General features: G+C 56.4%; 33 protein-coding genes (1 of these 33 running past the window's edge). 19 read left to right on the top strand and 14 right to left on the bottom strand.

Annotated features, from left to right (window positions below; translation table 11 throughout):
* Together FHS27_RS24840 and FHS27_RS24835 are read right to left on the bottom strand one after the other, a co-directional pair.
* On the bottom strand, positions 1-1,753 hold the 5' portion of the coding sequence (locus FHS27_RS24840; protein WP_184308128.1) for a GH116 family glycosyl-hydrolase. It extends 989 nt beyond the left edge of the window; the window shows 1,753 of its 2,742 coding nt (coding positions 1-1,753); the start codon lies at positions 1,751-1,753; its stop codon lies off the left edge, out of view.
* 761 nt (positions 1,754-2,514) lie between these two features.
* Positions 2,515-4,416: a glycoside hydrolase family 97 protein gene (locus FHS27_RS24835; protein ID WP_184308127.1), complete on the bottom strand. Its 1,902-nt coding sequence runs from the start codon at positions 4,414-4,416 to the stop codon at positions 2,515-2,517.
* Between the two features lie 505 nt (positions 4,417-4,921).
* On the opposite strand from FHS27_RS24835, the gene rbsK reads away from it, so the two are divergent.
* On the top strand, positions 4,922-5,881 hold the full coding sequence (gene rbsK, locus FHS27_RS24830) for a ribokinase (RefSeq protein ID WP_184308125.1): 960 nt from the start codon (positions 4,922-4,924) through the stop codon (positions 5,879-5,881).
* 33 nt (positions 5,882-5,914) lie between these two features.
* On the opposite strand, the gene FHS27_RS24825 is transcribed toward rbsK, so the two are convergent.
* Positions 5,915-9,250, bottom strand: a complete 3,336-nt coding sequence (locus FHS27_RS24825) for a beta strand repeat-containing protein (protein ID WP_315854684.1) — start codon at positions 9,248-9,250, stop codon at positions 5,915-5,917.
* 571 nt (positions 9,251-9,821) lie between these two features.
* Here FHS27_RS24825 and FHS27_RS24820 point away from each other — a divergent pair.
* The 5 genes from FHS27_RS24820 to FHS27_RS24800 all read left to right on the top strand — a co-directional run bounded on the left by FHS27_RS24820 (position 9,822) and on the right by FHS27_RS24800 (position 17,197).
* Positions 9,822-10,529: a potassium channel family protein gene (locus tag FHS27_RS24820; RefSeq protein WP_184308121.1), complete on the top strand. Its 708-nt coding sequence runs from the start codon at positions 9,822-9,824 to the stop codon at positions 10,527-10,529.
* A 182-nt stretch (positions 10,530-10,711) separates the two neighbouring features.
* The gene (locus FHS27_RS24815; protein WP_184308119.1) at positions 10,712-12,073 is read left to right on the top strand and encodes an efflux RND transporter periplasmic adaptor subunit; all 1,362 of its coding nucleotides are present in this window, start codon (positions 10,712-10,714) and stop codon (positions 12,071-12,073) included.
* A gap of 22 nt (positions 12,074-12,095) precedes the next feature.
* Complete coding sequence (locus tag FHS27_RS24810) at positions 12,096-15,272, top strand: efflux RND transporter permease subunit (protein WP_184308117.1); 3,177 nt, start codon at positions 12,096-12,098, stop codon at positions 15,270-15,272.
* 84 nt (positions 15,273-15,356) lie between these two features.
* Positions 15,357-16,226 carry a universal stress protein gene (locus tag FHS27_RS24805; protein ID WP_184308115.1) on the top strand — a complete coding sequence of 290 codons (870 nt, stop codon included), beginning with the start codon at positions 15,357-15,359 and terminating at the stop codon, positions 16,224-16,226.
* A 62-nt stretch (positions 16,227-16,288) separates the two neighbouring features.
* Positions 16,289-17,197 carry a bestrophin family protein gene (locus FHS27_RS24800; protein WP_261363961.1) on the top strand — a complete coding sequence of 303 codons (909 nt, stop codon included), beginning with the start codon at positions 16,289-16,291 and terminating at the stop codon, positions 17,195-17,197.
* Positions 17,198-17,268: 71 nt separating this feature from the next.
* Here the strand turns inward: FHS27_RS24800 and FHS27_RS24795 are convergent, their stop codons facing one another.
* From FHS27_RS24795 to FHS27_RS24770, 6 genes are all read right to left on the bottom strand, one after another.
* Positions 17,269-18,066: a hypothetical protein gene (locus FHS27_RS24795; RefSeq protein WP_184308113.1), complete on the bottom strand. Its 798-nt coding sequence runs from the start codon at positions 18,064-18,066 to the stop codon at positions 17,269-17,271.
* Positions 18,067-18,166: 100 nt separating this feature from the next.
* Positions 18,167-20,038, bottom strand: coding sequence for a glycerophosphodiester phosphodiesterase family protein (locus FHS27_RS24790; RefSeq protein ID WP_184308111.1), 1,872 nt, complete (start codon positions 20,036-20,038; stop codon positions 18,167-18,169).
* Positions 20,039-20,129: 91 nt separating this feature from the next.
* A complete protein-coding gene (locus FHS27_RS24785; RefSeq protein WP_246420851.1) occupies positions 20,130-20,750 on the bottom strand; it encodes an HdeD family acid-resistance protein in 621 nt (206 codons plus the stop codon).
* 136 nt (positions 20,751-20,886) lie between these two features.
* Positions 20,887-22,674 (bottom strand): HEAT repeat domain-containing protein, encoded by a 1,788-nt coding sequence (locus FHS27_RS24780; protein ID WP_246420849.1) that lies wholly within the window; start codon positions 22,672-22,674, stop codon positions 20,887-20,889.
* Positions 22,671-23,396, bottom strand: coding sequence for a hypothetical protein (locus FHS27_RS24775; RefSeq protein ID WP_184308106.1), 726 nt, complete (start codon positions 23,394-23,396; stop codon positions 22,671-22,673). Before FHS27_RS24775 ends, FHS27_RS24780 begins: the two co-directional genes overlap by 4 nt.
* Positions 23,397-23,867: 471 nt before the next feature.
* Complete coding sequence (locus tag FHS27_RS24770) at positions 23,868-24,863, bottom strand: TIGR00341 family protein (RefSeq protein ID WP_184308104.1); 996 nt, start codon at positions 24,861-24,863, stop codon at positions 23,868-23,870.
* Between the two features lie 519 nt (positions 24,864-25,382).
* On the opposite strand from FHS27_RS24770, the gene FHS27_RS31460 reads away from it, so the two are divergent.
* Entirely contained in the window at positions 25,383-25,508 is a 126-nt protein-coding gene (locus FHS27_RS31460) for a hypothetical protein (protein WP_261363960.1), read from the top strand.
* Positions 25,509-25,743: 235 nt separating this feature from the next.
* Here FHS27_RS31460 and FHS27_RS24765 read toward each other — a convergent pair whose 3' ends face one another.
* Both FHS27_RS24765 and FHS27_RS24760 read right to left on the bottom strand, forming a co-directional pair.
* A complete protein-coding gene (locus FHS27_RS24765) occupies positions 25,744-27,414 on the bottom strand; it encodes an arylsulfatase (RefSeq protein WP_184308102.1) in 1,671 nt (556 codons plus the stop codon).
* 59 nt (positions 27,415-27,473) lie between these two features.
* Positions 27,474-28,982 carry a sulfatase gene (locus tag FHS27_RS24760; protein ID WP_184308209.1) on the bottom strand — a complete coding sequence of 503 codons (1,509 nt, stop codon included), beginning with the start codon at positions 28,980-28,982 and terminating at the stop codon, positions 27,474-27,476.
* Positions 28,983-29,785: 803 nt separating this feature from the next.
* Here FHS27_RS24760 and FHS27_RS24755 point away from each other — a divergent pair.
* Positions 29,786-31,273, top strand: coding sequence for a glycoside hydrolase family 125 protein (locus tag FHS27_RS24755; RefSeq protein WP_184308100.1), 1,488 nt, complete (start codon positions 29,786-29,788; stop codon positions 31,271-31,273).
* A gap of 77 nt (positions 31,274-31,350) precedes the next feature.
* Positions 31,351-33,636, top strand: a complete 2,286-nt coding sequence (locus tag FHS27_RS24750) for a GH92 family glycosyl hydrolase (RefSeq protein ID WP_246420847.1) — start codon at positions 31,351-31,353, stop codon at positions 33,634-33,636.
* A gap of 278 nt (positions 33,637-33,914) precedes the next feature.
* Here FHS27_RS24750 and FHS27_RS24745 read toward each other — a convergent pair whose 3' ends face one another.
* On the bottom strand, positions 33,915-34,238 hold the full coding sequence (locus tag FHS27_RS24745) for a hypothetical protein (protein ID WP_184308096.1): 324 nt from the start codon (positions 34,236-34,238) through the stop codon (positions 33,915-33,917).
* Positions 34,239-34,450: 212 nt separating this feature from the next.
* Here FHS27_RS24745 and FHS27_RS24740 point away from each other — a divergent pair, with 212 nt between their 5' ends.
* Both FHS27_RS24740 and FHS27_RS24735 read left to right on the top strand, forming a co-directional pair.
* Positions 34,451-36,013 (top strand): carbohydrate binding domain-containing protein, encoded by a 1,563-nt coding sequence (locus FHS27_RS24740; protein WP_315854682.1) that lies wholly within the window; start codon positions 34,451-34,453, stop codon positions 36,011-36,013.
* 222 nt (positions 36,014-36,235) lie between these two features.
* Complete coding sequence (locus tag FHS27_RS24735; RefSeq protein ID WP_184308094.1) at positions 36,236-37,051, top strand: lysophospholipid acyltransferase family protein; 816 nt, start codon at positions 36,236-36,238, stop codon at positions 37,049-37,051.
* 181 nt (positions 37,052-37,232) lie between these two features.
* Here FHS27_RS24735 and FHS27_RS24730 read toward each other — a convergent pair whose 3' ends face one another.
* On the bottom strand, positions 37,233-45,947 hold the full coding sequence (locus FHS27_RS24730; protein ID WP_184308092.1) for an FG-GAP-like repeat-containing protein: 8,715 nt from the start codon (positions 45,945-45,947) through the stop codon (positions 37,233-37,235).
* 379 nt (positions 45,948-46,326) lie between these two features.
* On the opposite strand from FHS27_RS24730, the gene FHS27_RS24725 reads away from it, so the two are divergent.
* The 3 genes from FHS27_RS24725 to FHS27_RS24715 are packed head-to-tail and all read left to right on the top strand — an operon-like array spanning position 46,327 to position 48,984.
* Positions 46,327-47,115 carry a DUF726 domain-containing protein gene (locus FHS27_RS24725; protein WP_184308087.1) on the top strand — a complete coding sequence of 263 codons (789 nt, stop codon included), beginning with the start codon at positions 46,327-46,329 and terminating at the stop codon, positions 47,113-47,115.
* A complete protein-coding gene (locus tag FHS27_RS24720; protein ID WP_221225367.1) occupies positions 47,112-48,776 on the top strand; it encodes an ATP-binding cassette domain-containing protein in 1,665 nt (554 codons plus the stop codon). The genes FHS27_RS24725 and FHS27_RS24720 overlap by 4 nt, the downstream gene beginning before the upstream one ends.
* Before the next feature lie 34 nt (positions 48,777-48,810).
* Positions 48,811-48,984 (top strand): hypothetical protein, encoded by a 174-nt coding sequence (locus FHS27_RS24715; RefSeq protein WP_009102029.1) that lies wholly within the window; start codon positions 48,811-48,813, stop codon positions 48,982-48,984.
* Between the two features lie 172 nt (positions 48,985-49,156).
* Here the strand turns inward: FHS27_RS24715 and FHS27_RS24710 are convergent, their stop codons facing one another.
* On the bottom strand, positions 49,157-50,404 hold the full coding sequence (locus tag FHS27_RS24710; RefSeq protein WP_184308085.1) for a sigma-54 interaction domain-containing protein: 1,248 nt from the start codon (positions 50,402-50,404) through the stop codon (positions 49,157-49,159).
* Positions 50,405-50,415: 11 nt separating this feature from the next.
* On the opposite strand from FHS27_RS24710, the gene FHS27_RS24705 reads away from it, so the two are divergent.
* From FHS27_RS24705 to FHS27_RS24685, 5 genes are all read left to right on the top strand, one after another.
* Entirely contained in the window at positions 50,416-51,963 is a 1,548-nt protein-coding gene (locus tag FHS27_RS24705; RefSeq protein WP_246420845.1) for an aldehyde dehydrogenase family protein, read from the top strand.
* A gap of 322 nt (positions 51,964-52,285) precedes the next feature.
* On the top strand, positions 52,286-53,893 hold the full coding sequence (locus FHS27_RS24700; protein ID WP_184308083.1) for a phytoene desaturase family protein: 1,608 nt from the start codon (positions 52,286-52,288) through the stop codon (positions 53,891-53,893).
* Positions 53,890-54,765 carry a lysophospholipid acyltransferase family protein gene (locus FHS27_RS24695; protein WP_315854681.1) on the top strand — a complete coding sequence of 292 codons (876 nt, stop codon included), beginning with the start codon at positions 53,890-53,892 and terminating at the stop codon, positions 54,763-54,765. Before FHS27_RS24700 ends, FHS27_RS24695 begins: the two co-directional genes overlap by 4 nt.
* 16 nt (positions 54,766-54,781) lie before the next feature.
* Complete coding sequence (locus FHS27_RS24690) at positions 54,782-55,960, top strand: glycosyltransferase (protein WP_184308199.1); 1,179 nt, start codon at positions 54,782-54,784, stop codon at positions 55,958-55,960.
* A gap of 58 nt (positions 55,961-56,018) precedes the next feature.
* Positions 56,019-56,630, top strand: a complete 612-nt coding sequence (locus FHS27_RS24685) for a hypothetical protein (protein WP_246420836.1) — start codon at positions 56,019-56,021, stop codon at positions 56,628-56,630.
* The last annotated feature ends 1,041 nt before the right edge of the window (positions 56,631-57,671 follow it).

Raw genomic sequence — 57,671 nt, 5'->3', positions numbered from 1 at the left:
GATACAAATTGATGAGCCAGTGGACTTGGCCGAACCAAGGCTCGTCGAGAGTGTTGTGCTGAGAACCTTCGAGCAGTCCGTCCTCATCGGGATCCCATTTCGCGATGACATGGTCCATCGAAAGCCGGGTACGATCCCATAGACGATGTAAGAACGCATGGTCATCAGACATTTGGCTCTCACGCAGCACACGCAGAATCGTGCCGCAGTTTCCATCAATGGCGTCACCAAATTTGGGATCGGTATAGCGAAAACGAATGCTGCCAGTTTTAGAATCAAACCCCAATCCATACTCGACCTGATCTCGATTTTCTCGTTCGATCTGAGGAAAAATCCGCGAGAGGCCCTGCGCGTAATGCCAAACGTGAGTGCAATTCCCCGGGCAACACTTGACCCCTTCGTCAAAATTGTAGTGTTCCGGTTCCTGTCCCTTTGCCAGACGCTGTCCTGTATGCGTTTGCACGCAGTTCAGCGTCACGAAAGTGCGTTCCAAAAACCAATAGGGAAGCGTCGAGTCATACCATGTATCCGTCCACATCTGAGTGGCACCGAGCAGTTCCTCCTGCTTCGCTGCGACCGTTCGAGCTGCATCGGCAGCCGTTGGAAACTGCGTCGCGTAGTGATTTATTCCGAGCGAAGTTTTCTTGCCGAACACTCGGCTGTACTCGACGTTCGGGAATCGCCACGACAATGTAAAGGTAACCGTTTCCGACTCGCCTGGCCCAATTGACAACGTCTTCCCCATGGCGGCAAATCCGCGTTGATCGAAATCGCGAGTGCTCACCTGTCGATGTTCTACCTCGTTTGACCTGGTATCAAAAATCCCATCGGCGCCAGGCTGTCCGCGATCAATGTCAACGATCGTCGGCCGGTCGTCGCCGAGCAATCCCAACGCGATGTTGCCATAGTCCGCGGATCGTTTGAGCTTCGCATTGTCCAAATTCGCGAAGCACTCAACGGTTGAAATACCTTCCAGCTCGCGATAAACGCAATGTTTTTTGCCCTTCGCTTTTATCCCGGACTTGCGGTTCGAAAAGTTTTCAATCCATCCCGCGATCACAACCTCTTGCTCGCTATCAGATGTATTCGTGATGGTATAACGCATCACGATCACTGGATAACTCGAATCATCGCGATTAAGCGGAATGAAAGGCGTGCACGCTTCGAGTTTGACGCTCACGGGGCAGTCCGGGTCGACATAGTCCACCGTCGCCATCGGGAAGTGGTTTGTGAACGTCACATCCGCAAAACCGTGCTCATCGAGAGTATGCGTTTTCTCTGACCCGACACCGTGGACTTGCAGCGCAAACCCTTGACTCATCGGACTCGCGGCAACATCCGGCTCCAAAAATCGTGGCCCCTTCGGCGTTTCCTTCTTAAAGTCACGAGCCCCGTCCAAATTCCAACGCCACAATCGTCCATCACCGCCGAGATAAACCTGTCCGGTACAAATACCATTGATCGGCATGCCGATGTACTTCAAATCGTCCCCCGTAGCTGTCATCGGATTGCCGCGTGCATAGAGGCTTTCAATCCACTGCTTACTCAGCTTCTTATCCGCCGGGATCGGATGATCCAATTCACTGTCCGAAAAGGGGCCCGCCATCACACCGCTGCGCCCGGCGAGCAGCATCGCAGCAGATAGCCCCGTCGCCTTAATAAATCCGCGACGACCAGTTGATTTAGGCGAACAACACTGCGCATCGGAGCAACAGCTATCGACGACGTTCAATTTTGAAGTGGATTGATTCATGATTAGTTCGCGATTGCTGTGGCACGCGGGGATTGTTCGGCAGGGCTTTTCAACCAACGAGTGTGCCTTCCAGGCACCATTAATAGAAGCGAAAATGACTTCGTGTTATCTCATTCATTCCTGGTCAAATTGAATCGCCTACGCTCGAATTTCGATGGGTTTGACAGAACGTCGCAGGACACGACCCGCTTTCGATTTCTCCTAAATGCCCGCGACAATGGGTTCACCCACCATAAATTGGGCAAACCAAGGCCGGTCCGCTTTTGCGAGAATCGAGGCTTCCATCGGGTCGTCACCCGAAGTGATGCCACCTGACACAATCAGCAACTGGTGCACGGCGATAAAAACTCGAAAAGAGCAGTTGAACTTCATTCGCTCGGATGACCTGTTAAAACGATACCGTCTGCTGAAAATTGAAAGTTCCCAATCGTGGCTCGACGATCACGGGGCATGACGGAACCTCGATACGCGACATGCAACGGAAATGCGACACGCTACGCCGTTTCAAATGCCAACGCAAAACGCTCCCAAAAGAGGCGGATGATCTCGCCAAAATCGCAATGCACATGCTCGTCCATTGCAGCCGCCATTCAATCGCGACTTGCGACATTGCTTTGATGAATTGCGACAAGCAAATGCGTTCAATTGACGCTTTTCAAGAGCAGTTCCCTTCGACGTTATCGCGAACCCTGCCACGGAGGCATGCCGCCCAAATCTGCCAAGCTCGATCGCTACGAGTGAGCGTTCGCCGGGATGTCGGTCTATGGTATCGGCGTCAGTATCATGGCGTGCCCTCCGCCCAACGCCATATTGATCGAAAGCGATTGCCCGCTTTCAACCGTTCGAGTCACCACTTCGTAGGACTCAGGGTTGGTAATGCCATCGGTCTCTTCGGTGTCCCGATACAATTTGGCCTCGTAGCTGATCCCCTCTGTCAGAAAATCCAGCTGGATTGAAATTTCGCGGGCATGCGACTCGCTGTTAACACTGCCGACGAACCAAACATCGCCGGAGCGACGGGCCACCGTCAGGAATTCGCCCATCTGGCAGTTGGGAACTTTCGTGTCATCCCACGTCACGGGCATCTGCTCGAGAAAGTCAAACAGGTCGGCTTTCTTGTCGTATTCTTCAGGCGCGTCGGGCAACGTCACCAGAGCGCTGTTGATAATCAGGCACCGCGCGACTTCACTCACGACGGTCGTAACGTAGCTGTTTTTCTCTTTCGGGCCCTTCATCCGTTCGCCAGCATTGATGCTTTCGATCCCAAAGTTGCCGTTAGAAAGATCGAGCGGACCTACCAACCCATTGATCATCGCTGTCTTCAAAAACGTCTTTGGTGTAAAGACGCGGCGAGCATCTTGTTGGCCGTGACCATATTCACGTGAGATCATGTTCGGCATCGTTCGTTCGACGCCGACCATTGGTACGGGCCCGTCGTGAAAGAAAACCATCAGCTTTGCATCAGCGGCTGCTCGAATGGCCTGTCTCGTGAAGGGGACGTTGTTTCCTCGAAATCCGTACTTGATTCCAACCGCACCGAGATGAGCGTAATGATCAAAGATGCGATCGTCACCGAATTTCCCTTTGTGCTCATCGTAATACAACATCACGCGCACGCCGTGGTCATTTGCATATCGGATGACTGCTTCGATATCGACGTCTGGCGAGACTTCCAATTGGCCGTCTTTCGCTGACGTGAACCAGTAGTCATCGATCGTTAGGTATTCGATTTCATGAGCAACGCAGAAATCAATCTGACGAAGGTAGCTACGGGTGTCGATCCCGTATTCAAACGAACCATTGTCGTAACCGTGAATCCGCCAATCCCAAAGCCCCTTCCCCGGCTGGATCCAACTCGCATCCTGCATTTTGCACGGTGCCGCGAGATTCAATGCCACAACGTTGGTCAGCAGATCGCCAGCTTGGTTGCCGAAAAGAACGACTTTCCACGGGGTGATAAACCCGTCGTTTCGCGGGGTGAATCGAGCGACACTTTGGATCGTCGACGTGTTTGGTTTGATTAAAAATCGTCCCGTTTTAAACAACTCGGCGGAATACAAATCCGATTCCAGCAAGGCAACCCATTGGCCGCTATCGAGATGCATGACGAAAGGCAACGCGACCATTTTCGCTCGCGATCGGCCCATGGCGTTGGATCGAATCGGCCCCGATGGCGACCGCGATCCGGCTTCGCCCCAGTACGCGCTGAACTCGCACTTTGCCCGATAATCAACCGACAGTTCAAATCGCTTATCTCGCAGATCCGGTTGAGACGGAGCCGAAAAACGAAACCCGATTCCGTCGTTGTAAACGCGGCACTTCAGCTCAACCTCAACGCCTGAAATCTCGAGTTTCAGCACCAGCTCGTTGGCGTGGTCACGGATCTGGGAGAAGGCCCCCCAGACAGGCTTCCAACATTCGTCGATCATTTTGGTTTCGACCGACAAAACTTTGTATCGTGGACGCGTCAAAATCGACAGCGGCGATTTCTCGATCAGCGTTTGTCCATTCCAGCTCAACTCATAGTCGAGATCTGAGTCGCTACACCCCAATTTGACGGTGGCCTGACCGTCCGGGGATGAAACCGAGTATTCCTTGCCCGAGACATCGGATATCGAAATCGAGAGAAATCCACACAAGAGTACAATAACGGGGTATTTCATTGTGCGATTTACGATCGAGTCGAGGGAGTTCTAATAGCGAGGATGTATCCGATATCGCACGCGAGGCGAGTAAACCTGCGCCGAAATGTCATGCGTTTCCGAAACATTGTAGATAGACAACTGCTTTGATGGCACTGATCGTCACTGGCAGTCTTCTATTATCTGCCGATTGCTCCATCCAGGAAGACACTATCGTATTCCAAGACAACACTCCAACAGACGTGCACATCTAACGATTGGATTTCGCGAAATCATTCATTTCAAACGCCGCGGTTTCCGTTGCCCTTTCACATAAACGAATCGCGGACCGCAAATCTAAACAGTTCAAACGAAAAAAAATGCAAAATTTCGCTGCGACCCTCCCGCCTTTCCAACGCTAGTGAAACCAACGGGTGGTCACTATGCTCACTGAGAGACGTGGAAAACCTAGCTCAAACCGTTTCAGCTTTTCGGAACGTGTTAGCGTTTTGGAAACCATGATAAGAAACTCGAACCAGACGACGAAATGAGCAGAGCTGACGACCGCGAGAGTCCGTTACAAACGCCTCCACCGAACGTGGTTGTTTTGGGTTCGATCAATATGGATGTCATGATACGCTGCGCGACGTTGCCCACGAGAGGGCAAACGGTATCGGCATCGTCCTCGCGTGAAGTCTGCGGGGGAAAGGGTGCCAACCAAGCCGTCGCGGCCGCCAAGGCTGGTGGATCCGTTCGCATGATCGGACGCGTGGGTGACGATGCGTTCAGCCAACGACTCATCACGAATTTGGTCGAACATCGAGTGGACAGTCAGTCGGTGCGCACGACTCCGCGATGTGCGAGCGGGTTAGCGATCGTTGCGGTCGAGGACTCCGGTGAAAATTCGATCCTGCTGGTCGCGGGTGCGAACGGTTGCGTGACACCCGACGATGTGATTGTTTGCCGAGACACGATTACGGCGTCGGACGTACTGCTGATGCAGTTAGAAATTCCCACCGCGACGGTGCTCGCGGCGGCTCAAATCGCTAGGGACGCGGGCGTTCGCTGCATTTTGGATCCCGCACCCGTGCCTCACGATTGGACAGATCGTTTACTGGAAGTGGATCTCATTTGTCCCAATGAAACCGAAGCCGGCGAAATCACGGGCATTCCAATCGAAACTATCGCAGACGCGGAAGAGGCCGCGAAGCAGTTGCATCGACGTGGTGCCAAGAACGTTGTGATCACATTGGGAGAACGCGGGACGCTCCTTTGTGCCGATGGACGTTGTCAACACATTGCACCTGTCCCGATTCAAGCGATCGATACAACGGCGGCCGGTGACGCGTTTGCCGGCGCGTTGGCAGTTCGTTGGGCAGAATGTGACGATCTCGCCGACGCGGTGCGTTTCGCGAGTGCCGCAGGAGCACTCGCCGCAACCAGCGAAGGAGCGCAACCGAGCCTCCCAGCTCGTACTGAGATCGAAGCGTTACGCGGAACAAGATAATCCTATTTCGCGATTCGCGTTCGTTCGCGGCGTTCACGCGTACTGGTCTAGAAATACTCCCTTCAGCGATCGCCCTTGGGGTAACGATTCCCCACCGGCGAGCGTTTGCAACTGCAATAACGCAGTGGCGGCTAAATGAACGGCAGCGAACGGATTCGCATCAGCTTCCGAATAATGGCCTCCGGACGCAAACTCGAACAGGTCACCCAACGCTCGCGTGGTTGCTTCCAAGGCATAACCTTCTAACGGATCATAAATATCCGCAATCGGTGCTAGGTTCACATTACCGCCGGCGCTGACGGAAAACGCGTCAAACGTTCCTTGGAATCCATCCGCCAGCGTCAGAGCCAAGCGAATGCCCTCTTGCTCCGCGATATATCGTCCATTCTCAAACGCGAGACTTTGTCCGTTGAGCTCGATCACTCGCTCCGCACCATGTGCCCGGTAACTGTTGCCCGAATAGGACCTACGAACTTCCGACGTTGCGCCGGCAATGTCGATCGGGTCAAAGGCACCGACATAGTCTTCGCTGAACTCAAACGTAACGCTGCTGCCATCAACATCAATGTCAAACACATCGTCAGACGACGTGTAAGTCACGCCATTGATCGTTGCCGTTGCGTCGCTACCCCACGCGGAACCGTACTCATCGGCGCCGGCAACGTCGAACGTCGACGGCGTCGAGCGAAGCGTGATCGGGTTCAAGCCGCCGCTGAACCCTGATGCCAATGTAAAGGAAACGTCCGCGTCCTCGATCGTGAATTGGAAATCGTTGCCGTCCGCAATCACGTTTTGCCCGTTAATACTCGCCTCGGCATCAACGCCAGTCGCTACGCCGGAGCCATCGACACCGCTGATCGTGAATTCACCTTCATTGGAAGTCGCCGTCACCGAATCCGCGACACCCGTGAATCCTTCGGCGAGGCCGATCGAATACGTCCCAAACCCATCTGCATAGGAGAGTCGATTGCCGTTGGCCGTCATTTGTTCCCCGTTGATCGTAACCTCTGCGTCGACACCTGCAGCCGATCCGTTGCCATCGCCGCCATTCGTGTTGAACTTCCCTGACTCGAGCGAGATCAACACGGTGCCTTGAGTCCCCTCATTCACACTCTCCAGTGTCAGATCGTTTCCGGAAACGGTTGCGGTGACTCCCGTCGAGGACGTCTCCGCGTTGATTGCGTCGCGCACCGAGTCGAGCGATTGTTTGTCCGCAAAACTAAAGCTTGCACTACCGAACTCACCACTGATCGTGACATCGGCGGCGTCTTTCATCTCTCCGCTTTTTCCTTGGTAAACCAGTTGCCCACGCTCGGCCTCTGTGTTGACCTCAACGTTCAACGTCTGCGACGGCGCGGATTCGAGCGAATCCACTGTAAAACCGGATACTTGAGCGGCGTTGACTCCAGATACGTTGCCCGTACTCGCGTTGACTGTAATTGCGTCCAACGTTCCCGAAAATCCGGCCTCGACCTCGAACGAATAGCTGCCGACACCGTCGCTATACGTGACATGATTGGCATCGGCCGTCACGGCGTCGCCGTTGATAATCAGCTCCGCATCAAGGCCCGTCGCGTTGCCTTCTCCGTCACCGCCGGCGGTGTCAAACTTTCCTGTGTCCGCCTCCGCTGCCACGATTGCGGATGAACCGTAAGTTTGGCTTTTGAGGGTCAGTTCATCGCCCGAAACCATCGCGACCACTCCGGTTTCATCCGTGTTCGAGTTGATCAAATCACGCACCGACACCAACGACTGATTCCTCACGATCAAGATTGTCGTGCTGCCGAGATTCCCTGTGATCGACAAGAGCGAGTTGTCTTTCACTTGACCGTTGCTTCCCTCATAGACCAACGCTGCTTGCGCGGCCGCGATAGCGACCTTACCTTTCAACACGCTTCCGGGATCTGCTGCTGAAGTCACCACCTCAAAGGAGCCGAATTGGCTCGCGTTAACCCCGGCCACTTCGGTGTTGGGACCAATTTCGGAAACAGAAACCTGCACGGATGAGCCAGAGCCCGCCGCTTGACTGCTAAACGTGAGTTCATCGCCATCGACGGTCGCAGTGACTCCCGTCGTCAACGATTCGCCGTTAATGCGATCACGAACATCCGTCAACGACTCTCCTTCCGTAACCGAGTACTCCGCACTGCCGATGTCACCGGTCAATGTGAACGTTGCGGAACTCGCGACAACGCCTCCGGTGCCTCCGTGGTACGTCGCGTGTGCTTCATCGGCGGCCGTGGTGATACTGCCAGTGAGTGTCACCTCGGAACCGTCAGCAATGTCAGTCAATTCAAAAGCGTCGATCTGTTGTGCGTTCACGCCTTCGACGGAGGACTCGTAGTGTGGCACGACATTGTCGACGCGGATCTGCGAGGCGGCTCCCCTCTCCACTGATTGCAATCGCAATTCGTTATTGACCACTTCTGCGGTCACGCCGGATGAATCGGCGGCATCGTTGACTCGCGTGGCTAACTGAGTGAGCGTTTCGCCTTCGTTGGCCGAAATATTGACGGTTCCGTAGGCGCCCGTCACATCGAACGCAGCCGTACCGTTGACCAATCCGTTTCCATCACCAACGTACGTAACCGTTGCGGAGGTTGCGAGAGTATCGCGTGTCCCTTGCAATGTTGCCGACTGCCCCAAACGCAGATCGCTGATGTCGACGTCTGCGACCTGAGTGAGATTCTGACCTTCGATCGTCGGTGCGAGCGATCCTCCAACAACGCGAATTGGACGGACGTCGACCGACAGCGATGCGTTGGCATTTGGATCGCGCGAAGCGAGTTGCAACCGACCGTCCACGTTACTGGCGAGAACACCGTAATTGTTCGAATTGATGGTACGCACCAATCCCGCGAGCGACGTTCCCTCCCGAACGGTAATGTTCTTCTGCCCGTTACCGCTGTCGACCGAGAGCGTGCCACCGCCTTGGATCAATTGGCTCGTTTCCTTGATGACGACACTCGCCGGACGTTCACGCGTGGTGACGCCACCGGAGAACGTCAGGGACTTGCCCAACGGAAGCGACAGCACTTCAACGTTGGCGATTTGATTCGCGTTGACTCCCTTGAGCACCGCGTTATCGGGGCCACCGAGATCAAGAGACGAGCCGAGCAGATTGCTGATTTCGGCGAGGGCATCATCGATCGCCGACTGCGAATACGCTCGCTCCCCTTGCGCGGACGCCATCGCCCGATCGCGAATGTTGGTAACGAGATTCGTGATTCGGCGAAACGTCGGATTGATGGATTGCCGAAGCGTCGTGGTATCGGACGCACTCGAAACACGCGCACTATACTGAACGTTCTCGATCAGTAACCGTCGATTAATCGCAGCGTTAGGCGAATAGCTTGAGTTGATTGACACCGGGAGCACGCTTACAGCGTCACCGCGTAATGCGACGCTGCCCAAGAAGGAAGCCCCCCGGCTCCGCCGGTAATCACCAAACTACCGGCTATAAAACCTATGTTCAATTTGAATGGGATGAGACGAAAAAACGAAAAACGGGCTAGCAAATTCCGTGTCGTGCGGGTTCCCATCCGGCACGAACCACATAACCCGACTCAGGGTGAGACCAGCGGGTTTCAAAACTCGCATTTCCACCTCAACTTGCGTAGTGCATTCCTTCGTCGTGAATGCATTGCCTTCCGCCATTTCAATCAATGCCCGTCGAGACCGATCGATGTCATCACCGCATCTCGGTATGCTCAACTTTGTGCATGCTGTAACAACGCAAATCGCTCGCAAAGCTGGCATGCATGTATCGTGAACGTGGTTATGATGAGCCTCCATATCCGACGTACGCAAGTGTGACGATTCGTCGCACTCCGAATCCCGATAATCCTTGTCGACAAAGCGGCATCGTTTACGGCGAAAAAGTTGAGCGGCACGTTCTTGATGCTGGTAACGTGGTTGCACGATGCAAAGGTCCTGTTAAATGATATTGGCGCAACCGAACGAACCGAGCAAGCGTGGATTCATGCGTCCGCTCAGTCATCTGGAGCTATTGTTGACGCTGGTGTTTCTGCAAATCAGCCAAAGCTTCTTGTCGTCCGAACATTTGGTGCAGCGATCTGTTTTTAACTTCACCCTGCTATTCGTCGTGTTTTCCGCGTTGCGAACGCTCTCACAATCGAAGACGTGGACGTTCATCGCGTTGGCTGCGGGCGTCTTAGGTTATGCTCTCATTTCGTACAGTGAGTTTGCGAGTTCCGTATGGTCTCTCGTAATCAGCGATTTGTGTTTTTTTGTCGTCTTTTCGCTGTTGCTGCTGGCGTTGGGTGAATCCGTTTTCTCAAAAGGACTGAGCGACCTCAATCGAATCATTGGGGCGGTCTGTATCTATTTCATTATCGGATTGCTGTTCGCGTTGTTGTATTCGTTGCTGGAGACGTTCCAGCCGGAATCATTCAGTTTGAGCGTGCATGAGAACGATGCTGCCGGCCATCAGGATCGGTTTGGGCAACTTCTCTATTTCAGCAATGTGACGTTGACAACGCTCGGCTATGGCGACATCCAACCGGTGTCACGGCCCGCTCGCAGCTTCGCAACGTTGGAGGCATTGATCGGTCAGTTGTATTTAGCAATCGTGATCGCGCGTCTCGTCGGCGTGCACATCGCCAACGCATCACGAACTCGAGAATAACCAAACATGAATTCGATAAAGTCTCATCCGTCCGATCGTCATCGGCTAACGCGAGCTTGCGATATCGCCTATCCTGATAGACAGGCCAAAACGACATGCCACCGCCCATCATTTTTCGACGTTGCTGAATCGCTCACACGCGACTTCCTTCACACTCATCCACGACAAATCGGTACGGGACGATGAAACGAGTTCAAACGAGCCTCCTTGTTGGTTTGCCGGTTACCGTCATGTTCGCTTTCATGATCGGTTGCAATTCAGCCAAGAATGACTACCAACCTCCGCCACCGCCGGATGTGACCGTCACGACTCCGGTTCAGCAACAGATCACACCGTTCATGGAACAGAACGGCGTCGTCGAGGCGGTGGAAGAAGCCGACGTGAGATCACGAGTTCTAGGCTTTGTCGAATCAATCGATTTCGAACCCGGCCGAGAAGTCACCGCCGGACAGGTGCTCTATCAAATCGAGCCGGATCAATATGAAGCAGCCGTGAATTCCGCCCAAGCGAGCGTCGAATCCGCCGAAGCGGCTATCGAAGTCGCAAAGGCTTTGGTCGGTACCGCCGAAGCCGAAGCGATGCGAACGGCGCAGAACCTCGTCCGCGAACGATCAATGATGGAAAAGCAAGCGGGCTCACAAGCTCAACTCGATGCAGCGATTGCCGAGAACGACGCGGCGGTAGCGGCGTTGAAATCAGCGAAGGCGAACGTACAAGCCGCAATCGCTGACAAAAGCCGCAGTGAAGCGACTCTGGCACAGGCCAAACTTGATTTGGGATACACCACCGTTACGTCACCGATCGACGGTCGTATCGCGAAGACTGACGTCAAAACAGGGAACTTGGTCGAGAACGGCACCAAACTGACCGCGGTGGTCAATCACGAAAGAATGTTCGCCAACTTCAGCGTCAGTGACCGCGAGATTTTGAGGTTGATGAAGGCCAAACGCGCAGCGTTGCCGCCCGACACCAAGCTGACCGAACCTGATTGGAGCACGATCAAGGTTTACCTGAGGCGCGAATCCGACGATGGGTTTCCGATCACGGGGTTCCTAGATTACGTCGACCAGGAAGGAGTCGATCCGGCGACGGGGACGCTCGGACTCCGAGCGGTATTTGAGAACGCGGATGACCTATTGATTCCCGGACTATTTGTCACAATCCGCATGCCGTTGGGTGACCCTAGGAAAGTCACGTTGGTTCCTGAGTATGCAGTGCTGCGTGACCAACGCGGGCAATACTGCCTGGTGATTAACGCGGAGAAGAAGGTGGAACGGGCTAATGTTTCGGTTTCGCAAAACGTCAGCGGTTGGTCCGTGGTCGAATCGGGATTAACGATGGACTCGCGTATCGTGATCGATGGAGTCCAACGGGCACGGCCCGGATTAGAAGTCAACGCCACGGATACGACGGTAGAGGTGAGTGATCTCGAATTGATGCGGGGAATCGCCGATCCGGATCCGTCGGACAGCGGCGAGTCTGACAAAGTTGATGCAGTCCCTGCGACAGGCGACGCCGAAACGACCACTTCCGAAGTCGAATGAATCGAAAGAAAGCAATCGTCTGATGTCACGCTTCTTCATCTACCGCCCCATATTCGCGTCCGTCATCTCGATCATTATTATGATCGCGGGACTCGTTTCGTTCGGCGCACTTCCGATCGCAAAATTCCCACCGATCGCACCACCCACGATCAGTGTTTCGGCCGTGTACCCCGGCGGTGACGCACGAACAATTGCTGAAACCGTCGCGACTCCCATCGAACAACAGGTCAACGGCGTCGAAGGCATGATCTACATGTCGTCGAATAGCTCCGACGATGGCAGTTACAACTTGACCGTAACGTTCGAAGTGGGGACGGACACCGACATTGCATCCGTGTTGGTTCAAAACCGTGTCGCGATTGCCGAAGCTCAACTTCCCTCGGAGGTTCGGGCCCAAGGGATCACGACAAAGAAACAATCAACGCAAATCCTCCAATTCATCTCGTTGACATCTCCCGATGGCGACTATGACGGGCTGTTCTTGAGCAATTATGCGTTAACGGTCAAAGATGAACTCAGCCGCGTGAACGGTGTTGGCGAAGTCCAGGTGTTTGGTACCGGTGACTACAGCATGCGAATCTGGCTCGATCCGCGAAAACTCAAACAACGAAGCCTAACGACAGCAGACGTCGTTGCCGCGATCCAGGAACAGAACGTGCAAGTCGCCGCCGGTCAAATCGGTGCACCGCCTGCTCCTGATGGAACCGCCTATCAATTGACGGTCAGTGCGCGGGGAAGGTTAGTCGAAAAGGAAGAGTTCGAAGAGATCATCATCGCCACCGGTGCGGACGGCAGAGCCCTTCGCGTCAAGGACGTCGCTCGGGTCGAACTCGGTGGCAAGGACTACACGTTCGACTCGCGATTCAACGGGCAAGCCTCGGCATCGATTGCGATTTATCAGTTGCCCGAAGCGAACGCGATGACCACCGCCGAAGCGGTTCGGACAAAACTGAAAGAACTCCGGTCCAACAACAACTGGCCAAGTGGACTGGAATACACGGTCGGATTCGACACCACTCTGTTCGTCGAAGCGTCGATCGCAGAAGTCTACAACACTCTCATGATCGCAGTGTTATTGGTGGTCTTGGTCATTTACGTGTTCTTGCAAGACTGGCGTGCGACCATCATTCCGGTCGTGGCAATCCCGGTCTCTCTGATCGGTACGTTTGCGATTATGAGCATCATTGGTTTTTCGATCAACATGCTCTCGCTCTTTGCGATCGTGTTGGCGATCGGGATTGTAGTCGACGACGCGATTGTGGTCGTCGAAAATACAACGAGACACCTTGCCAACGGTTTGAAACCCAAAGATGCGGCGGTCAAGGCGATGGACGAAATCACGGGCCCCGTGATCGCAACAACGCTGGTTCTGCTCGCGGTGTTCGTGCCCAGCGCGTTCATGGGCGGCATCACCGGGCAACTGTTTCGTCAGTTCGCGTTGACGATCTCCGGTGCGGTGCTGATCAGCACACTCAACGCACTGACGCTCAGCCCCGCGTTGTGCGGAATCATTCTGCGGGCACCTCAGGAATCCACATTCATCGGTTTTCGCTGGTTCAATCGCGGTTTCGACGCGTCGACATCGGCGTACGGTTTTGTGATCCGATGGTTCGTCCGTTTGGTACTGTTTGTGATGGTGGCGTACGTCGCCTTGGTCATCACCACGGGGGCAGGAATCAGTTCTTTGCCGACCGGATTCGTACCGGATGAAGACCAAGGCTACTTGTTCGTCAACGTGCAATTGCCTGATTCCGCATCGAGCCAACGCACCCGTACGGTCATGCGACAACTGGAAGACATCTACGACGAAGTTCCAGGCATCTCGGACAACCTCTCCATCGCCGGATACTCGCTGCTCGGCGGGTATGCCGGATCGAACCTCGGCTTAGCCATCATCATTCTGGATCCGTGGGACGAACGGAAAGAACCCGAAAAGAGCATCACGGCGATTCAAGCGAATTTGCAACAAAGGTTCAATAAAATCCAAAGTGGAATCGTGTTCGCCTTCGCTCCGCCACCGATCGACGGACTCGGCGCGGCAGGCGGATTTCAGATGGAAGTTCTCGACCAAGGCGGTTCGGGATACGACGCTCTGCAAGCAACTGCGGAGGACATGGTCGCCGCGGGCAACGGTCAGACGGGATTGACGGGGTTGAACTCATCGTTTCGCGCCAACGCCCCGCAATTGTTTGCCGATGTGGACCGCGTGAAAGCCAAGAACCTTAACGTACCACTGGCAAACGTGTTCGGAACGCTGCAAGCATATTTAGGATCGGCTTACGTCAATGATTTCACCTACAACAATCGCTCCTATCAAGTCCGCGTTCAGTCCGAAGCAGAGTTCCGGGCCTCGCCCAGCGATATCGAGGAGCTCGACGTTCGCGACAGCACCGGCCAAATGATTCCTCTCGGTGCGATCGTAAACGTGAAGGAGAACTTCGGGCCTTCAGTGGTACGCCGTTACAACTTGTACCCCAGTGCGGCAATCAACGGCGCCGCAGCTCCGGGAACCAGCTCCGGCGAAGCGTTGGAACTGATGGAACAGATGGCGGACTCGCGAATGGCTCCTGGATTCGGGTTCGCCTGGACGGGCATGTCACTGCAAGAAAAAATCGCCAGCGGCGGACAGGCGACTGTTTTCCTGCTGGCCGTTCTCGCGGTGTTCCTGGTTCTCGCTGCCCAATACGAGAGCTGGACGAGTCCCGCTGCCGTCATCGCGGTCGTGCCGCTCGCGGTGCTCGGTGTAGTTCTGGCGCTCGTCGTTCGTGGCATGCCCAACGATACGTACACGCAAATCGGGATCGTGTTGCTGGTTGCGTTGGCCAGCAAAAATGCGATTCTGATCGTCGAGTTCGCCAGTGAGGAACGACGCAAAGGGCTCCCGATTGGCGAAGCCGCCCACAAGGCCGCGACCCTGCGTTTCCGCGCGATTTTGATGACCGCATTCTCCTCGATCCTCGGCTTCCTGCCTCTCTTAGTGGCAACGGGAGCGGGTGCGGCGAGTCGCCAAGCGGTCGGCAATGCCGTCGTTGGCGGGATGCTGGCCGCGACCGTGTTTTCGCTGCTGTTTGTTCCCACATTCTTTGTCGTGTTCCAGCGACTCGCGGAATGGCGAACGAGCAAACCTGATCTCGCAACTCCTGAGGCATCAGTGGACAAGGCTAGCATCACATCGTCACCTGATAAAACCTCCGACTAGAATACGAGCCCCGGGGGCGATCCCCAATGGGTTCACACCGGTCCGTCAAACACCTTAGCGCCGAATACGGAATTTCCTAACAACGTGAGCAAGCCCGCCCGATTCATTTTGCATCCGACCGACTTCAGCACTGAATCCAGTGTCGCGTTGGCTCATGCGGTGCGTATCGCAGTCAACAACAAGGCGACTCTCGATCTGTTGCACGTTGAAACCGATCCCGCCGCGTACGGGGATGACCAAGACGACGTTCCAGTTGAAGACTGGAACCAGTTTCCTTCGATCCGAACAATGCTGGAAACATGGGGATTGATCGCGTCGGGTGACGCACGGTCGGATGTCACGGATCTCGGAATTGAGATTTCCGAAGTGGTCAGCTATGGCAGCGACGTCCCGGACGCAATCGCGGAGTATTGCCAACAAAGACCGATCGACATGGTCGTGCTATCGACAGCGGGACGTGATGGATTCGCATCACTGTTGATACCATCGACCGCAGAACGTGTCGCCGACAAAGTTTCGAATCTCTCAATCCCGACATTGTTCGTCCCCAAACACTCGCGTGGATGTGTGGACGTCGAAACCGGCCGCGTGACCATGAATCACGTATTGGTTCCGGTTGATCATGAACCCGACGCCGAGGAAGCTGTTGAGCGAGGCCTCCGAGCGATGGCGGCATTTGGTGACGAGCAGGCTGACATGACGTTGCTGCATGTCGGGGCGGAGTCCGAGTTCCCACACGTTGAAATCTCTGGTACGTCTCGCAACGTCCGGCGAATCTCTCAACAAGGCGACCCAGCCACCGAAATCCTCTCCTTCGCACGCGACGCCAAAGTCAACCTGATCATCATGGTGACCGATGGCGAGCAAGGACTGCTCGACGTTTTACGTGGGACAACGACCGAAAAAGTGCTGCGGCACGCTCCGTGTCCCGTCCTGGCCATCCCGGCACGATAGCCGGTTGCTTACAAAGTCACGACCGATTTCCAAACTCGTAGAAAAGCGTTGCCGATTGACTGATGATTGTTGATACGTCTCGGAGCACATGGCGCATGGTGGGCGAGTTATGGTTGCCCATGCTCCCGATCATAGGGTACGTGCTGTTGGTCTCTTGGATCGACATCGCCTACCACCTCGAGGAATACGAATTTCCGATCGCGATTCTTGGTGTCTTGGGCACCGTCATCGGACTCTTGCTCGCCTTCCGAACGAACTCAAGCTACGACCGATGGTGGGAAGCGAGAACCTTGTGGGGCGCGATCGTGAACGATTCCCGCACGTGGGTTCGCCAACTGATCGCCTTCTCAAAAACAGAAAATGTTTCCAAAGAGATCAGTCCAACGGTTCAACAGATGGCGTTTAGGCACGCTGCGTGGTGTTACGCGTTGAGTCGTAATCTCCGTGCCGGAGATCCATTCATTGGAATGGATGAACTCATCGGCCGTGATGAGATCGACACGTATCGGACCAGCAACAACGTTCCCAATGCGATCTTGCATCGCCAAGCCATCGAACTTCGGCGATTGAGGGAACAAAATCAAATCGAGCTTTATGAGTTCGTCGAATTGGAACGAACGCTAACACGACTCACGAATTCGATGGGCGGTTGCGAGCGTATCAAAAACACTCCCTTTCCCGCCCTCTACAGCCGGATGGTACACGGACTCATCTACGGTTTCGTGCTCTTTCTGCCATTCGGTTTGGTTCAGGTTCCAACGCCTGGGCTCATTTTCATCTCACTCTCTCTCTCACTGGGATTCCTCCTGGTCGATCACGTTGCGATCTATCTACAGGACCCGTTCAGCAATCGCCCCTCAGACACCCCAACGCTCGCATTGTCACGCACGATCGAAATCAACATTCGACAAATGTTGGGTGAGACAGAATGGCCCGACAAACTCGAACCGGTCGATGGTGTCCTCTACTAGACATCGCATTTCTCCAGTAACCACCGTCGCCAAACGGTGGACCGCGTACCGGCGAACGCAGCCTCTGCGTCCTACGATGCGTCTTCATGCAACCCCGGAGGACCATCGAGCACGTTGTCGAGGTTTTCAGACAAGATCAAGATCGCTTCCCAGTCTCCGGTGGTGATGGTTTGGCAATGCGCCAGATTGTTGCGGAGCTTCTCGAGCATTTTGGCCGTCTGCTCGACTTGCCGACGTGATTCGAATCGCGTGAGTCCGCGAAGGGTAGGACTTCGTGCGACGATTTGGGATTTGTCAGAGAGTTGAAGGCAATCCAACAACGTAACGCTTTGGTTACGCCGATCTCGTTCGAGCAACAGTTTCTCTGCCTTCTCCACGCGGCTGGCTGACAAGAATTCTCGCCAACTCTCGCCGGGACAGTATTGCTCGATCAATCGACCGAATCGCATTTCGATGAGTGTGACCATGCCAAACAACCACATTCGAACCGGCGGCTTATCGAGGTCGCTGCGACTGACGATTCCGCCGACGCGTCCAAATGTCGAAACGAAAAGACGCCGCTGATCTCGCAAACGCAACACTAACTCGGGCAGCGGTGCCGCACTCAAAATCACCTGCGAATCATCGAACGGTTTCATGAAGTCGCCACATGTTCCATCGCTTACGTCGTCGATTTCCATGTAGCCCTCAATCCGTCCTCTCTGGCGTATACCAACGACCTCATAATGTCCCTCTTCCATCAATTCGCGGACCTGGCTCGTCGGCGCGAAATCATCGAACGAAACCAGTGGTTCGGTAATGTCATGCACGACGAACGCTTGCATGAACACACGACGTAGGCTGTGCACGGTAGAAGGACTAGGGGACATCGGAAGGTCCATCGTTGTGGGGAAAGCCGGCAATTCGAATTGCCGTGAACGTGTTCATTGAATTAGCCGATTGCCGTGCATTACGCTGGTGGAGAAACATTCACTGTTCGGCGATGGGCGGATCCGTTCGCAGCAGACCGGCCAATTCGAGCATTAATCGTTCCGGGGCACTCATTGCAGCACGCTGCTTCAAGACCTTTCGCGCGAGAGCAGGTCGATCCGTTAGCAATCCGTCAACACCGCGGCCGATCATTGTCGACATCGTCACAGGATCGTTGACGGTCCAGACATAAACATCCATCCCGGAAGCGTGTGCGGACGCAATGAAACTACGAGAGGCGAAGCCCGCGTTGACGGCTAGGAAGTCCACGTCGATTTTGCGTAGATCTCCCGCCGAAACTGACATCAACAGCCCAACCTTCCAATCGGGACGGAGTGACTTGAGCTTTCGCACACCATCTCGCTTGAGCGACATCGCCAACACGTCGGAAACCATGCCTTCGGCTTCGACGACATCGACGACTCGTTGCTCGAGATCTTGATCGTGTCCGTAATACTTCAGCTCGATATTGACTCCGATTCTACCTTTGCACGCCCTCAGAACGTCAGAAAGCAACGGCGTTCTTTCACTAGCGAATTCGGTCGCGATTCGACTTCCGATATCAATGTCGGACAAATCATCGATCGTCGCGTCCCAAATTTTCAGTGGGTTTCCACCGAGCTTCATGAAGTCGCTGTCATGTAGCACGACGACTTCACCGTCGGACGTTTCCTGCACGTCGAGTTCGATCCAATCAGCACCATCCTCGATCGCTCGCTCAAACGCCGCCATCGTGTTCTCGGGCGCCACCGCCGACGCCCCACGGTGTGCCATCACCTCAACATCATCCTCCAACCGCACACTTTGAATCGCAAATGCACCAACGGTCGCGGCGACGACGACACCCACGACACCTGCCATAATCAATCGTGTGCGTGTTATCCCCAGACCGGTTTGATTGGTTGACGAGATCGCCTGGCCCAAACTCACCGCAGAAAGGTTTCCACTGCCGCGATAGCGATAGAGATTAAAAAGGATAGCGGCGAATGTTGTCGTGGTGAGCAGGTTGATGGTCACGTTGGCGAATGCCCAAACCGACAGAGTCAATCCGACCGTGACCATCAAGTATCGCAGTGACGCGGTTCCATCCTGCACCAACAGATTCCCAACGGCCGCGACCACTCCAGTCGCGATCAATGCCATTCCGGATGTCGCGATGATCCAACCGACGATAAACAATACGATCGTCCGGCGATGACCGGTCGCCCGCTCGTTGCTTTGACGTAGCGACTGCGAGGGAGACACGTTTTCAAACAACAGCAAAGGCAGTGCGAATAACCATCCTGTGAATGCGCGAAGCAAAATCGCACCGAGCACGGCGAGCAGCATTCCCCCGACACACACGGCAGCAATGAAAACCGGTGGTTTCTCGGTCAAGTAATAGTTGATGTCGTAGTTCGACAGCAGCGTCACGTACGTCACCCCTGCGACGACGGCAAAAGGCAACAACACCAACAGCAGCCAAACCAGCACACGCCCAGTCAATTGCACGACCTTCCAAGCGTTTGCGGCAGCGAATCGCAACGCTCCCACAAAACTCAGCCGCCGATCAAGCTCCGAAGCACACAAAATGCCCAGCAAGGCCGTTTGTTCCAGGGCGATGATCCCCAACCAGCATGCCCCCGTGACGATCACGCACGCCAATCCGACGGGACGCAGAAAGAGATACGCAATATCGACGTCGGTGAGAATCGACGATCCTGAGAGTGCGATCAACGTTCGAAACAAAACGCCAACGAGTGGCGTCAGCACAATGAACGCGATGATCTTAAACGCTGCACCAGTCACAGCGAGCGACTTCCAGTTCGCACGGAAATCAGACGCGGCACGAATGAGCACCGCACGCGAATCAGCGATGGGGTCTTCTGCCATTTCTTATCGAATCCTTCGAAGATGATCACCGGATCAAGGGGCGCCAAATCGATCCGATCGCGTTGGCGATACTTGGTCCTCGCGATTCGTATTAAGCTTGACCGCTCTTCGGCACCGGCAGTTTTCGCATCACAAGCGCGAGCATGATCCACGTCCAGCCGTTGAAAAGCAGCTCGAGCCCCACGAGCAATCCGATGATCCAAAGAACACCTGAAGGCTCTTCGGGCAGTTGCCGGAAGCTGCGGAAGATGATGAGTCCCAACATCGAGGTCACGACACCGTTGAACAAGTGCCATCCCCACTGAGGATATTGCACGATCAACGCCGTCACGATTCGAAAACCACCGGCGATGACGAAGAAACCCGCGAGCATCAGGGTCAACAACGCGAGTGACGTCAGCGGAGCGTCAGTAATGACAAACCCGGTTACGAGGTACACGATCCCGACCAAAATCTGCAACATGAACGCACTCCATTCTCGCGCCCAAAATGCACTGATGATTGTCGTTACGCCGCTGATGATCAGCACCGCGCCGAGAAACACGACCACGCCGAGCGACGTGAACCAGGGATACGCGATCGATGCGATCCCACCGATGACCAGCAAAATTCCGATGACCAGAAAACACCACCACTCTTTGCTCAATCGAGAAAGTTCGTGGGCGGCAAATCCTTGGATCTCTTTTTCGTGGTGTTCTTGGACGTCATTCATCAGAAACTCTCCAGGAGGCAGCAACATGTTATTGGAATGCGGTGACGGCGATTCTCACGCCGTCGATCACCGCGGCAAACTCAATCAAAAAAGGACACGTCCGCCGCCTACCTCTCGCCGATAGATCACGCGTCGACTACTTCACCGCCGACGCGGCTTGCTTGGCGAGTTCTCGCAGTTCGTCAGGGGCGGACTCGTTGTTCGCCAGCGAGGTCAGTTCATCGGCGGCGGCGCTCGCGGCGGAACCCAGCGAACCGAGTGCCGTGATCGCTTCCGCTTGAACACGTCCGTCGGGGAACCGCAGTCCCTCGATCAACACGGGCACGACCTTCGCGGCCATCGCTTCGTCCGACGGACTGATTTTTGAGATCGTCCACGCCGCAAGAAGCTTTTCGAACGGTTCGTCAGTTTCCTCCATGACGGAGACGACTTTGGCTGCCGCGGCGGCAGCACACGGCCCAATGTTTCCAAGAGCAAACAGGGCACCGATGCGAATGGATTCCTCGCCATCGTCGAGCGACCGGATCAATTCGTCTGTAGCCGATGCGGCGTCCGGACCGATTTGGCCAACGACGGTTTGAAGTTGGTTTCGAAACTCGCCCTCGGCCGTTGCGAGAGCACTAACGATACTGGGCATCGCCGGTTTCGCTTGATCGCCAAGTTCTTCGAGTACCGCTACGGCGAGTTCACGCATTTCCTCGTTCGACAGTGCATTAGCCGCCTTTTCAGCCGCCGGCTCACCGAGGCTGGCCAGAGCGTCGACCAAGTTATGTGCGACGACGGGATCAGAGTCGTTCAGCACCTCGATCAGTTTGGGGCCGAGCACTTCAGGATCGACCGGCAACGATTGCAGCCCCTTGGCCGCAGCGAGCCGAAGACTCGCGTCGTCACTGCTGAGGCTGCTGACCAACTGATCCACGGCTGCCTTCAGACGCGCGGCGTCGCCGGGATGCAATTTAGCAAGTGCCCAGTAGGACACCAAGGAAAGCAACGGTTCGTCGCTGTCGCGGGACGATTCCAAATTTGCCGTCGCGTCAACAAATCCCAACGCTCCTGCCGCAAACGCAGCGGCGGTTTGAATCGATTGATTGGAGGTATTTTCGAGCGCCGCCATAATTTGCGGCTGAGCAACTTTCGCAGCCGGTCCGATTTTCGCTAGCGCCAAAATCGCTTGGACTTTGACATCGTCTTCAGGATCGCCCTTCAACAATTCGACCAATGCGGGAACCGTGGGTGCTGCCGATTCGCCGATTTCTTCAATCGCAATGCACGCCCAATAGGCGGCACGATCGTTTTTCAGCGCCGCGTTCAAAAACGGGACCGCACGTTCACCACGCATGACGATCGTTTCGACCAAACGGCTCGCGAACAGTGGGTGCTCCTTTTCCATGATCGACACGGCAATCGGAACGAGCACCTCCGGATCATCGACCAACTCGCGAAGCGAATTCGCTGCGGCGATTCGGTTCCCTGAATCAGGATCACCGACAGCCTTAATCAGCCCCTCGATCACATCCGGACTGCCGTCACCGATTCGGCCAAGTGCGACGATTGCGTGTTTGCGGACCGAAGATTCGTTGTCGTTGGTGGCCGACAAAAGCGATGGCAGCGCGTCTTGGGCTGCCGGACCGAGACGTCCCAGCTCCCGTGCCACTTTCCAACGTTCGGCAGGATCGTCACTGTCGAGTGATTCGACGAGCGTCGCCACGCTCGACGCAGCGGTGGCGGAATCTTGTGCGGTCACCAATTCAGGATTGCATGACAACGCTCCCATCCCGATCGGGGACAGGCACATCAAACAACCGGCGAGAATGCGATAGGCTCGTTTTTTCACGGTGAGGAAACCAGGTGGAGTGATTGAATCAGAAGAGGTGAGAAGCAAAGGCGTACGGGAACGATCACCCGAAGAGTCGCGTGAACTCATTGGTAGTCCTCCTTCACCATCTTTTCCAACCGTCGAAGAAATCGAACGGATCGCGTCAGTTCACTCGCCGAAAAATCGCCGCTGTGATCTTCGACGTGGTACACCCAAAGGTTGAGTAGCTTGTTTAATCGAATGTAATCTTCCGGCGGCAGCGTTCCTTCCTCAGCACGCTTCGCGAACAACTCCTCGATTTCTTTGCGTCCCTTCTCGTCATGCGGGTGCATCAATCCGATCGGCCAACTGATCTTGCCCGTCGGCTCGTAGAAGTCCGAACTCGACAAAGGTTGATATTCGCGACTCTTAATGTACGCCGCCAATTTCTCCTTCTTCGCGTCCGATTGTTTCTTGCGGAATTCATCGCGAATCGCACGGTTTTCGACAAAACTGCTGATGGCGAAGTTTCGATTCTCCAAATACGCCCTTCTCGCACGCTCGGACTCCGTGGCCGCTTGCGCGTAATCAACGGACGCTTGACCACGTGATCGGATCACATCCGCCATTCCACGGGCCATGCCTTCCTCCGCCGTCGAGGCGTGTCCGCCACCGTATCGACCGTAGCCATAGCCGTATCCGGAATAGACACCCGGATTCATGCTGTAGTCGTAACTGCTGTTGTAGCCGGTTCCGTAGCGAGGATCCCCAGCATCTTGGGCGGTGGCAACGTGATACGTCAGCAGTACCGCAAAACTGCAAACCAACAATCGTAGTTTCGAAACGTTCATTACTTGTTCAGTCTCCGTATCGACGGATTTGAAGATCCTGCCGCATTGCAAGATGGAAGGAGCGACGTGTGTTCTGTACATACCGATTCTAACTCCGGCGACATCGCCAAGATACCGTAGCGGAGCCAAAGAAAACTACTTTCCGCGTCGGCCAAACTCTCGCTAGATCGAAAGCCGGCAGGACTCTCATCACGGGTTGCAATAGTAGTATTGTCAGTTGGAAAGACCCTTAGTTTCCTCTCACAAATGATCTGCTCTACGCACCCACCGAGCCGCGACTTCACCACCACCGATCGACGAGATTTCCCTACAAATAATAGCTCGGTTTGAGCATGGCCAAACGACTACCTCACACGAATCAACATGCGTGCGAAAAGGGGACCAGTAACAGCGGTGCACATCAAATTCACGCGCGTGATCCCCGAATTTTCCTCAACCGATCATTCGAAGAAATCGATCACCCGACGCCCTTCACTCAGCCGCCGCCTGATAGATCAACACAATCAGAACCGCCAAGAGCAAAAGCCAAATTCCAACCGCGAGTTGCAACGCCTTCTTAGCACGTTCGGCCTCCCACCACTGACGCGGACGCAGTCCCTGTGCCGCAAAAGTCAGTACGCCGGACAGATTGACGCAGATCACATTGGTGGCCACCAAAAGCAACGCACCCCGCGCCGCTACAAAATCACCCGACCCGATTAAAAGTCCACAGACTGCGAACGGCGGCAACAACGCGACCGCGACCATCACACCAATCAAGGCCGACGGCGCACCACTCGTGAACGCCAGCACCCCGGCGCACCCGGATGCGAGTGCTAACAGTATGTCACCCCAAGAAACCGTCGTCCGCGACTGGATCGACGGAAGATCAACGTCAATCACGAACACGGCGCCGAGCACCATGGAAAACACCAACGCGATCGACAATCCCGTCGCATTTGCCTTCAGAGATTCAAGCGCCAACCGAGTATCGCCCAACGTCGTCGCCAAACAAAGCGACATGTTTGGACCGAGCAACGGGGCGATCACCATCGCGGCGATGATCACCGCGTTATCGTTGCGCATCAATCCGACCGCCGCGACCACAGTGGCGATGATCACTTGCGCCACAAAGGTCCGTGAAATCCTCGCGCCTTCGGAAACATCGGCATAAATTTCCTCGCGACTGATTCTCTCAGGTGACTTCGCAGCCTGGCTCGCGGTGGCGTCATCATCTGACGCTGGGCGCGGCAGAGTCGCTTCGACGGGAATGAGAATCACGCGAAAACCACTCACGTGCGCAAAACGCCCCTCCAAATCATCCAGCATCGCCTCCGTGTTCGATGCCTTTACAAGCAATCGCACGATCGCCTGTTCGTCGTTGAGACGATCGTCCCATCGTCCTAGAACGGTGTCGCTGCGCGGTAGATCGTCAATAGACGACGTCGACTCGACAGGAAGAATGATTTCGAGAAGGCGTAGTGACATGCGAGCGACTGCTGGGGAAAACTTTTTCGGGAAAGACGAACGTAACGACGACGCCCAAAAAGAGAGACGAACTCATTCGCACAATTTGAAATCGCAAGAAACGCAGTGATCACAGCACGAACAATGCCGAGCACGAATGATTTCAAACCGAACTCAGTCATCGACATTTGAATCAATAGAGAGTCAAAGAGTCCGACCTCGCAATGCCCCACGAAAATGAAAGCGAACCGCATGCCCGTTCGACATGCCGCTGTGAACAATCTCAATAGAGCGGCAATCGCACACTTTCAGATTGGACGCAAACCTTTTCGCGATTTTGTCTCTCGAAGCAATCGGCCTGCCTCGCTACGTTGACCAAAACGTGCGTTAATGCACAGTTCGTCGTTCATGGTCGATCCTGAACCTTAGGACACGCCGTTCCTATACGAGAGTTTGTTTGACGCACCACGCAGCCATCATCAGATGTCGCACAATCAGACCGAAATGATCGACGATGTCTTGTAAGTCGAACAATTTCACATGGAGCAGTTCGCTTACATCATCGGAAAGATGGACGCGATCGAGCAGTCCGATGGAACGTCTCTCCTCGACAACACGTTGTTCACGTGGGGATCCGGACTCGACGACGGTTCGACGCACCAGTAGAACGTTTTGCCCATCATTATCGCCGGCGGTGGAGCCCAAGTCCTATCGGGACACACATCAACATGCCCGAGGGCACACCGCTAGCTAACTTGTGGCTGCCCCAGGCACGGATGATGCGATTGCAACTGCCTCGCTTCGCCGACAGCATCGGCATGATCGAAGAACCAATCGATCAACGCCGCAATGTCCACTGATCTATTCAACGTCAAAGCGTTGTCGCACGCTCCGCGTCGTGTCAGTCGCCTTGACGCTTGTTCGAATTCTTGGTGACCGTCTTCTTCGGCGTTTTCTTTTTCGATACCGGTTTCGGGTAGACGCCCACTCGATCAGACCACACGTTCCACTTCGCGGCCATTGCCGCCGTTCTTTCCGGCATTGCCGGCGCGAGGTTGTTCGTTTCCGTACGATCGGCTTCCATGTCGTAGAGTTCCCACTTTGTCGCATCCACGCTGCGTGCTCCAGCGACCCCGCGTCCCACCAACTTCCATTTCCCGTCGCGCAAGAACGCGTTCTGTTCGTGTTCGATGCAAATCGGTTCAGCCCGAGCGAGTGGTTTGCCGTGGAAGGCGGGACGAAGCGAAATGCCATCGAGTGGCGGGATCGGTTGGCCTGCTTTTTCGTCTGGATACGTCGCACCGGCAACGTCTAACAAAGTCGGCATCACATCAATTAACTGTGCCGGAGATCGATACCACTGCGGATTCGGTCCAATCGAGGAGGGCCAGTGCATGAGGAACGGAGAGGCCGTACCACCTTCGTGAGCGAAGTGTTTGTAGAGCCGAAACGGTGTGCTCGACGCGTTGGCCCACGCCTCACCATAGGAGTTAGCCGTTTCGAGATTTCGCTTATCAACATCATGAAACTCACCACGCCCCAACATGCCGCCTTCGGCACAGGCACCGTTATCGGAAAGCAACACAATCAAAGTGTTTTCGAATCGCCCCAACGACTTGAGCGACTCAACCAGTTTTCCAATATTCTGATCGATCCGGTCGATCATCGCGGCATAGATGGCCATCTTCAAATCCATCTCATCGCGTTGCCGCTCGGACAAAGTCTCCCACTTCGGGATACCCGCAGTCGAGGGGCTCAACGGCCATTTCTCGTTGATCAACCCGAGTTCAATTTGACGCTGATATCGTGCGCGTCGAACCGCATCCCATCCGTCACGATACTTGCCCCGATAACGATCAATATCGTCTTCGAATGCTTGCAGCGGCCAGTGCGGTGCCGTGTACGCCAAATACAAAAAGTACGGACGCTCAGGAGACTGTTCACGATGGCCGCGGATGAATCGAATCGCGTGATCCGTAAATGCATCTGTTGTGTAGAACGCTTCCTCCGTCGTGCTCTCGGGATTTTCCACGGGAGTATTGCCCGACGTCATGCCGCGAGGATGCAGTGGTGCGAAATAGCGAGTGGCTCCCGCGAGGCTTCCGTAATACTGCTGGTACCCTCGCTGCATCGGCAACAAACTCGCGTCATGCATGCCGAGATGCCATTTACCCGACATGAACGTCGCGTAACCGCTCGGCGCGAGAGCCTCCGCGATCGTGACGCAGCGTTCGTTAATGTAGCCTTGATAATTTGCGGGACGGTCGTTCGGTTTTTGCGCCGGCGACAACGTCATGTGACCGATTCCGACTTGATGGGGATGCAGACCGGTCATCAATGTGGCTCGCGTCGGACAACATCGACCGCTGTTATAGAACTGATCGAACCGCACACCTCCCGCGGCCAATTGATCAATGTTGGGGGTCTCGATTTCGCTTCCGTAACACCCCAGATCCGAGAACCCCATATCATCGACCATGACGAGAATGATATCGGGCCTTTCGTTCGCGAACGAGTTTCCAAATCCAAACAGACTCAGCAAGAACAGGAGCAACACAAACGAGCGGGGCATGGTGGGCCTCATCGGTGGATCGAATTGGGAGAGAGGGCAAGACGAGTTGATAACGTCGTCTACAAGTTGGCGTGGGGGCTCGGATACTCGTCGAGAATCTGCAATAGACTTCTCAAAACCGAGGGCTGTTCGTTGGCAACGTTTCGGGTTTCGTTGGGATCCGTTTTCATATCGAAGAGTTCGTAAGTCGCATCACGTTCCGGCGCCGCTGGTTTTGACCATTCGACGAGCCGATAGCGAGACGTACGAATGGCCCTGCCGAGTCCAAATCGCGGGAACACGTGATAGGCGTGGTCGCGAACACGAGCGTTCCCATCTTTGAGAACCGGCACAATACTGACGCCATCGATGGATTGAGGACCGGTCGGATTCGGCAATCCCGCGAGTTCAGCGAGCGTCGGATAGATATCGACGGTCTCGGTCAGTTGTGCCGTCTGCGAATTGGGCTGCGTCACTCCCGGAGCGACGATGAAGATCGGGATTCGGGCTGCCTGTTCGTAGTTCGTATGTTTGGTCCAGAACCCGTGATCACCGAGATGAAAACCATGATCGCCCCAAAGCACAATGATGGTGTCGTCGGAAAGTTCGAGACGATCAAGTTCGGCGACGACTTTGCCGATTTGAGCGTCGACATAGCTCGTGCTGGCATAGTAGCCATGGATCAGAGTTCGCGTTAGCTGATCGTCGATGGCAGCCGGGCTGTTCTTGTCGGGGACGGGAAAGTAATTTCGAATTTCCCCCTGACCGTTTGGCTTGCCTGCCTCAATCGGCGAGTCGAGCGGACTCGTTTTCACGACCGGCATGGGCAATGACTCGCGGTCATGCATGTCCCAGTATTTCTTCGGCGCACTGAATGGCAAATGAGGCCGCGCAAATCCCACGACCATAAAGAACGGAGTCCCATCCGCTTGCCGTCGTTGCTTTGCATGACGCAAACGTGCAGCGGCGAGTTCGGCGATTCGGCCGTCGGCGTAAGCATTGTCCTCCACATCCGGCGATTCGAACGCAGCACCACGGGGCAACGAATTGTTATCCGCAACGCGATGATTGGTAAAGAACGCTTCCTCTCGCGTCAATTCACCCGATGGGGTGCTTTCCGGATCGACATACTCGATGACCTTTTCGTGATGATGGGGCACACTGAACGAATCGGGGTCGCCGTGATTGCCATGCCCGATGTGGAACACCTTGCCCATTGACTCCGTGCGATACCCATGGCGTTGGAAGTACTGCGGCAGAGTCACTGCATCAGGCACCAGCTTTCGCAAATGGCTACCCAAACCATACAGTCCGGTTGAGGTGGAATGCGCACCGAGCATCAGAGTGAACCGCGACGGTGCACAGACAGCTTGGTTGCAATACGCGGCGTCAAATCGCATGCCCCGCGCCGCCAACGCATCCAAGTGCGGCGATTTAGCGTGAACATCGCCATAGCAACCGAGCGTCGGTTTCAGATCGTCGACCAAAATCATCAGAACGTTTGGCCTCGACTCAGCCTCAGCGTGCGCCGGCCCAACACCACCAATAAGAACACAAACAACGATCAACAAAGCAGCGGAACGAATCATCACAGCACGAAATTCAAAGTTGGGAAATAGATCGACATTGTGGACGGAAACCAATCAATGCACACAAACAAAAGAGCACAACCGAAGGAGTTCGAGAACTCTTCCTTAATAGTCTCGCGGTAGGCTAGCACCCCAAACGCAGCCCGCGAACCGCATGGGCCATCGAGAGACGGGTATCGTTGATGCCATTCAATTGCGGCCAAATCAAATCGTACCAATGTCGAGCGACGGTTGCCTACTTCGATCGCACTCGACCATGAACTTCACCGCCCCGTCACGGATGCCTAGGTCGCATTCGACAAATCTCGAATGCTGACAACACGACAAAAACCTGCTAACCGCAGGCGTTCTAAACAGGTGAGATGGGAGTGGTGTCATGGTGCTACTCCGATGTGTTGCCTTTCAAAGGTCTCGTTGGACGATTGCACGGATAGCTCTGCGTACAAACGCAAATGTGATCAACCGAGGCGGATCGCTCTGATGCCCCCTCCGTCTAAACCTAACACGCCTCCGTCCGAACCTAATACGATCGCCTCCCCCCAGTCTCTACATACCTTCGAGAGATTTGGATTCGCCCTCCGAGTCCGTTGACTCATCACGAACCCTCAGCGATTCAAAATGGACCGTGAGTCGCCCCTCTGCCATGCGACTCTCTGCCGCACATGTGATCTCGCGCACGGCGATTACGTTTTTGCGCCAACTAACGGCAATGCAGTACTTTCGCGTTAAAATGATAGCTACAGTGGCGTCCCGCACGGCGGTTCTCCCGCACCCGAGTTTGTATCTACACGAGACTGAAGAACGTGACTACCAATCCCGATTCCCAACATCGATCCGCAAACCAACTCGGCTTCTCACGACGCGGCGTCCTGGCGACCGCCGTTGCCGCCGTGTTGGCACACGCAGACGCATACGCCGCAGAGTCGTTCGCGCCGGCGAGCCGTCGACTGGCAAGCAATCGCCCCCCGATTGAGCAGCGTCGATTTACCAGCGAGTCGGTCGAGGCGACCATTGAGAAGGTGCGAGCGGACATCAAAGATCCGGAACTGGCGTGGTTGTTCGAAAACTGTTACCCCAACACGCTCGACACGACGGTGGAATACGATGAAGTCGACGGAAAACCGGACGCATTCATTATCACCGGCGACATCGACGCGATGTGGTTGCGTGATTCAACGGCGCAGGTCTGGCCCTATTTGCCACACATCGGGTCTGATGAAAAACTAAAACGTTTCGTCAAAGGACTGATTCATCGCCAGAACCTTTGCATCCTTTTAGATCCTTACGCGAACGCGTTCTACAAAGACGCGACGCGGCCATCGCATTGGGCGAGCGACCGTCCCGAACCGATCGCGGGCGTGCACGAACGTAAGTGGGAAATCGATTCGTTGTGTTATCCGATTCGTTTGGCAAACGAGTACTACCGATTGACCAACGATGCGAGCATTTTCGATGACGAGTGGGAACGCGCGATGCGTTTGGCGGTCCACACATTACGTGTCGAACAACGCAAGGACGGCACCACGCCCTATCGCTTCGTTCGTGAGACAACACGGATGCTCGACGCACCGCCGTTTGACGGAACGGGCCGCCCCATCGCTCCCGTTGGCCTGATCGTTTCGGCGTTCCGGCCGAGTGATGACAGCAGCCTCTATCCGTATTTGATCCCCTCGAATCTGTTCGCCGTGCAATCGCTCAGGCAACTCGCGACAATCTTCACTGAACATATCGACGACGTAGAATTTGCAAACGAGTGCACCAGTTTTGCTGACGAAGTGCATGGTGCGATCCAGCAACATGCGGTGAAATCACACCTCGATTTCGGGACGATCTACGCCTACGAAGTCGACGGGTTTGGCAACGCTGCGTTTTGGGACGATGCCAATGTCCCCAGTCTGATGTCACTCGCGTATCTCGGAATCCATGATCCCGATGATCCGATTTACGTCCGCACTCGCAAGTTCTTGCTCAGCCCCAGCAATCCGTATTACTTGACCGGCACCGCCGCGTCGGGACAAGCGAGTCCTCATACGGGCAAAAATCGCATTTGGCCGATGGGAATCATCCTGCGAGCGTTATCAAGCACGTCCAAAGAAGAAATCTACGAATGCCTCACGATGTTGCGAAATACTCACGCCGGTACCGGATTCATGCACGAGGCGTTCAACAAAGACGACCCTCGTGACTACACCCGTGATTGGTTCGCGTGGGCCAACACGCTCTTTGGCGAATTGATCGTCAAAGTTCATGCCGAACATCCCGACTTGCTCGCCCGCTCGTTCGACGATTGAAATCGATCTGCACGCCAAGTGATCGAAGCGACAACTTCACGATCGATCACGTTCCCTCCTCAAACCATCCCGCCGCAATGAAACGCCGTCTTCTGGAAACCTTGCAATTCGTCCTCACCACCGGACTGATGTTGATCGCATCGTCCAACGTTTTCGGCGAATCACTCGTGTCGTTAGCCAACCCGCTACAAGGGACCGATTCGGTCCAAGACTTTTCACACGGAAATCTCTATCCCGCGATCGCGACTCCGTTTCCAATGAACGCATGGTCGGCATACACGCAGCCGATGCCCGATTCGTTCTACTATCAGTATCAACAAACGAAGTTTCGAGGGATTCGGCAAACGCATCAGCCGAGCCCCTGGATCAACGAGTACGCGGCATTCTCTTTCATGCCCGTCACGGGCGAACTGCGTGTGAACGATCGCGACCGAGCCTCTGATTTCTCACACGAACAAGAGCAGGCTCGCCCGAGTTATTACCAGGTCTATCTGCAGACGCACGACGCGACTATCGAGGTCACTCCAACGCCGCGATGCGCGTCCTTTAAGGTGACGTATGGTGACAGCGTTGGTGAGGATCGCCCCGCCTACATCGTTCTCGACGCCTTTCGCGGTGGGTCGTCGGTTCAAATCTTGCCCGATCGTAAAACCGTGATCGGTACCGTCCGCAATAACAGCGGTGGAGTCCCTAGCAATTTCGCAAACTACTTTATCGTGAAGTTTGACCAAGCATTCGAATCACATGGGACTTGGACACCCGACAACATCGCCGAAGGCCAAAACGAAGCCACCGGAGATCACGTCGGTGCGTATTTTCAATTCAACACATCCACGTCGCACGAGGTGACGTATCAAGTCGCATCGTCGTTTATCAGTCATGAACAGGCCGAACAAAACATGCGATCGGAGATCGGGACCGATGACTTCGATACCGTGCTAGCCAAAGCCGACGCAGCGTGGAACGAACACCTTGCTCGGATCACAATCGAGGGAGGCAGTCACGAACAACGCCGCACGTTCTACTCGGCAATGTATCGCACCATGTTGTTCCCACATCAGTTCTATGAAATTGATAGTGCGGGCACCAAAAAATACTACAGCCCGTATGACGGAAAAATACACGAAGGTGTGATGTATACCGACAGCGGCCTGTGGGACACGTTTCGCGCGTTACACCCGTTGTTGAATTTGATCGCCCCCGAAACGAACGCTGAAATTCTGCAAGGACTCCTCAACGCATACAACGAAAGCGGATGGTTGCCCGCGTGGGCGAGTCCCGGACACCGTGATTGCATGATCGGCAATCACGCGTTTTCACTATTTGCCGATGCGTGGGTGAAGGGTATCCGAGACTTCGATGCCGAAGCGGCGCTGAAGGCAATCGTTCATGACGCGAACAACGAAGGTCCGATCCGCACGATCGGCCGTCAAGGTTGCGATTTCTATCGCGAACTCGGATACATCCCTTCATCGGAGATTTCCGAAGCCACCGCGAAAACACTCGAATTTGCCTACGACGATTACTGTGCCAGCGTTCTGGCCAGGGGACTCGGCGAAGACGAAATCGCGGACCGATTTGCCGCCGATTCGACGAAGTGGCGAAACGTTCTCGACACCGAAACCGGATTCGTGAGAGGACGCAACAAAGACGGCTCTTGGGCGGAACACTTCTCGCCGGACGAATGGGGAGGCCCATTCACCGAAGGCAGTTCATGGCACTGGACGTGGTCGGTGTTTCATGACATCGACGGTTTGATCGAGGCGTTGGGTGGACGCGATGCATTCGCCAAACGGTTAGACAGCGTTTTCAATGCTCCCCCGACAGTTCGCACGGGCTCCTACGGAGGGTTGATTCATGAGATGACCGAAATGATTGCACTCAACATGGGGCAATACGCTCATGGCAATCAACCAATCCAACACATGATCTATCTCTACGTGCATGCCGGCCAACCTTGGAAGACACAATATCATGCACGGCAGGTGATGGACCGACTGTACGATTCCTCGCCACGAGGACTTTGTGGTGACGAAGACAACGGGCAAACTTCGGCTTGGTACGTGTTCAGTGCCTTAGGGCTTTATCCCGTGACTCCAGGTGACACGACCTACATCATGGGAAGTCCGCTGTTCGAACGGGCGACCGTGCAACTCTCGAATGACAAAACGTTCACCGTCGAAGCCATCGAGAACAGCCACGAAAACGTCTACGTCCAATCAGCGACATTGAATGGCGAACCGCTCGATCGAGCTTGGTTGACTCATGACGAGATCGTCAGCGGCGGAACCTTGAGGCTGCAAATGTCCGACGTCCCCAATAAGATGTGGGCATCATCACCGGAATCTCGCCCGGCCCACTAACGCACGTGGAACATAACGTGCCTCGTCACGACAGTTGCATTCGCTGGAACTCGGTTCCCCGATATCTGGCGACATCGGCTACGGCTGTTTAGTAAACGCTCTCGTAACGATCACACCGATACCGCATCCACGAACGGCGATTCGCTAACGGCGATTCGCTAACGGATGCGACGAATGGCCGCGTGAATCGACCCGCGGGAATTCACGCAGTCGTCTCGCGTAGATCGACGCGAAAATACCGTCTTTCGCAATGCGAAAAACGCGTCCTGGTCTATTGATTACCGTGTCGTTGATCGCTTGACTGAGACGTCGCCGGACATCTCGCCAGCGGCGGTCAGAAAATCGCCTTCTCGCAGTAGCGTCACAATGAATTTGTGATAATGTTGGAACGACAATGCACGCGGCGCATCGTCCAACGAGAGCATTGGACCACATCGTGCATGCTCTATATCGCTGACTCCGCTTCGCTGTATCGCGGCGAGTAATTGTTGACCCCATCGGTCAAATTGCACGGCGAGTCCCTTCGGTCGAGCGGCGCTGCGTTGTTCCCACCTCTCGAAATCCCCACCCACCCAATCACGCAACCCGTTGGTTGTCTTCATCGTGTCCGAGTTGCGAACGGCGCGGCCTCTCGCGCGCAACATACGTTGACACGCCGACGAAACCAACCATGACCCTGCGTTGCGTTCACCCCACCTTCGTGCCCATGTCACCGAGCGTCATGATCAAGAAAGCAATTTGCGTTATCGTCGTCTTAAGCTTTTGCGGTTCACTCCACGCAGAACCCCCGTTGCCGCCCGTTGGAAAACGTTGGGTGCTGAACCCGAATTTGTCCGACGAGTTCAACGGAACAGAATTGGACAATTCCAAATGGCTCGATCATCACCCGACATGGCGTGGACGCGAGCCGGGGATCTTTCTGCCGTCACAAGTTTCCGTCGCGGATGGTTTCCTGCAAATTCGTGGCGAGAAACTGAAAGAAGAAATCGTGGTTCGGCGAGGGCGGGGACACAAGGACGTCTATACGATCGCGGGCGGGGCCGTCGTGTCTAAGAACTCGGGCCACTTTGGCTACTACGAGTGCCGATGCAAAGCAGCTGCGACAACGATGTCGACCACGTTCTGGTTTTCCGGCGGTGGCGGGATCGGCCCCAACGGCTGCGACTCCTACGGTCAGGAATGGGACATCCAAGAATGCGTCGGACGCCGCGGCGATTTCGACGGGAAATACTTCGCCAGCGGAATGCACTCCAACGGACACTACTGGTACACCGACTGCGATGGCGAGAAACACGACCACCGTGCTGACCAAGTCACATTTGAAGATCCCGGATTGGCGTCCGCCGCATTCCACGTCTACGGCGGATGGTGGAAAGACGCTACCGAGGCGAGTTACTACTACGACAACGGCCCCGCCAAACACCAAACGTTCTACAACAAGATCAGCGACACGCCGTTCGACAAACCGATGCGGATGAACCTCGTTTCGGAAACTCACCCCTTCCCATGGATCGAATTGCCGACCGACGAAGAACTCGCCGATCCGGTGAAATCCGTTGCCGTTTACGATTGGGTGCGAGGATATTCGCTCGTTGATTTTGACGCGTCCTATGCTGCCGAGCCAAACCCCAACATGGCGACCAACGGCGGTTTTGAAACAGGTGATTTGGATCAATGGAAAGGACGTGGCGGATCACGCTCGGTTGTGTCCTCACCCGAACATGTCCACGACGGGAAGTATGCGGTTCGTCTACACGGGGCGGCATTGTTGTCGCGTTTGGTCTTGCTCAAACCTGAGACCGATTACGATTATTCTTGCTACGCAAAAGTCACCCCCGGCAGCACGTTCACGTGCGTCTTGAAGTCAGACGACACTTTCACCGCGAAGGTCACCGAACAGCAATACGAACGCAAATCCTTCCGATTCCGAACTCCCAAAAGTGGAAACATTCGGATCGAGGTGTCTTCGTCGGGAGAAGACCACGAAGGCTATTTCGACAATTTTGTGATCCGCGAATCAAACCCGGATATCCTTGAGCAACCGCCCATCGTCGACGCATTCCAAGAACGAATCGAGTTCGGCGGCGAGGTGATCTTTGACGACCGTGACAACGCCCTTGCCGTTCCGATCATCTACGCAGCTAACCAAGATCGGCAAGTTCGACTGACACTCCGACATGGCGATAGTGTTGTTTCCCAAACGACAATCGAGGCAAACGCCGGGTTAGCGAACGGGATCGTCAAGTTTGTCGTGCAGGAAGACTTCAGCGACTCAGGGCGTTACGCGTTGCATGCCAGCCTGATGGCGGACGGCAATTCGGATGCCACCATCGGCGAAGCGGTCCAACAGATCACGCTGCCCACGGCGAATCAATAACTCCCGATGTAGATCTCCGCATCCCTGAATGCGGCTGAATACATAACACAAACACGCGATCAACACGTTCGCGGGCACGAAGCCTCTCGTCGCCGCTCCCTGATCGCTGCGTGACTCGAAGTGGGCGACTTACGCAAATCGCAACGATGCTTTAGCCTCTGCGATCAGATGGCGACGCCGCTGCATCGCCGAGACAAATTTTGATTAACCCTCCGTCCAGTCATGCCCGCAAATACAGCCAATCTCGACACCGAACTGTTAGCTTACCAAGACAACCTATACACGACGCCACCGCACAAGGTTTCGTTTTTCTCACGGATCGCCCCGACGCCGGTTTTCTACTGGAAATTTTTGACCAACGTCTACCGCTCGAGCGGACAGGCACGCAAAGGGAAGTACGACGCGGCACGCTGGAGCGAAACCAGCCATCACGTTCTCACGGCCCTCGAATCCGTCGGCGTCAACGTCGAGATCAGCGGTGTCGAACATCTTCGACAACTCGACTCGCCGTGCGTGATTGTTGGCAATCACATGAGCATGCTCGAGACGATCGTATTGCCGGCGATCGTTCAACCCGTCAAGGACGTCACATTCGTCGTCAAACAAAGCCTCTTGGATTACCCAGTCTTTCGTCACATCCTCCGATCACGCGATCCGATCGCCGTGACTCGTGACAATCCGCGAGAAGATTTCAAATCGGTGATGCAGGGCGGAACCGAACGGCTTAGCAACGGCAGGTCAATTGTCGTCTTTCCACAAACGACCCGGTCGAAAACGTTTGAGCCCGAGAACTTCAACACGATCGGCGCGAAACTAGCTTTGAAAGCGCGCGTTCCGATCGTGCCGCTCGCGTTGATGACTGACGCATGGAGCAACGGAAAACGGATCAAGGACTTTGGCCCGATCCTTCCAACCAAGAAAGTACGCTTTGCATTCGGCGAGCCGATTGTCATGTCAGGGCGCGGCGCCGAACAACATCAACAAACGATCGACTTCATCGAATCAAAGTTGCGTTCGTGGCACTCACGATCCGAGTGAATGTCACGACACCCACTCCCAGTCACGTCTCAAACGCATTTCCTAAAAGAAGATCGCAAGAGCGTTTCTGTTAATGATGCGGGTTTCATACCTTGCTACGTTTGCCAGAACATAGGCCACCGCTGGGTGACGGTGGCTACCAAACAGTCCACCGTCGGGGTGGCTACGGCAATGGGAAAGTTTAGCGATCGAATGCGTCGATCGATGTGGCGAATTCTTCCTCGAGTCCGAACAACAAGTCACGTGATTCCGAATCATTGCCATCTTCGCCGGGCAAAGTGGCAATGACATCACTCGCAACGTCGAGCGCATGTGCCGAAGGCGACGTTTGGGAAACGAAGGCGAGCGATTCGTCCCAGAGCGTCTCTGTCGAGTCCAGCTCCGATACGACCGATCGCGTTTCCGATGTCGGTAAACCGCTGACCACGATCGTCGTCATACCGACCGGGACCATCGGCGAGATATCGACGGGCTCGGACGCGGGCGCCGAACCGGCATCCATCGCGTTGAGGTAATTGATCGCTTGCAACGCATCGAGTGCCGAGACAATCCCGTCGCCACTGACGTCGTAGTAGAACATCGTATCGCTGGTTAAACCGGACGCAAACTCGCCGCTCAACGCGTCCGGCAGTTCTCCTTCGCCGTTCTGATTCAACCGATTGATAATCAACAGCGGATCGAGCGATGACACGCCACCGCTTCGGTTAACATCCGGCGCGAGCAGCGGGTTCTGCCAAATGGCACTCGCGGCCAACCGCAACGTCGCACCGTTAGATGTCAATTGATGCGCCGGAACTCCCTCCGTTAACACGGGAACGTCAACCGACCACTCATCACCGAGATCCAATACATCGGTCGCGTCAACTCGCAAGAAAAGTATGTTTCGCGAGTCTGTCATCGCCTGAACTGCTCCACTACCGATCACGAGTGTCTGCGTGCCGTCGCCAACCGTGTTGATTTCTTCGATATTTTTCACCGCTAAAAAGGTGTCCGCGTTGAATGCGGGAATCGTCGCGGGAGAATACTCGAACCCATCGATATCCAGATGCAACGTGTCGTACCCCAGCGATCCATCAATCGTCACACGCGTCGGTGAACCGATCATGATATGGTCGTCACCACCGGACGTGTTCAGTGCAATCGTTTCGGCACCCGTGTCGGGATCCACCGTAATCGTTTCGCCACGCAGCCCTGTCGTGAACACCGACGAGGAGACCGGTTGGGTGATCAACGTCATTCCGGTCACTTCATCGACGAGTACAAATTCATCATCAACGCGGCGAACATGCAGATCGCTGAGTTCAGCATCGACATGAATAACCGACAAACGTCGCCGACCGATGTCAGGGTACCCGTACGCTAGCGTTGAATCGGAAACATCGAGATAGATCAACCCGATGTCGTGACCATCGGCATCAAAGTCCAGGTCAGTCACGACATCGACGGTTTGAGGGATATTCCAATTCTCGGGAGTAAAGGTCAGCGAATTGGGTGACACCTCGACGCTGTCGATGGCCGAATTATCGAACGTCAACGTCACAGGAGCCGTTGGCTGCGCCCCCAAAGTCACCGAGAACGAGTCCGCCGGAAGTCCCAGTTCGCTCGCGTAGGTATTGCCGAGGGTCTCGTTGATCAAGATCGATGCCCGGTCATTGTCGACAACAACGACCTCGAGTTGTTTCGGCGGCACACCGCGGAAATGCTCATCCGATTCGCTATCGATCACCTCGATCGACACCACGGAACTTTCGTCGCCACTCGCTCGTGAGTCATCCAGTGCAAACACACGAACCTCTTGCGGAACGTCCCAGTCAAACGGCGTGAACGTCAACTCCGTCGCCTGAGAATCGTTCACTTCCACGCCGAGCCTTGCCGGCGCATTCACTCTCAATCGCACGTCCGAAAGTGGGGCCGATGCGAGGGTGAGGCCGAGCGTTTTCGAAGACGCGTCCAATCCTTCCGCAGACTCCGTCAATCGAATTTGGCCGGCGATTGTTTGGCCCGCTTCATCCAAAACAACCAACCCGGCGACCTCGTCATCGATGATCGTCGAAGTCACTTCCGTTGTCGGATGTCCGGTCGCACGCACCGTCAAGGTGAACGGACGGTTTCCATCGACAACGCCATTGTCTCGTGTCGCAATCGGAATTTCGATTCTCCGGTGCCCGCGAGGGAACGTCACCAACGTCGGCCATGTCAACTGCTCATTCGGCGACGTGCTCAGCCGTACCGTAACCTGACTGATCGTATTCCGCGTCAACACCAACGTGCCTGCGCCGTTTGATTCAGGAAGCGTGTTCTGTGAAGCGCCCGCCTGACCGACCGGAAACACCAACTCCGCGGTCAACTCAGGCACATCGTCTTCGTTAATCGTCATCCCGATTTCCGACGACTGATAGCCGATCGCATCGGCAATGATCTGGAACGATCGATTCCCGCCCACGACTTCGTTATCAACAGGATCAACGGGGACGTCCACAAACGATTGTCCGACCAAAACCTTGACCGACGCCGGAATCTCAACCGACTGCGGTGATGTTGTCGTGATCGCGACATCCAGAGGCCCGTTTTCAAACGTCACCGCCCGCGGCAGACTGACCCGAACGAAAACCGTCTCCGCGTCTTCTAAGACCGTGTTGTCAGTGATCGCCGAACCATCGGCGCGGACGAGTTGGGTCGACAATTCCTCGTAATCCGACACCGCCATTTCCGCCGTCGCGTCGACGTAATCAGGTGCAGACGCCGTGAGGACGAACATCCGTGTTCCAGTCAGGAAATCGTCATCGATCGCATTGAGTGCGATTGGCGTTGATAACAAATCGCCGTCCACAAAATGCACCGCCGATGCGAAGGAGACCCCACCACTCGGATCGACGCTGAGCGTGCCTTCGAGTGCACCGCTGCTGTCGGTCCTTCGAACTCGCACCACCGCAACGCCATCCTTTTCGCTGATTTCGACAGGAGATGCGGGGTCATCGAAAACGATCGACAGCGGCTCATAATCCAAAATTTCGATTGCGGTGTTTGCCGAAACGTAGCCGCCCGCCGATGCGATTATTGATGCGGACCGACTCCCGTCGAGCACCGTGTTATCACGCGCCGTCAGCTCAAACGGTAACGACGAGGTGCTGCCGCTAAGGAACGTGACGGTGAGCTGCTGCGTGAACGCGTCGGACGGATCCGAAAACAGTTGAGCGGTCAGGTTTCCGTTCGGATCACTACGATGCAGCACTCCGGTGATCGTTCCACCGTTCTCCACCACACTGGTGCTGTCGAGTTCGATCGCCAACGTTTCGTAATCCGTCACCGCGAGATCAATACTCTCGTCGACCAAGCCCACTCCTGATGAAGTGATCGTCACGAACTGAGTCCCATCGAGAATCTGGTCATCCAACGCTGTGATGGGAACACGGATCGTTCGTTGGCCTTCTTCAAACGTCACCGAAGCCGAGATGGAGGCTTCGCTCGTGTCGTCAACGCTGAGGTAAATCGTCTGTTCCACCGAGGCATCGATTCGATTCAAAATCAATTCCGTCGCCCCACCCCGCTCACTGATCGACAAATCCGCCAACGCCATCAACAGGGATTCGTAATCAGTAACCCCGATCTCGCCGTCACCGGGTTCAATTCCCGCGGCTCGTGCGGTGATGGTCACCTTCTGCGTTCCGTCGAACAGCGTGTCGTCGATCGCGTTAACAATGAACGTGACCGATTCAGCTCCCGCGGGGATCGTGACGTTGGGAGGCACCGTCAATTCGGTACGATCCGAACTCGACAGATTCACGATCACTACTTCTGACGTGTCCGCAAACAAACGCGAAACCGTGACCGTCCCCGTGCCACCATTTTCGCTAATCAAAACGTCTTGCACATCAACCGCCAAACGTGGCGGCGAATACGAGAACGTGCTTCGGTACGTTCCACCGGCGATTCCGTCCCCCGACGGTGTCTGCGTCCAAATCGCGGCGTCGGTATTACCTGGAATGTGGCTACTCAGGAATTCGCCGTCGAGCAACGAACCGGCCGTATTGGCGATCCCGCCCAGTTCTCCATTGGCCTCGAGTAGATAGAAACCTGCTTGCAGCGGTTCGGCAAAGTTCAACGTTGCGGTGAAGGTCGTCGCGTTCCACTGCACAATGCCATCGGCGTCCTCAATGATGTCATCGAACGGGTCAAAGAACAACGAATCGTCGCTGCGCCGCAGACGCAGATTGTCCGTCGTCAAAGTTTCCGGATCAATCGAGCCGCTGAACGTCACGGAGAAGGAATCAAGTCGGTCGGTCGTGCCGCCGTCCAAACCGGGGTCCGTCCGATGCGTTCCCGAGGCGAGTGACGTGCCAACGATGGCCGGACCGTGGACCAGACCGAGCGTATCGACTGCCCGAGTGGGCCGAATCCACTCCAACGAAATTGCTTCACCCGCGGAAGCCTCTTCATACTGAATCCGGATCGCATAGGTGCCCGCGAGCAGTGGTGCCGACGGCGACCCCGCAACGTAACCGTGGCCACTGCCCCAACCGTTGTCCGCGATTTCGGCTGCGGTGTTACCGAACACGCCATTGCCGTCGATATCAACGATCACCCGACTTCCGTCGTCGCTGCGTGTGAGTAACTGCACTCCGTCTTCCGGAACAGCAATGTAACCATCCCACTGAACCGAAAAGTTCTCCCAATTATCGTCGGTGCCACCGGTCACGCCGACTTCTTCCCGCGATCCAAAATCGCCTTGATTTACGAACGTAATCGATTCGTCGACACGCGTGCCCGCAATCGTCTGCGTTTCTCGCCAATCTTCCACTGCCGCGACGTCACGCAGCGACGCGTCGACGTAACTGCCGACCAATCCCGGCTGCGTGCCAGCAGCGTCTTGATACAACACGGCGGCGGGCACCGTTCCCGTCACCGCGACTTCCTCACTCAAGTTCACCGTATAGCCGGCTCCGTCGGTAACGCGACCTTCGATGCGGTACAACCCCGAGTCCGGAATCCCCCGGGTGTAGAGCGTCAACGGAGCCCGGCGGGTCATCGCGATCGAATCGTAAACCGCGTCGAGCGGCTGGAACGTATCATCGGCCGTTCCAAAGGAGAGATCGCCACCGGCACCATGAAGCGTGAACGCGGACGATCGAACCGACGACAACGATAGCTGGTCCGTCAGCCCCAACGTGAATTGCCCCCGTTGATAAGGGTCGCGGCTGTAGTTCACCGAAAACACCGAAACGGGAGTGACATCCTCTGAGGCAATCGTGAACGTCGACGTGAACGCACCACCCTCAGTCCCGTTGCCACTGACGAGAGGGAAGGCGAAGTCCGCGGCGACTTCACCGTCGAGCGTATTCCCGTTGAAATCAGCGATCCCATCGAGCGTAACCGTGTAGGTCCCCACCGGCAACGGCAACGTCGCCGTCCAAACCAACGTGCCCGCGAGTGAATTAACGCGAGCCGAACCGCTGACCCGTTGCCCCGAAGCATTGGTCACGCGCACCGTGTCGCTGTTGATGGTGTCCGAGTCAATAATGTCGTCGAGCAGCACGAGAATTTGGTTCGTCGTGTTCAACACCGCGCCGTTGTCAGGCGAGATCCCGATCACGCGTGGCGCGTCGGTTTCCATGGCACTGCCCGGTGTCAACTTCATCCGATACGACGCCGAAGAACCATTGCGACCGGTCACTTCGATCGTCAGCGGTCCCGCCGGAATCAATCCAGCCCCGCCGAAATCCAAACGGATGTACGGGTCCACCGAAACGATTCCCGATTGCCGATCGACGGCATCATCGCTCCGCGCGATCACATTCCCCGAACCGTCACGGATGGTCAAAATTGCATCCAGTGGCATTTGAAACTCAGCCGAATCGATGTCGACGTCCCACACCGTTTCGCCCGTTGGATCGAACGTGTACCGGTCAACGTCGTCCACTCCCTCGAGAGACGCGAACACGACGACTTTATCGTTCTGAGGGTTGTCTGCCGATTGCGTCGACACCGTCAGTGCATTGTTGTTTGCGTCCGCGGTGATGAACTCTTTGGGCCCGGTGCCGTCCAAATCCGCGGCCACGATCGAGTACTCGTTCCAGTTCGTGCCACTGGTCCAGACCGGACGCGTGAAACCGCCTTCATTGTCGCCGAGCAACACGCTCGCGGAATAACGCCAACCTCCCACCAACAAATCAACCGCGCCGTCGCCATCAATGTCGTCCGCGGAAATCTCATGCGGCTCGTTTGTCATCGATTCGCTCGCCAACAAACCGAACTCACCGTTACCGAAAGACTGATAGATTTCCAACAGCGCCCCATTGCCACTGACGACGGCAAAGTCCGCGGCGGTGTCGTTATTGAAGTCCGCGACTGCGATCCCGGTGGAAAACTCAGTAATCTCGACAGAGTCGCCGCGAACGAAACTGCCAAATCCGGCGTTGCGATGCAGCGACACACTCGCCGACGCGTTGCTCGCGACCAGCAGATCGAGATTGCCGTCACCGTTGTAGTCCCCCGCATCGAGCGACGATGGACTCGCGACGGTGGTGTACTCCGCTGCTTCACCAAACGTCCCGTCTCCGTCGCCCAAGAACACTGTCAATTGGCCGCCGAACGACGTCGTTGCGATATCAAGGTTTCCGTCACCGTCCAAATCAGCGGTCGTTGTTGCACTATTGCTGCCCGACGTCGTCAACGGCGTTCCCGCTGCGAGCACACCGCCTGCTCCCGCCAACAAGATCAGCACCTGCGCCTCGCTCGACATTCCGATCGCCACATCATCGCGACCGTCATTATTAAAGTCACCGATCGAAATCGGCTCGGTCGCAAAGTTAAACGTACTCGTGATTTCAGTCACCACGGCCTCGCCGAGTGTCCCATCGGCGGCCGACAAATACGTGTGCAACTGGTTCGATCCCTGTTGCAACGAAACCACATCGTCGCCACCGTCTCCGTCAAAGTCCCCCGCTCGGACAAAAACGGGACGCTGTTCCAACTCGATCGTTTGCGACACCTGATGATCGATCGTCATTTCTTGCAGATAGCGATCGAGCGAAACGGCGACTTCGTTCCCATCGCTATCGCGTGTTTCTTCCACGATGACTTGCGCCCCCGCCTGCAAATTCCAATCGATGTAATTGCGATGGTTGTTGACCTGGCTGCCCGGTTGGCGAGAGTCCGTCCCTTCGAACGCAAAAATGCTGCCCGTGGACAAATATTCCGTCCGCCCGACATACGACATGAACGCCTGGACGTCTCGCGCGTGCGGCAGTCCCGCGGCGTGGCCGAATTCATGATTCACCGTATTCGTCGAGAGTGCCGAGAGTGCACCAACGCTCGTTTCCGTCGCCCCCGTCATCGCCAACCCGTTGGCACTGCGTTGGCCTCCACGCGAACTGCCTAACCCGCCGGCACCGAAATCGCCAAAGTCGCCGATCCCCTGCGTGATTCGCTCGTTCCCGTCCGCGGGCGCCTCGGTGACCGCGTTGACGTCATAGGGTGCATACTTCGCGTTGAACGAACCGATGTAATACGGCCTCGCTTCATCAACCGCGTACGCGGCAACACGATCAAAACCGAAATACGTGCTCTCGTCGTCAAAGTCAAAAACGTGCGTCGTCGCATCACGCTGCGGCGAAAAGTTGTATTGGAAATTCGCGAGCACCCCGTACGCACCAACGCCAATGGGTGAGCTCGCCGAAACGGCCAAGTAATAAACGCCGGGGGCGAACGCGTCCGGACGGCTCGTGCTGAGCGTATTCGAGTGAGTGTCCGCGAGGAATTGGCCGTACTGGTTGTACAACGTCATCGACTTACCGTCGCCGGTCACCGCGTCCGAACCGCTCAGGGCCAAGCGAAAGTTCACCGTGCTCAACGAGTCGATTTCGAAACGAAAGACGTCAACATCGTCGACGTCCTCGATCGTGCCGGCAACCTGCTGTTGCCAATTGTTCAATCCGCTGGGCCGGTCGAGTTGCCATTCGTACGCACCGGAGAGTTCCGAGCCCGTTTCCTCCGCCACGAACGCGTCACTGAGTACGTTCACGACCATGTTGTATTCGAGTGCCAACACATCGAGCGCATCGGACCGTTGCAGTCGCAATGTGATCGTGCCGCCGTTTCGAATCGTGGCAGACAACCCTTTGCCAGTCGTGTCGCTGGTGATCACGTTCCCAAACCCATCGATCAGTTCAGTCGCGGGGCCCTGCAGCGGTAAACCCGCAAAGCTAACCACGACAACGTCGCCCGGCTGCGTGTTGATTGAGAAGTGATCAATGTCACCGCCGCCGTCCAACGTTCCATTGATCGGAATGCCCAACGCAATCTCAGGAGCCTCTGATTCCGGCCCGTTGGGTTCCGGTTCGGTATTGATCGCACCCGTGCCCGTTTGCGACTGCATGCCGTAGTCACCGACAAAGGTGCCGAACGCGTTACTCGACGAGATACCGAGGTAGTACGTCCCCGCCGCGGGCGCGACGAACCCCAGGTCGCTGCCATCATGTGACGTCGCCAACAGGTTCCCGTCGTCATCGAACAACTCGAGCCCCGGAGGCAACGTCGACGAGAAACGCGGTGCGTTTTGATTGAACGGATTCAGCGAAAACCGTTCGCCTTGGGCGAGGTTGAATTGAAAGTAGTCCACGTCGGTCGCGCCAGACAAAACCCCCTCGGCGAGATCTCCCGCTGGCAACAACGTCGCTTGAGCGATCGTGTCGTTCGGCTCGACTTCGGCGGCGAGCAATTGTCGCGTTTCCAGCGTCTCAATCCGACAACGACGCCAAGATCCGGTGCGACGCGACGAATCAGACAGAAGACGACTTCGCCGGCGGCGTGTCTCGGCCGAACAGGGCCGTTCACCCTCAATCGGTTGAGCTGAACGTGATTTGCCGGCGGCAGATGCCTGTGATTTCCAAAATGTCATCGAAGTGGACTCAGTGGGGCTAACCCGCCCGATTGCAATCCCGAGCAGAGTGACTCATGCCCTGTTGCAAACGTCGATGGCGGTGATCCGGGAACAAATGCGTGAGCGATAGTGTAATGGAAACAGGTGCCGGTTGTGCGCATCGTGCCGGTTATCCGGCCGAACGATTTGTGCCGTCAAGCAGCACTTTTCACATACAAAATTCGCAAAATCGTCCCCGCTGACGGACGAACTGCCCGTCGCCCGCGTCCAACCCCGCAAGGAAACGCCTCGACCGCTCGAACCACTCACGCCCACACGGGCTCTCGTGTAGCAACCGACAAACCGCCTGCGTTACAATACGACACTCCCCTCTCCTCCACGATCTAGCATCTCCCGCATGACCGTCCGATTGCATCCCATCGCGAAGTCGAACCGCGGTCCCATTCATTTGGTGATCGCCGGTTACCGTTCGCGCCCCGATGCGGCCTTGATCGAGGCCGCTCGGCTGCCCGGATCGACCTACGCGGTGCACTGGGCAGCGGGAAAATGGTCCGAAGCGGGAGCCTCCGTCGGCGTGATTGCTCGCGGCGTGCGAGTCGGCGTCCCGGCAATGCGAACGGGCAAGATGCTCGTCGGCATCGGATCGATCGCGGGGTTTGCCGGCGGTGCACTGGTCGTGGGCGCAGGACAATTTCGTCACCGCTATTGGTGCGCCAACCGCGATGGCCAACGACTGCCCGCCCTGCTCAGCCAAATCCCGGGCATCCGAAACCGGCCGCTGTATCTGTACGGCCACTCCCTCGGCACCGTTGTCGCTCGCGCTGCGCTCGAAACCATGGACGATGACAAATTCCGAATCGAAGACGTCGTCTTGATGGGCGGGATGGCCTCGCGTCGCGGTTGGGAATCGGTCGCCGAACGATTTACCGGACGCCTGATCAACATGTACTCGCCACTCGACCGCATCCTTTCAATCGCACCGGTCTGGGACCGCGTTGTCGGAACCGGTGAAGTCGTTCTCGAGGAGAACACGAACCTGTCTGCCGAACGTGTCGTCAATCACAATTTGTGCGAACGTTTGCCTAGCCAATTCAACGCGATCGCCCACCACAGCGGATATTGGAAACATTTCGGCGGCTACGTCGGTCGTGATCGCGTTTGCGTTGACCGGGACGTTCGCTCATGAATCAGAAAGTGCAGGATGCACTCGAGATTTCCAACCTCAACGTCACCGCGGCCTCGAATGCGTTGTTGCGTGATGTTTCCGTTTCGGTCGCCGGCGGCAAAATCACCGTCTTGGTCGGAGGCAGCGGCGCGGGCAAATCCGTCTTGCTGCGATTGCTATCCGGAATTCTTCCGCGTCAACAATCGCCCGTCCACTGGGAGGGCCAAATCACCCTCGGCGGCACGCCGCTGGGGGCACACTCCCAAGGTCGAACGGGGATCGTTTTTCAACAGTTCGCGTTGTTCGACGAACTAACACCGACCGCCAACATCCAATTCGCGATCGATCACCGCGCCGACCGATCCAAGCCTCCACGGCACTCCGCATCCGAATGGCTCGAACTGCTCGGCGTCCCCGCGTCGCCTCCGGTTGCCGCACTCAGTGGTGGACAAAAACAACGGCTCGCGATCGCGCGGACGCTCGCCGCCGATCCTCAGATCATTCTTTATGACGAACCGACTTCGGGTCTCGACGCGGCGACGGGCAGACGTGTCGCCGAGTTGATCCGCGAAACGCAGAGTCGGTTCGGGCGTACGAGCCTGGTCGTCACGCACGATTATGCGGGATTACTCAAGATCGCCGACGAAGTCCTGCTGCTCGATTCAAAATCGAAAACGATCACACGAGTGCCACCCGAACAATGGGACGAAATCCCCGAACGGATGCAGGCCGTCGCACTCCCCACATCGGCCGACCGCATTGATTCAGCGAACCCGCGACCAAACACGCGCGGAATCGCGAGGCGAGTCATCGACAACCTCGGCGGGCGTTGTCTCGACACCGCCGGACGTTTTTTCGGCGCAACCGGTGGCACCCTGGTCGCCGCAGCACGCTTGCCCTTCGACGCCTTACCCATCGTACCGCGACCGAAATGGGCGGCCCGTTTCCTGTTGCATTTCCTTGCCCTCGTCGGCGGCCCGACGGGATGCGTTTATCTGTTAATCGCGGGACTAATCGTCGGGTTCACGACAACCTACTTCACGCTGCGGTTCCTACCGTTTCGGCTGTACACGCAACCGCTCCTGATTGACGAACTGCTCGCCGCGATCGGTTTTGCCCTCTATCGGATCTTGGTCCCCGTTTTAGCGACCGTGTTGATCGCCGCACGATGTGGTGCGGCGGTGGCCGCGGACGTCGGTGTGAAACAATACGGCGGGCAAATCGACGCGTTGAAAACGTTCGGCATTCGGTCCACGGCCTATTTGCTCGTCCCGATCATGGGCGCGTTCTTGATCGCAACTCCCATCCTCGAATGGCTCGCGTTCACCGCATCCCACTGGATCAGCCGCATGACGTTTGTGGTTTGCTACCCCGAGATCGGCATCCACTTCTGGAACCAGCACTTCTTCCGCGGCATCACACTCGCCCCCGATGCACTCGGCAACGCAGCATGGGGATCGAGCCTGCCGGTCGTCGGTTGGTTCCTGCTGGGCAAAGGCTGGGGCTGGGTTTTGCTGAAGAACACGTTGTGCGGATTCGGGACCGCCGGAATCGCCTACCATCAAGGACTCACCCCCAAACAATCCGCCAGCGACGTCAGCCACTGCATCACGGCGACCGTATTGTGGGCGACACTGTATGTCTTAGTCGTCCATTTTGTGATAGCTTTATTAGAGTTTTAAGAAACCACTCACTCGAACTGACATCGAAGGCGGTATGGACAAGAAAGCAAAGAAACGTTTGGAAGTCATCAACAAGAAACTGCAAACCCTGCGACCACGTTTGGCGGGATCGAAAGAGCAGGCCGACGACCCGAACGAATTAGCCGAGCTCGAAAACGAGATCTCCAGCCTCGAAGCCGAAGCCGCCGAGCTCCGGAAGTCAAAATAGCGAAACCGCTAACGCTGCTACAAAACGGTTGACGCCGCTGCGAAAAACGGCCGCCTACAACAAAAAAGCCCAGCCCGTCTGGGCTAGCAAAAAAACGAGCAACGAGCAACGAGCAACGAGCAACGAGCAACGAGCAACGAGCAACGAGCTTCTAGCTTCTAGCTTCTAGCTTCTAGCCCAACTCGTACTGCTTAATCTTCTTGTACAGCGTATTGCGATTCATCCCCAACCGCGCCGCCGCTTTGGTTTGAACGCCTCCGCACTGCGCGAGCACCTGAGCGATCAATTCTTTTTCGATTTGATCGACCACCGAAGCGTGCACGTTCTCTTCTTCATCGGCTTCCGCGAGGCCGCGTGAGACGACGAACCGGGTCAGAGTTTTCACGTCCATGCGATCGACGTACGCCGCAGGACTCTCCGCGGCCAACCCCGGATCACTCCCACGTACTCCTCCGCCGCCCATCGCACCGCCGGCTCCCAGCGAATCACCTGATGACATTGCTCCCGGTGACATCGGGCCCGGAGACATTGGGCCCGGTGATATCGCCCCGGGCGACCCCATCCCGCCCGGATGGCCGCCCGCGAGACTCGCCCCCTCATCGCTCCCCGCGAACGATCCGCCGAATTCATTCACCAACGGTTCACCGCTGAGCACACACGACGGCAAAAGGTCCAACGTCAATTCGTCCGTGTCGCTCATCACGACCGCTCGTTCGACATAGTTCTGCAATTCGCGAACGTTCCCCGGCCAGTGATATTCCTGCAGGGCCAGCATCACCTCGGGCGAAATGTGCGTGACGTAGCGGTCGTTGATGTCGTTGTAGTAATCCAGGAAAAACGAAACCAGCGCCGGGATGTCTTCGCGCCGATGACGCAGCGCCGGAATCTCGATCGGCACCACATTCAATCGCCAATAAAGGTCTTCGCGGAACCGGTCGTTGTGCACCTGACGCATCAGGTCGCGGTTGCTCGCCGCGATCACGCGTGCGTCGGTGTGGTGCGTGGTTGTGTCCCCGACCCGCTCGAACTCCTTCTCCTGCAACACCCGCAGCAACTTCACCTGCAGGGTCATGGTGGTCGAGTTGATTTCGTCCAAGAAGATCGAACCACCATCGGCCGCCTCGAAACGCCCCGCACGGTTCGCAATCGCACCAGTAAACGATCCGCGAACGTGACCAAACAATTCGCTCTCGAGCAAACTCTCGCTCAACGCGCCGCAGTTAACCTTCACAAACGGTCCACCGCTGCGGTGACTGAGTTGATGGATCGCCGACGCCACGAGTTCTTTACCCGTGCCGGTTTCGCCCAAGATCAATACGGACGCGTTGCTCACGGCGACCTTGCGGGTCACACGATCGACTTCGCGCATCGCGGGAGATCCACCGATCACACCCGGCAACAGTTGATTCCGGACACTCACTTGGAACTGGCTTGACTGGTACGATGATCTGTCACCCGGCTTCCCAACCTGACGAGGACGAATTGACTGCCGCGACAAATTATCACGAACCGACGTCGTGGGCTATGCGGTCCAGCGCTGAACGCTGCCGAATCGTCGGTAAAGTCCGGCATGAAATTGCACATTGTGCCGATCTTTTAGTCTCTGAGGCACGCAACGACCAACGCCGAGACGAAATTGAGACCGTCGCATCGGAGCTGATCCCCTTGTGCGATGCTTTAGGGTGGATCGCCCGCCGTGGCCCTCGCGTGCTCCGAAAACGCAGCGTCGGACTCTCGCGACGCCCCATTTGGATGTGGGGCGTTCGCAGTATCGTCCAACGCGTTCCGCTGGGCCGCGTCCTGATCCTCGGGACATGGAATTACCCGCTCTTTTTGAGCGGCGTGCAGGCGGCCCAAGCTCTCGCGGCCGGAAACAGCGTCCTGCTCAAACCCGCTCCCGGCAGCGAACGCGTCACCTCCGCGATGGTCGACGCGTTCCACCGCGCGGGAATCCCCAAAGATGCTTTGCAGCTCCTCGACAGCTCCACCGACTCGGCAATCTCCGCGATCGACGCGGGAGTCGACCTGATCGTCCTGACCGGATCGGCCGCCACGGGAAAACGCGTCCTTCGCCAAGCCGCCGATCACCTCACGCCCGCAATCATGGAACTCTCCGGAGTCGACGCAGCCCTCATTCTCGATGACGCCGACCAGGAACGTGTCGTATCCGCAATCCGGTTCGGCCTGCTCTTCAACAGCGGCGCGACCTGCATCGGCCCCCGGCGGGCAATCTACCTTCACGCAACCACCGCCGCGAACGAGCCCGACGGCTCCATCGGCCACACCATCCCAACCAATCCCCGCAAACTCGCACAACCTCCATGGATCGACCGCCTCGTCGAAACGTTGCGTGCCGCCGATCCAGTAATCGTCCACCCCGCCGCCCGAAATACCGTTGCCGATGTGATTGAATCTGCGATCGAACTCGGAGCCGTCGACCGAATCGGGAAATTCAACGCCGACGAAGTCCGGCAAACCGGATCGATGTCGCCCGTCGTCATGGCAAACGTTCCCGAAGGACACGCCGTACTGCAGTCCGATATGTTCGCGCCGGTTCTCTCACTCATGCCCGTTGACTCCGTCGACGACGCAATTACGGTCATCAACACCTGCCCCTATCGCTTGGCCGCCTCCGTCTTCGGCCCCACTGCGATCGCTCGCCACGTCGCCTCTCAACTGAGCGTCGGTTCGGTCGTCGTCAACGATCTTGTCGCCCCCACGGCCGACCCCAGGTTGCCCTTCGGCGGACGCGGCGACAGCGGATTCGGCGTCACGCGTGGCCCCGAAGGCCTGCTCGCGATGACCACACCACGAGTCATCTCCACACGACGTGGACGAATCGCGCCGCACTTGTCAGCCCGCAACGATTCTGACGCGGAATTGTTGACCGGTGTCCTACAACTGAACCACAGCCGCGGGTTTCGCGATCGATTTGAAGCGCTGCGACGACTGACCACTGCCGCGCGGCGACGCAGTTAACTACAACGGCGCTGTTAACTACAGCGGCGCGGTACAACATCAGCCCATGAACACGTCGCGTGAATCGCCTGCAAATCGATCACACCAACACCGTTCGACACTCCGCCTCCGTTTTGCAATCCTGCTCGTCACCAATCAACCCGTTGCCGGCATCCGTTTACGACGGTTGCGTTTGCTGAACCTTCACGAACAGCCAACAGGTCGCTCAATCGATCGCCTCCTCCGCAATCCGTCGACCGAATACGTTTGTCAAAACTCAAACGTTGACACGCCGTCTTCCTGACCACTCTCACGAACCCACAATACGATACAATCGCACGTTATGATTGCTCCTGAAACTCGCCAATCGAGCCCGACCAGTGATCCGCAGCATGTGGTGGTGGTCGGAGGTGGGCTGGCCGGATTATCCTCGGCATGCGTCCTGGCCGCCCGCGGCCACCGTGTCACCTTGTGCGACAAAAACGATTGGCTCGGCGGCAAAGCTGCCGTGCATCACACCGACGGCTATCGCTTTGACATGGGGCCGACCATCCTGACCTTGCCCAGCGTGCTGCGACGAGTGTTCGCCGAAGCCAACCGGAACATGGACGATTATCTCGAAATCGTTCCGCTCGATCCGCAGTGGCGTTGCTTCTTTGAGGGATCTCCGCAAGCCGGCACGTCGGAAAATACCGTTCTCGATCTTGTCGCCAACGTCGACGTGATGAAGCGTCACCTTCGCGATTTCACGGGCGGCGATTCCGCAGGCAACGGCTACGAAAAATTCCTCCAAGTCAGCGAGCAACTCCACGGCGTCTCGGATCGATTTTTCTTTTGGCGATCGATCGGTGGTCTCGCCGACACGATGGAAGTCGGAGGTGCGTTCTCCGCCGCCGTTCTCAAAGACGTCCTGTCACTGAGAATGGGACGCAGCGTCGCGTCGGTGGTGCGTTCGCACGTGCCCGAGCATCGCGTCTCGCAGATGATGGACCACTTCACGCAATACGTCGGTTCGTCACCGTACGCGTCACCCGCCGTCTTATGCGGAATCGCCCACATGCAAACCGAAGAGGGCATCTGGTACCCGATCGGCGGTACCCGCGCCGTCCCTGAGGCCCTTATCAAACTCGGCACCGAACTCGGAGTTGACTTTCGTACCGGCACCGACATTCTAAAAATCGAAACGTCCCCGTCCGGCGTCACCGGCGTCACCACCGCGTCCGGCGAATCGATCCCCTGCGACGCAGTGGTCAGCAACTGCGACGCGGTGCGTACGTACCGAGAACTATTGCAGGGAACTGAAGAATCGAAATCGTTCGAAAAGAAAAATCGTCACGAGGCGGCCTGCAGCGGCGTAGTTTTGTATCTCGGCCTCAACCGCCGGTATGAACAATTGCTGCACCACAATTTCATCTTCTCAAAAGATCCCGAAGCGGAGTTCGACTCCATTTACAATCGCGGCGAACCGGCCCCCGACCCGACCGCCTACGTCTGTGCCCCCACCATTTCAGAACCAGGCGTTGCGCCGGAGGGCGGCGAGGCGTTGTACATTCTCGTCCACACGCCTTACCTGCGCCCACAACACGACTGGAAAGCAATGCTGCCCGCCTACCGTGACGTCATTCTCGATAAGCTCGAGCGGACTGCGGGAATGGACGGCCTTCGCGATGCGATCGTAACGGAAGACTCCCTGACCCCTGAAGGGATCCACAACCGCTACCGCGTTCTCAACGGCGCGATCTATGGTCTCGCCAGCCACGGCAAATTCACCGGTGCGTTCAAACCGGGCAACCGCCGAAGAGACATCCGCGGTTTGTATCTCGCCGGCGGTGCCGCCCACCCCGGCCCCGGAATGCCCATGGTGTTGATGAGCGGATGGATCGCCGCCGACTCTCTCGACGAAGACGCACGGGCGGGTAAACTCGCCACCGCCGCAGGGTCAAGGGCGTGAATGCGGGATCCTCACCTACGCCATCCGGACAATCCACGTCCATCGGGCACGAATCCGCGACGCCGCTCGAGATCATCAAACCACCCGCGGACTGGTTTCAAAACGGATTCCATCGTTTCCTCGAAACGTACCTCAAGCGACACTTTCACGCGATCGCGTTCGAGCAAACCGAACTGCCGCCCGTCATCGCCGATGCCCCCGACGTCCCCGTGATCGTGTACTGCAACCATCCCTCTTGGTGGGATCCGCTGTTGGCGCACTTCATCAATCGTCACTTATTCAAACCCCGCCAACTGTACGCCCCGATCGACGCCGCCGCACTCCAGAAATACAAGGTGTTCGAAAAGCTCGGCTTCTTCGGTGTCGAGATGCACTCCAACCGCGGCGCCGCGGCGTTCCTAAAGACCACCGCCGAACTCTTCCGTCGACCGGCGACCGCATTGTGGTTGACCCCCGAGGGTCGGTTCGCCGATTCGCGCGACCATGACGCCGAACTGATGCCCGGACTCGCTCACCTCTGCACACGCACCCGCGAAGCTCTCGTCGTACCGTTGTCATTGGAATACGTCTTCTGGGAAGAACGTTTGCCCGAGTGCCTGTTCCGATTTGGCGAATGTGTGGCGTTGTCGGAATTCCCCGGCCGCACGAAAGCCGACTGGGCCGATGATCTCGCCACTCGGTTGCGAGACAACCAAACGCTGCTCGCCGAACGCGTGATCGCCCGATCCTCCGAACCGTTCCACAATCTGCTCCGCGGCAAACAAGGCGCATCGGGCATCTACGATTGGGGCCGCCGCCTCAAATCATGGATGAAATTGCGTCGCTTTGATGCATCGCATGGCGACCAATTCGGGAGCCCGAGCGGTGGATAATTGGTTCGTGTTCCTAATGTTGTGGGTGTTGCCAACGCTCTCGTTTCTACTCGCGTTCATTGCCTCCATCATGTTCGCGGGAAATCTGCCGCAATTCACCCGTTGGCGCGGCGGCCAACTCAGCCCCGAGGACGAACAACCCGCCGTTTCAGTGCTCATCCCCGCTCGCGATGAAGAAGCGGGCATTCGGCAGTCCGTGCAATCCGTACTCGATAACGCCGGAGTGACCCTGGAAGTCGTGGTGCTCGACGACGGTTCCACCGATGCGACCGCCCACATCGTCCGTTCGATGAGTGACGAAGACCCTCGCGTCCGGCTGCTCGACGGCATCGACCTACCCGACGGATGGAACGGCAAACAACACGCATGCTACCGACTCTCGCATGCCGCGCAGTACGACCTGTTTCTGTTCCTCGATGCGGACGTTCGACTCACCCCGACGGCACTTCAACAGCTCGCCCGCCGGCAAGCACAATCGATTCAATCTGCCAACACGCTCGACACTCCGATATCACTGCTCAGTGCCTTCCCGCACCAAGAGACCGGCACGCTGCTCGAGAAATTGCTGATCCCGATGATGCATTACATTCTCCTGTGCTACCTGCCGTTCTCGCGGATGAGGTCCAGCGTTCATCCGGCCTACGCTTCCGGATGCGGGCAATTGTTCTTCACCGACCGAGACTCATACGGGCGCAGCGGAACGCACAAAGCGATTCGGGCCACCCGCCACGATGGACTGCGGTTACCGATGGTCTATCGCGAACACGGAATGCTGACTGACTGCGTCGACGGAACCGGACTCGCGACGTGCCGTATGTACACCGGTCCGACCGCCGTCGTTCGCGGACTACTCAAAAATGCGAGTGAGGGCATCGCAAACCCACGCCTGCTGTTGCCGTTCACGGTGCTGCTCGGTGGGGCCAGCGTTCTGCCGTACTTCTTACTCGCATATGCTTTAACGCGGCAATCCGACACCGCAACCCCGTTCGCGATCGGCTTCGCGATCTTACTCAGCCTCTCGGCAATCTTCCTGAGCCACTTACCACGCTGGGTCGCCGCGCGAAAATTTCGTCAAAGCGTAATCGGTGCCCTCCTTCATCCGCTCTCAATCGCAATTTTCCTGCTGCTTCAGTGGATCGCGTTTTTCAACCATCTCACAGGCAAACAAATCGCCTGGCGTGGACGTAGCACGTGATCGGCGTCGCAACTCGGCGTGAACGCAGAGCCCACCTTTAACCACGAGTCACTGAATCATGTCTGTTATGACAAATCACCCGATCGCCACCGCCTTACGATCACTCACGACATCAACAGGAATGACAGTCGCACTGTCAGTCGTGACCACCGTCGCTCTCGTCACCGCACTGCCCGGATGCACCAGCGACACGACGACAAAGAACGAATCCGGTTCACCGACATCCAACGAATATTTACTAAGTGAGAAACCCGACTCTCCCGTATCGTTGACCGAAATCGCCGAAACCTTCACACCGTCCGACGATCCCGAAGCCGCCCCCGTCGCGAGCCGCGAAGTCGTCCTGGTCGGCCGAATTGACGCCGGAGATTTCCCCGCGTTTCAAGAAGATCAAGCAACGTTCATGCTGAGCGAATTGCCCGCCGAAGGCCACGGCGCCGACGATCCCGACCACGAAGACAACTGCCCGTTCTGCAAACGCCGAGCGTCCAAGGCCCCCAAAGCGATCGTCAACATCGTATCCAAAGACGGCACCCCACTCCCCACCGACGCCCGAACCCTTCTCGGAGTCGCCCAAGGCGACAAAATCATCGCCATCGGAACCGCCTCCTACGACCAAAACCTAAACACAATCACCCTCAACAGCCAAGCCATCTACAAACCCCAATAACCAACCGCCCAACGCCCCCCGACACCAGCCACCCCATAGTCGCCAAATTGCTCCGCCAATTTGCCCCCACAACCTCCCCAAAAACCAACCACCCCCAGGCCCAACGGGCCGACACAAAACCCATCCACCCCCGTAGGCGACCGAGGCCCTCGGTCAGCCCCCCACACCATCAAGCCCCAACAGCCGCAGCCCGCCACAATCCCACACACCCCAAAACCAAAGATCAGGATTAAGATTAAGATTAAGATAAAGATTAGGATCAAGAATCCCCCCCAATACCAGCCACCCCCAGGCCCAACGAGCCACACATAGTCGCCAAATTGCTCCGCCAATTTGTCCCCACAACCTCCCCCAGAAAACCAGCCATTCCCGGGCCCAACGGGCCGACACAACAACCACCCACCCCCGTTGCTGACCGAGGCCCTCGGTCAGCCCCCGCACCCATCAAACCCCAACAGCCCCACCCCGCCAAAACCCAACTCCCGCCACCCCAAAACCAAAGATCAGGATCAAGATTAAGAGAAAGATTAAGATCAAGGCTTCAAGCTCCAAACAACGTCCCGAAAAACAGCCACCCCAGGCCCAACGGGCCGACACAATTCCCTCCCCCAAGCCCTCAACCTTCGATCACCTTCATCCGCTTCCAGGCCGGCACGTTAGCATCTCGCTTTGATCGCAAAAACGCGATCACCTCGTCGGCGGAAAACTCTCGATGAGAAAAAGGTGTGCGGTACCGAAAAGCCGCAGCGGTACCGGCCTCCTTTTCGTCGGCACCTTATCTCTTCGGACAAAGAAATCGCCCTAGCGACCTCGCCCCCGGCCGGCCGCGTTTGGTTGGCGGCATCTTTTGACAGTAATGTTTGGCGATTCGGTGTCCAGCATCGCCGGGCATTCACTCCGGATCACACAAAGATGACGTGCGACCCTGCCAGCTCACCTATCGGTTGAAACCAAACACGGTGCCGTCACGAAGCCGAAGCCCGCCTAACTGCTTCCTCTTCCCGCTCACGAACCAACCGATCCAGCGGACTAACCACCTTC

It is taken from the genome of Aporhodopirellula rubra (assembly GCF_014192335.1).
Taxonomy (GTDB): domain Bacteria; phylum Planctomycetota; class Planctomycetia; order Pirellulales; family Pirellulaceae; genus Rhodopirellula; species Rhodopirellula rubra.
Note: the sequence above shows the minus strand (reverse complement) of the source record. Positions and strands in the feature narration are given on the sequence as shown.

Excerpts from the sequence above, each read along its gene's own strand:
- FHS27_RS24745 (WP_184308096.1), bottom strand. The coding sequence starts at position 34,238 with ATGAAGACAACCAACGGGTTGCGTGATTGGGTGGGTGGGGATTTCGAG.
- FHS27_RS24775 (WP_184308106.1), bottom strand. The coding sequence starts at position 23,396 with ATGAACGTTTCGAAACTACGATTGTTGGTTTGCAGTTTTGCGGTACTG.
- FHS27_RS24730 (WP_184308092.1), bottom strand. The coding sequence starts at position 45,947 with ATGACATTTTGGAAATCACAGGCATCTGCCGCCGGCAAATCACGTTCA.
- rbsK (WP_184308125.1), top strand. The coding sequence starts at position 4,922 with ATGAGCAGAGCTGACGACCGCGAGAGTCCGTTACAAACGCCTCCACCG.
- FHS27_RS24790 (WP_184308111.1), bottom strand. The coding sequence starts at position 20,038 with ATGGCAGAAGACCCCATCGCTGATTCGCGTGCGGTGCTCATTCGTGCC.
- FHS27_RS24685 (WP_246420836.1), top strand. The coding sequence starts at position 56,019 with ATGTCTGTTATGACAAATCACCCGATCGCCACCGCCTTACGATCACTC.
- FHS27_RS24785 (WP_246420851.1), bottom strand. The coding sequence starts at position 20,750 with ATGAATGACGTCCAAGAACACCACGAAAAAGAGATCCAAGGATTTGCC.
- FHS27_RS24690 (WP_184308199.1), top strand. The coding sequence starts at position 54,782 with ATGTTGTGGGTGTTGCCAACGCTCTCGTTTCTACTCGCGTTCATTGCC.
- FHS27_RS24810 (WP_184308117.1), top strand. The coding sequence starts at position 12,096 with ATGTCACGCTTCTTCATCTACCGCCCCATATTCGCGTCCGTCATCTCG.
- FHS27_RS24765 (WP_184308102.1), bottom strand. The coding sequence starts at position 27,414 with ATGCCCCGCTCGTTTGTGTTGCTCCTGTTCTTGCTGAGTCTGTTTGGA.
- FHS27_RS24795 (WP_184308113.1), bottom strand. The coding sequence starts at position 18,066 with ATGTCCCCTAGTCCTTCTACCGTGCACAGCCTACGTCGTGTGTTCATG.
- FHS27_RS24815 (WP_184308119.1), top strand. The coding sequence starts at position 10,712 with ATGAAACGAGTTCAAACGAGCCTCCTTGTTGGTTTGCCGGTTACCGTC.
- FHS27_RS24700 (WP_184308083.1), top strand. The coding sequence starts at position 52,286 with ATGATTGCTCCTGAAACTCGCCAATCGAGCCCGACCAGTGATCCGCAG.
- FHS27_RS24800 (WP_261363961.1), top strand. The coding sequence starts at position 16,289 with ATGATTGTTGATACGTCTCGGAGCACATGGCGCATGGTGGGCGAGTTA.
- FHS27_RS24780 (WP_246420849.1), bottom strand. The coding sequence starts at position 22,674 with ATGAGTTCACGCGACTCTTCGGGTGATCGTTCCCGTACGCCTTTGCTT.
- FHS27_RS24715 (WP_009102029.1), top strand. The coding sequence starts at position 48,811 with ATGGACAAGAAAGCAAAGAAACGTTTGGAAGTCATCAACAAGAAACTG.
- FHS27_RS24725 (WP_184308087.1), top strand. The coding sequence starts at position 46,327 with ATGACCGTCCGATTGCATCCCATCGCGAAGTCGAACCGCGGTCCCATT.
- FHS27_RS24750 (WP_246420847.1), top strand. The coding sequence starts at position 31,351 with ATGAAACGCCGTCTTCTGGAAACCTTGCAATTCGTCCTCACCACCGGA.
- FHS27_RS24820 (WP_184308121.1), top strand. The coding sequence starts at position 9,822 with ATGATATTGGCGCAACCGAACGAACCGAGCAAGCGTGGATTCATGCGT.
- FHS27_RS24770 (WP_184308104.1), bottom strand. The coding sequence starts at position 24,863 with ATGTCACTACGCCTTCTCGAAATCATTCTTCCTGTCGAGTCGACGTCG.
- FHS27_RS24835 (WP_184308127.1), bottom strand. The coding sequence starts at position 4,416 with ATGAAATACCCCGTTATTGTACTCTTGTGTGGATTTCTCTCGATTTCG.
- FHS27_RS31460 (WP_261363960.1), top strand. The coding sequence starts at position 25,383 with ATGGAGCAGTTCGCTTACATCATCGGAAAGATGGACGCGATCGAGCAG.
- FHS27_RS24735 (WP_184308094.1), top strand. The coding sequence starts at position 36,236 with ATGCCCGCAAATACAGCCAATCTCGACACCGAACTGTTAGCTTACCAA.
- FHS27_RS24720 (WP_221225367.1), top strand. The coding sequence starts at position 47,112 with ATGAATCAGAAAGTGCAGGATGCACTCGAGATTTCCAACCTCAACGTC.
- FHS27_RS24760 (WP_184308209.1), bottom strand. The coding sequence starts at position 28,982 with ATGATTCGTTCCGCTGCTTTGTTGATCGTTGTTTGTGTTCTTATTGGT.